51 protein-coding genes, 1 tRNA gene, 1 other RNA gene and 1 pseudogene (2 of these 54 running past the window's edge) are annotated in these 56,719 nt (G+C 67.8%); 26 read left to right on the top strand and 28 right to left on the bottom strand.

Translation table 11 applies throughout. From position 1 onward, the window contains the following. Positions 1-471: the 5' portion of a dihydrofolate reductase family protein gene (locus FHG54_RS10165; protein WP_139417167.1), read on the bottom strand. 72 nt of this gene lie to the left of the window's left edge; only the first 471 of its 543 coding nucleotides appear in the window; it begins with the start codon at positions 469-471; the stop codon falls past the left edge of the window. Between the two features lie 107 nt (positions 472-578). Here FHG54_RS10165 and FHG54_RS10170 point away from each other — a divergent pair, with 107 nt between their 5' ends. Further along, entirely contained in the window at positions 579-1,241 is a 663-nt protein-coding gene (locus FHG54_RS10170; RefSeq protein ID WP_139417168.1) for a TetR/AcrR family transcriptional regulator, read from the top strand. Between the two features lie 101 nt (positions 1,242-1,342). Here FHG54_RS10170 and FHG54_RS10175 read toward each other — a convergent pair whose 3' ends face one another. Continuing rightward, positions 1,343-1,675: a hypothetical protein gene (locus tag FHG54_RS10175; RefSeq protein WP_139417169.1), complete on the bottom strand. Its 333-nt coding sequence runs from the start codon at positions 1,673-1,675 to the stop codon at positions 1,343-1,345. Between the two features lie 96 nt (positions 1,676-1,771). Between FHG54_RS10175 and FHG54_RS10180 the strand changes: the two genes are divergently transcribed. Continuing rightward, positions 1,772-2,536: an SDR family NAD(P)-dependent oxidoreductase gene (locus tag FHG54_RS10180; RefSeq protein WP_139417170.1), complete on the top strand. Its 765-nt coding sequence runs from the start codon at positions 1,772-1,774 to the stop codon at positions 2,534-2,536. A 26-nt stretch (positions 2,537-2,562) separates the two neighbouring features. Here FHG54_RS10180 and dhaM read toward each other — a convergent pair whose 3' ends face one another. Genes dhaM through dhaK form a run of 3 tightly spaced genes read right to left on the bottom strand, consistent with a single transcriptional unit; the run spans position 2,563 to position 4,945 of the window. Further along, positions 2,563-3,270 (bottom strand): dihydroxyacetone kinase phosphoryl donor subunit DhaM, encoded by a 708-nt coding sequence (dhaM, locus tag FHG54_RS10185; protein WP_233437749.1) that lies wholly within the window; start codon positions 3,268-3,270, stop codon positions 2,563-2,565. 1 nt (position 3,271) lies between these two features. After that, positions 3,272-3,919: a dihydroxyacetone kinase subunit DhaL gene (gene dhaL, locus FHG54_RS10190; protein WP_139417172.1), complete on the bottom strand. Its 648-nt coding sequence runs from the start codon at positions 3,917-3,919 to the stop codon at positions 3,272-3,274. A 24-nt stretch (positions 3,920-3,943) separates the two neighbouring features. Then, positions 3,944-4,945, bottom strand: coding sequence for a dihydroxyacetone kinase subunit DhaK (gene dhaK / locus FHG54_RS10195; protein ID WP_139417173.1), 1,002 nt, complete (start codon positions 4,943-4,945; stop codon positions 3,944-3,946). 266 nt (positions 4,946-5,211) lie between these two features. Between dhaK and FHG54_RS10200 the strand changes: the two genes are divergently transcribed. Together FHG54_RS10200 and glpK are read left to right on the top strand one after the other, a co-directional pair. Continuing rightward, positions 5,212-5,940 (top strand): MIP/aquaporin family protein, encoded by a 729-nt coding sequence (locus FHG54_RS10200; protein WP_232331591.1) that lies wholly within the window; start codon positions 5,212-5,214, stop codon positions 5,938-5,940. 94 nt (positions 5,941-6,034) lie between these two features. Next, a pseudogene (gene glpK, locus FHG54_RS10205) lies at positions 6,035-7,548 on the top strand (glycerol kinase GlpK). Between the two features lie 79 nt (positions 7,549-7,627). Here glpK and trpD read toward each other — a convergent pair. Beyond that, the gene (trpD, locus tag FHG54_RS10210; RefSeq protein WP_139417175.1) at positions 7,628-8,680 is read right to left on the bottom strand and encodes an anthranilate phosphoribosyltransferase; all 1,053 of its coding nucleotides are present in this window, start codon (positions 8,678-8,680) and stop codon (positions 7,628-7,630) included. A 138-nt stretch (positions 8,681-8,818) separates the two neighbouring features. On the opposite strand from trpD, the gene ctaE reads away from it, so the two are divergent. The 5 genes from ctaE to FHG54_RS10235 are packed head-to-tail and all read left to right on the top strand — an operon-like array spanning position 8,819 to position 13,884. Then, positions 8,819-9,448 (top strand): aa3-type cytochrome oxidase subunit III, encoded by a 630-nt coding sequence (gene ctaE / locus FHG54_RS10215; protein WP_139417176.1) that lies wholly within the window; start codon positions 8,819-8,821, stop codon positions 9,446-9,448. Between the two features lie 47 nt (positions 9,449-9,495). Continuing rightward, positions 9,496-10,290, top strand: coding sequence for a cytochrome bc1 complex diheme cytochrome c subunit (gene qcrC, locus FHG54_RS10220; protein ID WP_139417177.1), 795 nt, complete (start codon positions 9,496-9,498; stop codon positions 10,288-10,290). Positions 10,291-10,328: 38 nt separating this feature from the next. Beyond that, positions 10,329-11,405 carry a cytochrome bc1 complex Rieske iron-sulfur subunit gene (qcrA, locus tag FHG54_RS10225; RefSeq protein ID WP_139417178.1) on the top strand — a complete coding sequence of 359 codons (1,077 nt, stop codon included), beginning with the start codon at positions 10,329-10,331 and terminating at the stop codon, positions 11,403-11,405. Further along, complete coding sequence (qcrB, locus tag FHG54_RS10230; protein WP_139417179.1) at positions 11,402-13,012, top strand: cytochrome bc1 complex cytochrome b subunit; 1,611 nt, start codon at positions 11,402-11,404, stop codon at positions 13,010-13,012. Before qcrA ends, qcrB begins: the two co-directional genes overlap by 4 nt. Before the next feature lie 32 nt (positions 13,013-13,044). Continuing rightward, complete coding sequence (locus tag FHG54_RS10235) at positions 13,045-13,884, top strand: methyltransferase domain-containing protein (protein WP_139417180.1); 840 nt, start codon at positions 13,045-13,047, stop codon at positions 13,882-13,884. A 67-nt stretch (positions 13,885-13,951) separates the two neighbouring features. Here FHG54_RS10235 and FHG54_RS10240 read toward each other — a convergent pair whose 3' ends face one another. The 5 genes from FHG54_RS10240 to FHG54_RS10260 form a co-directional block, all read right to left on the bottom strand. Continuing rightward, a complete protein-coding gene (locus FHG54_RS10240; RefSeq protein ID WP_139417181.1) occupies positions 13,952-14,383 on the bottom strand; it encodes a cytochrome c oxidase subunit 4 in 432 nt (143 codons plus the stop codon). Then, positions 14,383-16,080, bottom strand: a complete 1,698-nt coding sequence (ctaD, locus tag FHG54_RS10245) for an aa3-type cytochrome oxidase subunit I (RefSeq protein ID WP_139418404.1) — start codon at positions 16,078-16,080, stop codon at positions 14,383-14,385. The genes FHG54_RS10240 and ctaD overlap by 1 nt, the downstream gene beginning before the upstream one ends. A 45-nt stretch (positions 16,081-16,125) precedes the next feature. Further along, the gene (ctaC, locus tag FHG54_RS10250; protein ID WP_139417182.1) at positions 16,126-17,019 is read right to left on the bottom strand and encodes an aa3-type cytochrome oxidase subunit II; all 894 of its coding nucleotides are present in this window, start codon (positions 17,017-17,019) and stop codon (positions 16,126-16,128) included. Positions 17,020-17,217: 198 nt separating this feature from the next. Further along, complete coding sequence (gene erpA, locus FHG54_RS10255) at positions 17,218-17,568, bottom strand: iron-sulfur cluster insertion protein ErpA (protein ID WP_139417183.1); 351 nt, start codon at positions 17,566-17,568, stop codon at positions 17,218-17,220. 92 nt (positions 17,569-17,660) lie between these two features. Further along, the gene (locus FHG54_RS10260; RefSeq protein WP_139417184.1) at positions 17,661-19,097 is read right to left on the bottom strand and encodes a dipeptidase; all 1,437 of its coding nucleotides are present in this window, start codon (positions 19,095-19,097) and stop codon (positions 17,661-17,663) included. 37 nt (positions 19,098-19,134) lie between these two features. On the opposite strand from FHG54_RS10260, the gene FHG54_RS10265 reads away from it, so the two are divergent. Next, the gene (locus FHG54_RS10265) at positions 19,135-19,719 is read left to right on the top strand and encodes a DUF3043 domain-containing protein (RefSeq protein WP_232331467.1); all 585 of its coding nucleotides are present in this window, start codon (positions 19,135-19,137) and stop codon (positions 19,717-19,719) included. 59 nt (positions 19,720-19,778) lie between these two features. On the opposite strand, the gene FHG54_RS10270 is transcribed toward FHG54_RS10265, so the two are convergent. Continuing rightward, complete coding sequence (locus FHG54_RS10270) at positions 19,779-20,927, bottom strand: alkaline phosphatase family protein (protein ID WP_139417186.1); 1,149 nt, start codon at positions 20,925-20,927, stop codon at positions 19,779-19,781. A 74-nt stretch (positions 20,928-21,001) separates the two neighbouring features. Here FHG54_RS10270 and FHG54_RS10275 point away from each other — a divergent pair, with 74 nt between their 5' ends. Together FHG54_RS10275 and FHG54_RS10280 are read left to right on the top strand one after the other, a co-directional pair. After that, positions 21,002-23,476, top strand: coding sequence for a DNA gyrase/topoisomerase IV subunit A (locus FHG54_RS10275; RefSeq protein ID WP_139417187.1), 2,475 nt, complete (start codon positions 21,002-21,004; stop codon positions 23,474-23,476). 106 nt (positions 23,477-23,582) lie between these two features. Beyond that, the gene (locus FHG54_RS10280) at positions 23,583-24,914 is read left to right on the top strand and encodes an FAD-binding oxidoreductase (RefSeq protein WP_139417188.1); all 1,332 of its coding nucleotides are present in this window, start codon (positions 23,583-23,585) and stop codon (positions 24,912-24,914) included. 4 nt (positions 24,915-24,918) lie between these two features. Here the strand turns inward: FHG54_RS10280 and FHG54_RS10285 are convergent, their stop codons facing one another. Then, positions 24,919-26,997: a DNA gyrase/topoisomerase IV subunit B gene (locus FHG54_RS10285; protein WP_232333771.1), complete on the bottom strand. Its 2,079-nt coding sequence runs from the start codon at positions 26,995-26,997 to the stop codon at positions 24,919-24,921. A 146-nt stretch (positions 26,998-27,143) separates the two neighbouring features. Here FHG54_RS10285 and FHG54_RS10290 point away from each other — a divergent pair, with 146 nt between their 5' ends. After that, positions 27,144-27,380, top strand: coding sequence for a DUF7455 domain-containing protein (locus tag FHG54_RS10290; RefSeq protein ID WP_139417190.1), 237 nt, complete (start codon positions 27,144-27,146; stop codon positions 27,378-27,380). Between the two features lie 95 nt (positions 27,381-27,475). Here the strand turns inward: FHG54_RS10290 and FHG54_RS10295 are convergent, their stop codons facing one another. The 4 genes from FHG54_RS10295 to FHG54_RS10310 form a co-directional block, all read right to left on the bottom strand. Then, complete coding sequence (locus FHG54_RS10295) at positions 27,476-28,213, bottom strand: type 1 glutamine amidotransferase (protein ID WP_168197156.1); 738 nt, start codon at positions 28,211-28,213, stop codon at positions 27,476-27,478. Next, complete coding sequence (locus FHG54_RS10300) at positions 28,213-29,469, bottom strand: Mur ligase family protein (protein ID WP_139417192.1); 1,257 nt, start codon at positions 29,467-29,469, stop codon at positions 28,213-28,215. The genes FHG54_RS10295 and FHG54_RS10300 overlap by 1 nt, the downstream gene beginning before the upstream one ends. A 7-nt stretch (positions 29,470-29,476) precedes the next feature. Beyond that, positions 29,477-30,844 carry an RNA polymerase sigma factor gene (locus FHG54_RS10305; protein ID WP_420837412.1) on the bottom strand — a complete coding sequence of 456 codons (1,368 nt, stop codon included), beginning with the start codon at positions 30,842-30,844 and terminating at the stop codon, positions 29,477-29,479. A gap of 242 nt (positions 30,845-31,086) precedes the next feature. Continuing rightward, the gene (locus FHG54_RS10310) at positions 31,087-32,013 is read right to left on the bottom strand and encodes a proteasome assembly chaperone family protein (RefSeq protein WP_139417194.1); all 927 of its coding nucleotides are present in this window, start codon (positions 32,011-32,013) and stop codon (positions 31,087-31,089) included. An 87-nt stretch (positions 32,014-32,100) separates the two neighbouring features. On the opposite strand from FHG54_RS10310, the gene FHG54_RS10315 reads away from it, so the two are divergent. The 3 genes from FHG54_RS10315 to FHG54_RS10325 all read left to right on the top strand — a co-directional run bounded on the left by FHG54_RS10315 (position 32,101) and on the right by FHG54_RS10325 (position 36,697). After that, positions 32,101-33,573 carry a leucyl aminopeptidase gene (locus FHG54_RS10315; RefSeq protein ID WP_139417195.1) on the top strand — a complete coding sequence of 491 codons (1,473 nt, stop codon included), beginning with the start codon at positions 32,101-32,103 and terminating at the stop codon, positions 33,571-33,573. Positions 33,574-33,671: 98 nt separating this feature from the next. Next, a complete protein-coding gene (gene lpdA, locus FHG54_RS10320) occupies positions 33,672-35,045 on the top strand; it encodes a dihydrolipoyl dehydrogenase (RefSeq protein WP_139417196.1) in 1,374 nt (457 codons plus the stop codon). Positions 35,046-35,113: 68 nt separating this feature from the next. Beyond that, positions 35,114-36,697: a 2-oxo acid dehydrogenase subunit E2 gene (locus FHG54_RS10325; RefSeq protein ID WP_139417197.1), complete on the top strand. Its 1,584-nt coding sequence runs from the start codon at positions 35,114-35,116 to the stop codon at positions 36,695-36,697. Here the strand turns inward: FHG54_RS10325 and FHG54_RS10330 are convergent. Further along, positions 36,694-38,205, bottom strand: coding sequence for a serine/threonine-protein kinase (locus FHG54_RS10330; RefSeq protein WP_139417198.1), 1,512 nt, complete (start codon positions 38,203-38,205; stop codon positions 36,694-36,696). The two genes, FHG54_RS10325 and FHG54_RS10330, sit on opposite strands and share 4 nt — an antisense overlap. A gap of 171 nt (positions 38,206-38,376) precedes the next feature. Here FHG54_RS10330 and lipB point away from each other — a divergent pair, with 171 nt between their 5' ends. From lipB to FHG54_RS10345, 3 genes are all read left to right on the top strand, one after another. Then, positions 38,377-39,012, top strand: a complete 636-nt coding sequence (lipB, locus tag FHG54_RS10335) for a lipoyl(octanoyl) transferase LipB (RefSeq protein ID WP_139418405.1) — start codon at positions 38,377-38,379, stop codon at positions 39,010-39,012. Then, on the top strand, positions 39,009-39,998 hold the full coding sequence (gene lipA, locus FHG54_RS10340) for a lipoyl synthase (RefSeq protein WP_198165873.1): 990 nt from the start codon (positions 39,009-39,011) through the stop codon (positions 39,996-39,998). Before lipB ends, lipA begins: the two co-directional genes overlap by 4 nt. 84 nt (positions 39,999-40,082) lie before the next feature. Then, positions 40,083-40,796, top strand: coding sequence for a DUF4191 domain-containing protein (locus tag FHG54_RS10345; RefSeq protein WP_139417200.1), 714 nt, complete (start codon positions 40,083-40,085; stop codon positions 40,794-40,796). 39 nt (positions 40,797-40,835) lie between these two features. On the opposite strand, the gene FHG54_RS10350 is transcribed toward FHG54_RS10345, so the two are convergent. Next, positions 40,836-41,270 carry an RDD family protein gene (locus FHG54_RS10350; RefSeq protein ID WP_139417201.1) on the bottom strand — a complete coding sequence of 145 codons (435 nt, stop codon included), beginning with the start codon at positions 41,268-41,270 and terminating at the stop codon, positions 40,836-40,838. A gap of 137 nt (positions 41,271-41,407) precedes the next feature. Between FHG54_RS10350 and glnA the strand changes: the two genes are divergently transcribed. Beyond that, complete coding sequence (gene glnA / locus FHG54_RS10355) at positions 41,408-42,832, top strand: type I glutamate--ammonia ligase (RefSeq protein ID WP_139417202.1); 1,425 nt, start codon at positions 41,408-41,410, stop codon at positions 42,830-42,832. 118 nt (positions 42,833-42,950) lie between these two features. On the opposite strand, the gene FHG54_RS10360 is transcribed toward glnA, so the two are convergent. Both FHG54_RS10360 and FHG54_RS10365 read right to left on the bottom strand, forming a co-directional pair. After that, the gene (locus tag FHG54_RS10360) at positions 42,951-45,968 is read right to left on the bottom strand and encodes a bifunctional [glutamine synthetase] adenylyltransferase/[glutamine synthetase]-adenylyl-L-tyrosine phosphorylase (RefSeq protein WP_139417203.1); all 3,018 of its coding nucleotides are present in this window, start codon (positions 45,966-45,968) and stop codon (positions 42,951-42,953) included. 8 nt (positions 45,969-45,976) lie between these two features. Next, the gene (locus FHG54_RS10365; RefSeq protein ID WP_139417204.1) at positions 45,977-47,314 is read right to left on the bottom strand and encodes a glutamine synthetase family protein; all 1,338 of its coding nucleotides are present in this window, start codon (positions 47,312-47,314) and stop codon (positions 45,977-45,979) included. A gap of 87 nt (positions 47,315-47,401) precedes the next feature. Here FHG54_RS10365 and panB point away from each other — a divergent pair, with 87 nt between their 5' ends. Next, the gene (panB, locus tag FHG54_RS10370) at positions 47,402-48,286 is read left to right on the top strand and encodes a 3-methyl-2-oxobutanoate hydroxymethyltransferase (protein ID WP_139417205.1); all 885 of its coding nucleotides are present in this window, start codon (positions 47,402-47,404) and stop codon (positions 48,284-48,286) included. Positions 48,287-48,304: 18 nt separating this feature from the next. Here panB and FHG54_RS10375 read toward each other — a convergent pair whose 3' ends face one another. Continuing rightward, positions 48,305-48,490 (bottom strand): SPOR domain-containing protein, encoded by a 186-nt coding sequence (locus FHG54_RS10375; RefSeq protein ID WP_139417206.1) that lies wholly within the window; start codon positions 48,488-48,490, stop codon positions 48,305-48,307. A gap of 11 nt (positions 48,491-48,501) precedes the next feature. Between FHG54_RS10375 and map the strand changes: the two genes are divergently transcribed. From map to FHG54_RS10390, 3 genes are all read left to right on the top strand, one after another. After that, positions 48,502-49,365, top strand: coding sequence for a type I methionyl aminopeptidase (map, locus tag FHG54_RS10380; protein WP_139417207.1), 864 nt, complete (start codon positions 48,502-48,504; stop codon positions 49,363-49,365). 36 nt (positions 49,366-49,401) lie between these two features. After that, on the top strand, positions 49,402-50,154 hold the full coding sequence (ppgK, locus tag FHG54_RS10385) for a polyphosphate--glucose phosphotransferase (RefSeq protein ID WP_139417208.1): 753 nt from the start codon (positions 49,402-49,404) through the stop codon (positions 50,152-50,154). A 201-nt stretch (positions 50,155-50,355) separates the two neighbouring features. Beyond that, complete coding sequence (locus tag FHG54_RS10390; protein WP_168197157.1) at positions 50,356-51,255, top strand: patatin-like phospholipase family protein; 900 nt, start codon at positions 50,356-50,358, stop codon at positions 51,253-51,255. A gap of 23 nt (positions 51,256-51,278) precedes the next feature. On the opposite strand, the gene rnpB is transcribed toward FHG54_RS10390, so the two are convergent. From rnpB to FHG54_RS10415, 5 genes are all read right to left on the bottom strand, one after another. Continuing rightward, positions 51,279-51,656, bottom strand: an RNA gene (gene rnpB, locus FHG54_RS10395) — RNase P RNA component class A. 82 nt (positions 51,657-51,738) lie between these two features. Continuing rightward, positions 51,739-52,476: a zinc ribbon domain-containing protein gene (locus tag FHG54_RS10400; RefSeq protein WP_139417209.1), complete on the bottom strand. Its 738-nt coding sequence runs from the start codon at positions 52,474-52,476 to the stop codon at positions 51,739-51,741. Positions 52,477-52,534: 58 nt separating this feature from the next. Further along, on the bottom strand, positions 52,535-53,353 hold the full coding sequence (locus tag FHG54_RS10405) for a Nif3-like dinuclear metal center hexameric protein (protein WP_139417210.1): 819 nt from the start codon (positions 53,351-53,353) through the stop codon (positions 52,535-52,537). A gap of 38 nt (positions 53,354-53,391) precedes the next feature. Next, positions 53,392-54,621: an NAD(P)/FAD-dependent oxidoreductase gene (locus FHG54_RS10410; RefSeq protein WP_139417211.1), complete on the bottom strand. Its 1,230-nt coding sequence runs from the start codon at positions 54,619-54,621 to the stop codon at positions 53,392-53,394. A 51-nt stretch (positions 54,622-54,672) separates the two neighbouring features. After that, positions 54,673-54,748: transfer RNA gene (locus FHG54_RS10415), tRNA-Val, on the bottom strand. A 54-nt stretch (positions 54,749-54,802) separates the two neighbouring features. Between FHG54_RS10415 and FHG54_RS10420 the strand changes: the two genes are divergently transcribed. Beyond that, positions 54,803-55,504, top strand: a complete 702-nt coding sequence (locus FHG54_RS10420) for a hypothetical protein (protein ID WP_232331469.1) — start codon at positions 54,803-54,805, stop codon at positions 55,502-55,504. 39 nt (positions 55,505-55,543) lie between these two features. On the opposite strand, the gene FHG54_RS10425 is transcribed toward FHG54_RS10420, so the two are convergent. Further along, positions 55,544-55,999 (bottom strand): peroxiredoxin, encoded by a 456-nt coding sequence (locus FHG54_RS10425; RefSeq protein ID WP_139417212.1) that lies wholly within the window; start codon positions 55,997-55,999, stop codon positions 55,544-55,546. A 171-nt stretch (positions 56,000-56,170) separates the two neighbouring features. Between FHG54_RS10425 and aceE the strand changes: the two genes are divergently transcribed. Then, on the top strand, positions 56,171-56,719 hold the start of the coding sequence (aceE, locus tag FHG54_RS10430; RefSeq protein WP_139417213.1) for a pyruvate dehydrogenase (acetyl-transferring), homodimeric type. The gene runs 2,178 nt beyond the window's last position; the window shows 549 of its 2,727 coding nt (coding positions 1-549); its start codon is at positions 56,171-56,173; its stop codon lies off the right edge, out of view.

Raw genomic sequence — 56,719 nt, forward strand, 5'->3', positions numbered from 1 at the left:
ACGTTGCCCGAGTCCTTCGAACAATGAGATCCCATCTCCGAGCAGAATCGGGACGATGTCCAGGTGAATCTCGTCGACGATTCCGAGCTGCAGGCACTGCCTCGAGATGCTGCCGCCCAGCAGACTGACCCACTTCTCCCCCGCTGCCTGCCTGGCGGTTTCGACCGCCATCCGGATGTCGTCGACCACGAAGGTGTAGGTGACGCCGTCTCGTTCTATCGGCTCATGATCAGTGTGCGTCATCAGGTACACCGGAACGTCGAGCATCCCGCCATAGGGAATCTCGCCATCTTCGATCGTTTGCGTCGAGTTCGCCCCGCCCACCACCGCGCCGATCTCGGCCAAGACCCTCTTCACGACGTCTTCGTCCTCCTGAACGGTTGCGACGTCGAACATCCAGTCGACCCCGCCCTCCCGATCGGCCATGAATCCGTCGAGCGTCACTGTCGCGTGAATGAATACCGTTGCCATCGGGTCGTCTCCCTTGATTGAGGTGAGTCGACCGGCTCACCTCAAGTAAACATACCGATCGACCGGTCATGAGTCAAGTGACTCACCTCAATGTCATACTGGGAATCATGCCACGCGAACTCTCTGCGTACCATCGGCAGGTCGCTGCCGCGAACCGTTCGGCGATCCTCGAGGCGGCGACAACGCTGTTCCTCGAATCCGGCTACGATCGGACCTCCCTGGCGCGTGTCGCCGAAAATGCGGGGGTCTCGAAGGCGACGCTGTTCAAGCAGTTTCCGACGAAGGCCGAACTGTTCGAATCAACGGTGCTTTCGGCAGGTGACGCGCCGAACAGCGAGTTCGCGGTCCCGCCGCCCGGAGACTTCCACGCTGGGCTGGTCGCCTTGGGCATCGCGTACGCGGAACTCCTGACTCGCCCTCGCATGGCTGACCTGATCCGGGCGGTGATCGCCGAATCCCCGAAGTTCCCCGAACTGCGCGAGCGGACCTTCGATTTCGGCACACTGCCGGTGCTCGCGGCGCTCGGTCGCTATTTCCGCGCGGAGAACGCTGCCGGAACCGCCGAGGTCGATGACCCGGACGTGGCGGCGGCACAGTTCCTCGGCATGATCGCGACCGTCGTCTTCTGGCCTCGACTCGTACACGGCAACTGGTCGCTCAGCGAAGACGAGACCCGCCGAGTGGTCGAAGACGCAGCCAGGACGATCGTCGCACGCTACGGCGCGATCGCGATCAGCGCGACGAAGCCGCCGCCCGGCGGTCGTGCATGACGAGCGCAAGGAGCGTGAAGGCGAGCGAGACCAGCACAGGCACAAGACCCGGCGCACGACGAACCCCCAGCGCCGCGAGCCGATCTTTCGTCGCCCCTCGCTCAGTCGTTCGCGTGGCGTTCGGTGTACTTCTCGAGGCGGCGGCCCGTTGCCGGCATCCCGAGTTCGTTGTACGGTCCGGTGACCTCGTGCTCTGGCAGCCGTTCGTCGGTGGGGCACACGAGCACCGTGTTCGCCGTCGAATGATCGATGAAGTGCTCGAACATCGGATGCCCGCAGATCGGGCACGCCTTGCCATCGGTCGGTTCGGGGGCCGCCTCGTCCACGGGGCCGGGCGGGCTGCCGAACACGGGCCCCAACGCCCGGTCGACCCGGTCGAAGAAATGGGTGAATGCGTTGCCGTCGTCTCGGCTCGCTTCGTCACGTGCCATCATGCGCCCGATGGTACGCCCGCGGAACGCTCCCCCGCCACTGTTCGTTCGCGGGTCGAGTCCTCAGCACGCCGGCGCCACCGTGCATAGGCTGAACGTATGACGGATGCCTCATCGACACGCCAGGTCACGATCATCACGGGCGCGAGCCGCGGAATCGGCGCGGCGATCGCCGAGCGTCTTGCTGCCGACGGACACGACCTCCTGCTGACGTACCGAGAGCGGCGCGACGAAGCCGATGCGGTCGCACGTCGGTGCGCAGCATCCGGAGCCCGGGTGTTGCTGCTGCAACTCGACCTCGCCGACCTCGAGGCGACGGCCGCGTTGGTCCCCGCTGCGATCGCCGAGTTCGGCCGCGTCACCGGCCTCGTGAACAACGCCGGCATCACGGGGCGAATCGGAGGCTTCCTCGACGCCGCCATCGAAGAGAGCGAGGAGTTGTTCCGGGTCAACGCGCTCGCCCCCATCGTGCTGACGCGCATGGCGATCGCGCACATGGCGACCGATCGCGGCGGCGAAGGAGGATGCGTCGTGAACATCTCCTCGGGTGCCGCCCGCAGCGGCGCCCCGAACACGTACATCCCCTACGCCATGAGCAAGGCGGCGCTCAACGCGCTCACGACGGGCACGTCGAAGGAGTTCGGCCCGGTCGGTGTGCGCGTCAACACGGTCTCCCCCGGCACCACGCACACCGAGATCCACGCAGCAGCGGGTCGACCCGACGCTCCCGCGGAACGCAGCCCGAACATCCCGATGCGTCGCGCCGGGCAGCCGCACGAGATCGCCGGTGCGGTCGCCTACCTCTTCTCAGCGGATGCCGCGTACACCTCGGGTGCCGACATCCGCGTCGCCGGGGGCAACTGACCGGCGCCGGTGATCCCGAGCAGCGCTCAGGCCTCCCCGAAGCCGGACTCGGCAAGCGCGGCCAGCGCATCGACGGCCGGCATGCCGCCGGGGTCCTCGCTCGCGATGTCCACTTGGGCGCCCTTGGTGAGGCCGAGCGACATGATGCCCAACAGGCTCTTGGCATCGGTGCCGTTCACGGTCACCTTCTGCGTGAACGTGCTCGCGAGCTTGACGAGTTCGGCTGCCGGTCGCGCGTGCAGGCCGTCGGAGTTCACGAGGCGGACGCTTCGCACATAGCCGGATGCTGCACGGCCGGCGGCATCTGACGTGCCTGCGCTCGCGCCCAGGCCCGCATCTGCGGGCGCCCGCGCCGATTCGGCGGCCGCAACCACCACGTCGAGCGGATCTCCCGCTTCTGCGGCGACCGCTGCTGCCACTCCGCCCTCGACAAGCGGTGCATCGACGATGCGTACGCGCTCGCGCACGTCATCGTCGAGGAACTCGAGGGCGGTCTCGGCCGTGAGGATCGCCGATCCGAGATCGCATAGTACGACGACGCCCGCGCCCGAGTCGGCTTCGGCGATGCCGGCGGTCACGAGGTCGAAGCTCGTGCCGATGCGGCCGTCGTCGGTGCCGCCGGCCGCAACGAGGCTGGCCGTCGTGGCCATCTGGCGTGCGAGTTCGACGAGCCCGGCGGCGATACCAGCCGAGTGGGAGACGAAGACGATTCCGATCTTTCCGGACGTTCCCACGTCAGGCCCCCGCTGCTGCTGCCGCCGCATCTGCGGCCGCTCTCAGCAGCAACGCACTCGATTCCGCCCCCGGATCGCGATGCCCCGCCGACCGCTCCCCGAGGTAGCTCGCCCGCCCCTTGCGCGCGACGAGCGGCTCGGTTGCCACCGCGCCGGCCTCCGCGGCGTCGGCGGCGGCCGCGAGCACACCGGCCGCGTCGGTTCCGGATTCGGCTGCAGCGTCGGCGGCATCGACGGCCGGCGTCCAGGCGTCGACCATCGTCTTGTCGCCGGCCTCGGCCTTGCCGCGGGCAACCACACCGTCGCGCGCTGCGGTGAGCATCGCGGCGATGGCCGGCCCGTCGAGCGAGACGGCGCTGCCCACCGCCGTGGCGGCCTTGAGGTAGGCGGTGCCGTACAGCGGTCCGGCCGCGCCGCCGACCGTCGAGATGAGCGTCGTTGCGACGAGCTTCAGCACATCACCGGGCGTCGAACCGGCGGCGAGGTCGTCGAGCTTCGGCAGCACCGCCTGAAAGCCCCGATCCATGTTCTCGCCGTGGTCGCCGTCGCCGATCTCCCGATCGAGCGTGATCAACTCGACGCGGTGCTCCGAGACGACCTGTGCGGTCCGCCTGACCCAGTCCACAGCCCAGGTGATGTCCAATCCCACCGAGATTCCCCCTTCGATCTTCCTCTACCTACCCCACCGCAGTGCAGCCGTCTGCACCGGGGCATCCCACAATTCGACCATCTCGTCATCGAGCTTCAGCAACGTGATCGACATGCCCTGCATCTCGAGCGCGGTGATGTAGTTGCCCACGAGCGAGCGGGTGATCTCGATACCGCGCTCTTCGAGCACCTCTGCGGCACGACGATACGCGATGTAGAGCTCGACCTGCGGCGTGCCGCCCATGCCGTTCACGAAGAGCAGCGTGCGCTCTCCGCGCTCGTACGGCAGATCCTCGAGGATCGGCGCGAGCAACCGATCGACGAGGCTGTCGGCCGACTCGAGTTTGACGCGCTCGCGCCCGGGTTCGCCGTGGATGCCGATGCCGATCTCGATCTCGTCTTCAGCGAGCGTGAAGCTCGGCTCGCCGGCGTGCGGAACGATGCAGGGCGTGAGGGCGAGACCCATCGAGCGGGCGTTCGCGTTCACGCGCTCGGCGACGGCGGCGACCTCGTCGAGCGAACCCCCTCGCTCGGCCGCCGCGCCTGCGATCTTCTCCACGAGCACGGTGCCTGCGACGCCGCGCCGGCCTGCTGTGTAGAGCGAGTCCTTGACCGCGACATCGTCGTTCGTGACGACGGCGCGCACTTCGATGTCGTCGGCGGCCGCGAGATCTGCCGCGGTCTCGAAGTTCAGCACGTCGCCCGTGTAGTTCTTCACGATGTGGAGCACGCCTGCTCCGCCGTCGACCGCCTTCGTGGCTGCGAGGATCGGATCTGGAGTCGGCGAGGTGAACACCGCTCCCGGAACTGCGGCATCGAGCATGCCGAAGCCGACATAGCCTGCGTGCAAAGGTTCGTGCCCGCTGCCGCCGCCGCTCACGATGCCGACCTTGCCGGCGATCGGTGCGTCGGCTCGCACGACATGGATCGGATCGAACTCGACGCGCACGAGATCGGCGTGGGCGAGGCCGAACCCGGCGACCGACTCGTCGACCACCCGCTTGGAATCGTTGATGATCTTCTTCACGACATGCCTTCCCCTCAGCTGCCGAACGCCGTACGGCCGTGCATCGACGCAGACGCAGCACTCCCCCGCCAACTTAGCCCGGAGGCGCCGTCGACCGTAAGGGGCCACCAACAAATCCACGCGCGCTCTATCCGCGTCGCGTCCCGTCTGAGTATCGTGGGCAGTGTTCCGCCCCTGGGCGAGGCCCAACGGGCTAGCGAAAAGGATGGATGGTCAAGGTGGACAATCTCGGAGTGTTGTTCCTGAGCGAGCTCGTCGGCACGGCGATGCTCGTGCTCCTCGGCTGTGGCGTGGTCGCGAACGTGGCTCTCGCCAAGACGAAGGGTTTCAATGGCGGATTCCTGATGGTGACGATCGGGTGGGGCCTTGCGGTCTTCGCCGGTGTGATCGTCTCGTATGCGTCGGGTGCGCACATCAATCCGGCGGTCACGCTCGGTCTGGTCGCCAACGGTGCGACCGAGTTCGGCAATACTGCCGCCGGGGTCACCGTGCCGGTCGATTTCGTGTCGGTGAGTGCCTACATCGGTGCGCAGTTGATCGGTGCGATCCTCGGTGCGGTGTTCGTGTGGCTCGCGTACAAGCAGCACTTCGATGAGGAGCCGCAGGCTGCCTCGAAGCTCGGTGTCTTCTCGACGGGTCCTGGGATCCGTGCCTACGGGTGGAACCTCGTGACCGAGATCATCGGCACCTTCGTGCTCGTGTTCGTCGTCATCGGGTTCGGGGGCGGCCGGCAGGGCGATGGCGGTCTCGCCGCGCTCGGCGCACTGCCCGTGGCCCTCCTCGTGATCGGTATCGGCGTCTCCCTCGGTGGCCCGACGGGGTATGCGATCAACCCGGCGCGTGACCTCGGGCCGCGTATCGCCCACGCCGTGCTGCCGATCAAGGGCAAGGGCGGCAGCGACTGGTCGTACTCGTGGGTGCCGGTGTTCGGTCCGATCATCGGCGGCCTGATCGCGGGATGGTTGGCCATCCCGTTGCTGCCCATCATCACCTGATCGCTTCGCGGGGTCGGCCCGTACCGGCCGGCCCCGCGTGTCATTCGCTGAACGTGTGCCGGTCTCGGCCGGCCGAGCAGATTGAGAGAACGCAATGCCCGATTTCATCCTCGCTATCGATCAGGGCACGACGTCGTCGCGTGCGATCGTCTTCGATAAGGCCGGGTCGATTGTCTCGACCGGGCAGTTGGAGCATGAGCAGATCTTTCCCAAGGCGGGTTGGGTCGAGCATGATCCGGTCGAGATCTGGCGCAATACGCGTGAGGTGATCGGTCAGGCTCTTGGGAAGGCTGATATCACTCGGCACGATATCGCTGCGGTGGGTATCACGAATCAGCGTGAGACGGCGGTCGTGTGGGAGAGGAACACGGGTCGGCCGGTGTACAACGCGATCGTGTGGCAGGACACCCGTACTCAGCCGATCGTGGATCGGCTCGCGGCCGATGGTGGGGTGGAACGCTTCAAGGCCACGGTGGGTCTGCCGTTGGCGACGTATTTCTCGGCACGAAGATCGTGTGGATCCTGGAGAACGTGCCGGGTGCGCGTGAGCAGGCCGAGGCCGGTGACCTGCTCTTCGGCACGACGGACACGTGGGTGTTGTGGAACCTGACCGGCGGGGTCGATGGCGGGGTGCACGCGACGGATGTGACCAACGCGAGCCGCACCATGTTCATGGATCTCGAGACCCTCGCCTGGGACGAGGACATCCTCGCCGCGTTCGGGGTGCCGCGTTCGATGCTGCCCGAGATCAAGTCCTCGTCCGAGGTCTATGGCACGGTGGAGTCCTCGAGCCTGCTGCGAGAGGTCCCGGTCGCGGGGATCCTCGGTGACCAGCAGGCCGCCACGTTCGGTCAGGCCGCGTTCGATACCGGTGAGTCGAAGAACACGTACGGCACGGGCAACTTCTTGATCTTCAACACCGGTGAGGAGATCGTCCACTCCAAGAACGGTCTGCTCACGACCCTCGGTTACCAGCTCGGCGATGCCGCCCCGCACTACGCGTTGGAAGGCTCGATCGCGGTCACGGGGTCCCTGATCCAGTGGTTGCGTGACAACCTCGGCCTGATCTCGGACGCACCAGCGGTCGAAGAACTCGCCAAGACGGTCGATGACAACGGCGGCGCGTACTTCGTGCCCGCGTTCTCGGGACTGTTCGCCCCGTACTGGCGGCCCGATGCCCGCGGCGCGCTCGTCGGCCTGACCCGGTACGTGAACAAGGGCCACATCGCCCGTGCCGCGCTCGAGGCCACCGCGTTCCAGACCCGCGAGGTCCTCGACGCGGTCAACGCCGACTCCGGGGTCGAGCTCACCGAACTCAAGGTCGATGGCGGCATGATCGCCAACAACACGCTCATGCAGTTCCAAGCCGACATCCTCGGCGTACCCGTCGTGCGGCCCGTCGTGGCCGAGACCACCGCGCTCGGCGCCGCGTACGCCGCCGGCCTCGCGGTCGGCTTCTGGTCCAGCCTCGACGAACTCCGCGCGAACTGGCAGGAAGACTCCCGCTGGGAACCCACCATGGACCAGGCCGAACGCGACCGCCAGATCCGACTCTGGAAGAAAGCCGTCACCAAAACCTTCGACTGGATCGACGACGACGTCAACTGACCTTCAGAGTCTCGACCGAGCCTGTCGGAGGATTCCCTCCGACAGGCTCAGCCGTGCAGCGGACCGACCAGGGAGGCCGTCAGGCCTTCGTCGCCGTGATCCACTGATCGAGTTTGCGGGCCGCAGCGCCGCTGTCGATGGCGGCCTCGGCGATGGTGATCTTCTCGGCGAACCTGTCGACGATCGCGCGCTGCAACTGACTCGCGTCATTCGCAAGTTCGAACGAGACGAGCCCGGCGGCGGCATTCAGCACGACGATGTCGCGAACGGGCCCCGGGGCGCCTGCGAGCACGTCATGCACGACACGCGCGTTGTGACTCGCGTCGCCACCCGAGAGCTGATCGATGCTCGCTCGGGCGATACCGAGATCGCGCGGATCGAGGTCGTGTTCCTTGACGGTGCCGAGCGATACCTCCCACATGTGGCTGTGACCCGTCGTGGTGAGTTCGTCGAGGCCGTCGTCGCCACGGAAGACGAGCGCGGTCGCCCCGCGGGTCTGGAAGACGCCGACGATGAGCGGCACGCGGTCGAGGTGCGCCACCCCGACGGCAGACGCCTCAGGCCTGGCCGGGTTCACGAGCGGCCCCAGGAAGTTGAAGACGGTCGGCACTCCCAGTTCGGCGCGCACGCGGCCGGCATGCCGGAATCCGGGATGGAACGCCGGGGCGTAGGCGAAGGTGATGCCGGCTTCGGCGAGCACGCCGGCCACCCGATCGGCCGGCAGCTCGAGGTCGAGGCCGAGTGCTGCGAGCACGTCCGACGAACCCGACGACGAGCTCGCGGCGCGATTGCCGTGCTTGATCACCGGCACTCCGGATGCCGCTGCGACGATCGATGCCATCGTCGAGACGTTCACCGTGCCGAAACGATCGCCGCCCGTACCGACGATGTCGAGCGCCATCGGGTCGACCGGGAGCGCCACCGCGTGGTCGAGGATGGCGTCGCGGAAGCCGACGATCTCGTCGACGGTCTCCCCCTTCACCCGCAGCGCGATGAGGAATCCGGCCAGCTGCGCCTCACTGATCGCACCCGTCATGACCTGTTCCATGCACCACGCGGCATCCGAAACACTGAGATCGGACCCTTCGAGAAGGGAATTCAAGATGTCTGGCCAATTCTGTCCTGCGGGCATGCGTCGATCCTATCTGCGGGATTCACGGCGAATTCGCGGTCTTCGTACAGCGCAACTTAGGGTTGCCTTACCCGATGAGAACGACACGACTCCCCCGGATGACGAAAACTCAGCCCTCGTTTCGGCCATAATGGGAGGGTGACGAGCACTTCAATCACCTATCAGGCGAGCGCGCCCCTGATCAAACGACCCAACACCGTCGCGGTGGGAACGATCGTCTGGCTCGGCAGCGAGGTCATGTTCTTCGCGGGGCTCTTCGCGATCTACTTCACGCTGCGGTCGACATCACCCGAACTCTGGACCTTCGAGGCCGGCCGGCTGAACGTGCCGTTCGCAGCGGTGAACACGCTGATTCTGGTGCTGTCGTCGGTCACCTGCCAGTTCGGAGTCTTCGCGGCGGAGCGTCTTCAGCCCTACGCCACGGGCTGGAAGCCGACCCAATGGGGCGTGGTGGAGTGGTTCTTCCTCACCTATGCCATGGGCTCGGTCTTCGTCGCCGGTCAGGTCTGGGAGTACGCGACGCTGGTGTCAGAGGGCATTGCGATCGATTCGAACGCCTACGGTTCGGCCTTCTATCTCACGACAGGCTTCCACGCCCTGCACGTGACCGGCGGTCTGATCGCCTTCCTCTTCGTGATCGGCCGAGTCTTCGCGGTCAAGAACTTCGGTCACCGCGAAGCGACCAGCGCCATCTCCATCTCGTACTACTGGCACTTCGTCGACGTCGTCTGGATCGGCCTGTTCTTCGTCATCTACGTCCTCAAGTAAGCCGCATCAGGAGCGTCAGCAGCATGACTGTGAACAGGAAGATACCCATGATCCGCCAGAAGCGACGCACCGGACGCCGGCACCCGCTCGCCACCGTCGCGCTGCTCGCGCTCGGCCTGCTCTTCACGGGTGGTGCATACGCGGCGCTCAGCAGCGGCACCATCGCACAGGCCGAGGTCGACCCGAACTCGCAGCAGACCATCGAAGAGGGCAAGAAGCTCTTCCAGGCGAACTGCGCCACGTGTCACGGGCTCTCCGCCCAGGGCACCGGTGAGGGCCCGAGCCTCATCGGCGTCGGCGCCGCCGCCGTCGACTTCCAGGTCGGTACCGGCCGCATGCCCATGCAGATGCAGGGCCCGCAGGCGCAGCAGAAGCCGGTGCAGTTCACCGACGAGCAGATCAAGCAGATGGCCTACTATGTCGCCTCGCTCGGCCCCGGCCCCGACATCCCCAGCGATCACCTCGTCAACGGCGGCGGCGATGCAGCGAACGGCGCAGAGCTCTTCCGCATCAACTGCGCGATGTGCCACAACGTGGCCGGCGCCGGCGGTGCGCTCACCCAAGGCAAGTTCGCTCCCCCGCTGACGGATGTCTCGGGCGTGCACATCTACGAGGCGATGGTCACCGGCCCGCAGAACATGCCGGTCTTCAACGACCTGAACATCTCGCCCGAAGACAAGCGCGATGTCATCACGTACCTCCAGTACCTCCAAGACAATCGCTCGCCCGGCGGGTTCGAGCTCGGCTCACTCGGGCCGGTCGCAGAGGGTCTGTTCATCTGGATCTTCGGTCTCGGCGCGATCGTCGCGATCACGGTATGGATAACGGCGAAGTCCAACTAGCGACGCCCCGGCACAGAAGTAGCTGAAGAAGGAGAACCATGGCACAGGACGACCACAGCGGCGCAGAGCTCGCCGCTGCCGACTCGTCGCACGCCGCGCACGATTTCGCCGGAGAGCCCGGCACAGCGGTCATCCAGCACGACGGATTCGAGAATCCCGGGCTCGAGCCGCATCGCCCTCGTGTCACCGACGAAGACCCCAAGCGCGAGAATCGGGCCCAGCGCACCGTCTACACGCTGTTCTACCTGTCGATCCTGGGCAGTGTGTGGGCGATCGCCGCCTACATGCTCTTCCCCATCGAGTCGAACGACGTCGGAGCCGTTCGCTTGAACAACATGTTCATCGGGCTCGGAGCGACCCTCGCGCTGCTCGGTCTCGGATTCGGCGCGGTGCACTGGGGCAAGTCCCTGATGACGTCCGCCGAGTCCATCGACACCCGCCACCCCATCGGCGCGAGCGAAGCCACCAGGCAGGGAGCCGTCGAGGTATTCCGCCAGGCCGACGAGGAGTCGGGGTTCTCTCGCCGCACCGTCATTCGCAACAGCCTGATCGGCGCACTCCTCGTCTTCCCGCTGCCGGCCGTCGTTCTCTTCCGCGGGTTCGCGCCCCAAGACCAGATGCCGGTGGAGCTGCTCAGTCACACGATGTGGAAGAAGGGCACGCGCCTCGCACTCGACCCGTCGGGCGTGCCCATCAAGGCCGCCGACGTCACGGTCGGCAGCGCGTTCCACGTCATTCCCGAGGGCCTGCAAGACCTCGAGCACGGCAAGCTCGAAGAGAAGGCAAAGGCAGCGGTGCTGCTCATGCGCCTCGAACCGAGCGAGTTGAACGAGGCACCCGACCGGGAGAACTGGTCGTACGAAGGCATCGTCGCGTACTCCAAGATCTGCACCCACGTCGGCTGCCCGGTCGCTCTGTACGAGCAGCACACGCACCACCTGCTGTGCCCGTGCCACCAGTCGCAGTTCGACGTCGCGAACCACTGCGAGGTCATCTTCGGCCCGGCCGCGCGTCCACTGCCGCAGCTTGCGATCGCCGTTGACGACGAGGGGTACCTCATCGCGCAGCACGACTTCACCGAACCCGTCGGCCCGAGCTTCTGGGAGCGCAATTGACCACCGCACCGACTCAATCCCCCGCGCCCGTCAAGCGCTCGATCACCGCGTCGGCCTCCGAGTACATCAATGACCGCACGGGAATCGCCGTCGCGATCAAGGGGCTCGGCCGCAAGGCCTTCCCCGACCACTGGTCGTTCCTCCTCGGCGAAGTCGCGCTCTTCAGCTTCATCGTCGTGCTCGTGTCGGGTACCTTCCTGACCTTCTTCTTCCAGGCCTCGATGGTCGAGGTGCACTACGACGGTTCATACGTGCCGCTCAAGGGCGTCGAGATGTCGGTCGCGATGGCGTCGACCCTCGACATCTCGTTCGACATCCGCGGCGGACTGTTCGTGCGCCAGATGCACCACTGGGCGGCGCTGCTGTTCGTTGCCGCCATCGGCCTGCACATGCTGCGCGTCTTCTTCACGGGTGCGTTCCGCAAGCCGCGCGAGATCAACTGGGTGTTCGGCTTCGTGCTGTTCATCCTCGCGATGGCCGAGGGCTTCACGGGCTACTCCCTTCCCGATGACCTGCTCTCGGGCAACGGCCTCCGCATCATCGACGGAATGGTCAAGGGCATTCCGCTGATCGGCACGTGGACCTCGTTCCTGATCTTCGGCGGAGAGTTCCCCGGCACCGACATCGTCGGCCGCCTGTACACCCTGCATATCCTGCTGCTGCCTGCGCTCGTCGTCGCGCTCATCGGGGTCCACGTCGTGTACGTGTTCATCCACAAGCACACCCAGTTCGCCGGCCCGGGCCGCGAGCCCACGAACTCCGTCGGCCCACCCATCCTGCCGATCTACGCGGCGAAGGCCGGCGGCTTCATGTTCATCGTCTGGGGCGTGATCGCCGTCATCGCGGCGCTCTTCACGATCAACCCGATCTGGAACTACGGCCCGTACGACCCGTCGCCCGTTTCGGCCGGCACCCAACCCGACTGGTACATCGGCTTCGCCGACGGCGCCCTGCGCTTGATTCCGCCGGGCTGGGAGTTCGTGTGGCTCGACCGCACCTGGTCGTTCAACATCCTCGTGCCGCTGATCGTGATCGGCATCTTCATCGTGACCGTGTTGATCTACCCGTTCATCGAGGCCTGGGTGAAGGGCGACAAGCGCGAGCACCACATCGCCGACCGACCCCGCAACGCGCCGACCCGCACGGCGATCGGTGCCGCGGGCGTGACGTTCTACGCGGGCCTCTGGGCGGCGGCGAGCTCCGACATCCTGGCGACGCACTTCTGGCTCACGATGGAGGGCGTGATCCATGCGCTGCAGGCGTTCGTGATCGTCGGCCCGTTCATCGCGTACTTCATCACGAAGCGCGTCTGCCTCGCGCTGCAGAAGAAGGACCGCGAGATCGTGCTGCACGGGTACGAGTCCGGGCGCATCGTGAAGTTGCCCGGTGGTGAGTTCATCGAGGTGCACCAGCCGCTCGACGAGTACGACCGCTGGAGGCTCGTCAGCTTCGAGTCGTACGAGCCGCTCATGATCCGCCCGAACGCCCGCGGCAAGATCACGGTCGGGCAACGAGTGCGTGCGTCGGTCTCGCGTTGGTTCTTCGACGACCGCATTGCGCCGGTCACGAAGGGTGAGCTCGAGTCCGGCCACGACACCCACCACTGACCATTCGGGCAGAGAGTCTCGGGCACCGCGCCATGTCGATCGATTCGACCTGGCTGCGGTGCCCGAACTGCTTTCACGACCTCGAACAGATCAGTGATCGCGTGCTCGGCTGCGCGCTCGGCCACCGATTCGACCTGGCCAAATCGGGCGGCGTCACCCTGCTGCCGCCACGAGCACCGCGCACGCTCGGTGATGATCGGCGAATGCTCGAGGCGCGATCCGACCTTCTGGAATCCGGCGCCTATGCACCGATCGTCGATACACTCGCGGAGGCAGGCGGCCGGCGTGTCCTGAGCCGCCAGAGTAGCCTCAGAATCGCCGATCTGGGCTGCGGAACCGGCTATTACGCGCGCGAGTTCTCGGCGGCGGTGGATGGCGGCTCGGTGCTGCTCGCTGACCGATCCGCGACCGCCGTGCGCATGGCTGTCAGGGCCGTGCCCCGTGCGACCGGCGTGGTGCTCGATCTGTGGCGTCCACTCCCCCTCCGGGATGCGAGTGCCGACATCGCCATCAACGTGTTCGCGCCGCGCAACCCGCCCGAGTTCGCGCGAGTCGTTCGTCCGGGAGGGCTCCTCCTCGTCGTCGTGCCGTCGGCGTCGCACTTCATCGAGCTTCGACGTATGGGGGCCGCCCTCGACGTGCCCGACGGCAAGGCCGAGCTGGTCACGGCGCAGTTCGCGGGCGTGGGCTTCGCGGCGTCGCAGACGACGCGCGTGGAGTACCGGCTCACCACCGATGCCCGCATGCGCGAGTTACTCGTGGACATGGGTCCCGCAGCGCGTCATCACGTCGACGGCGGCAGCAGGCCCGATGCATCCGGAGAGCTCTTCGTGACCGTTTCGGTCGACGTCGTCGCGCTACGGCGTGCGTGATCGCCTCGGACGACGAAACGGCCCCGATGCGCCGAGACGCACGGGGCCGTTCGATCAACTGCCGGGCTCAGCGGGCGAAGTATCCGCGATAGTACTCGTACACCCAGCCGACGAGCGCGACGATGCCGAGCGGGAGGGCGATGAAGGAGATCCAGAACCCGACGGCGAGACCGAGCAACAGGAGTCCTGCCGCTCCGGCGAGCATGATCGGCCACCAGCTCCAGGGGCTGAAGAATCCGAGCTCGGGGTCGCCATCGTCGATGTTCGCATCGAGCCGGTCTTCGGGCAGTTCAGCGCCTTGCGCCTTGTACACGCGGCTGAGGTAGAACGCGATGAACGCGCACAGCACCGCGGTCAGTGCGAGTGCGACGGTGCCGGCCCATTCGGGGTGGTACAGGCCGTTCGCCTGGTTGTCGGCCCAGGACCACCCGCAATAGACGCCCGCGACGATCGCCATGAACACCGTGAGGATCCAGAAGATGTTGGCATTGGCGCGCATTACTTGATCTCCTCCGAAGCGGCGTCATACGTCGGTGATTGCGGTGCGTCTTTTGCCGGACCGATGCCGACGGGGATGCCTGCCTCGGGGTGGTTGAGATCGAAGGCGGGACGCTCCGAACGGATGCGCGGGATCGACGTGAAGTTGTGTCGCGGCGGCGGGCAGCTGGTCGCCCACTCGAGCGATCCGCCGTAGCCCCATGGATCGTTCACGGTCACCTTGGGTGCGCGACGAGCCGTGATGTAGACGTTCAGGAAGAACGGGATCATCGAGATCGCCAGGATCGCGGCACCGATGGTCGACAACTGGTTCATCCAGGTGACGTTGTCTTCGGGCAGGTACGAGTAGTACCGGCGGGGCATCGCCACGACTCCGAGCCAGTGCTGAATGAGGAAGGTGGTGTGGAAGCCGATGAAGAGCAACCAGAAGTGCCACTTGCCGAGCGTCTCGTTCAGCATCTTGCCGGTCCACTTCGGCCACCAGAAGTAGAACCCGGCGAACATCGCGAACACGACCGTGCCGAAGACGACGTAGTGGAAGTGCGCGACGACGAAGTACGTGTCGGAGACGTGGAAGTCGAGCGGCGGCGACGCCAGGATGACGCCGGTGAGACCGCCGAACACGAAGGTGATGAGGAAGCCGAGCGACCAGATGAGCGGGGTCTCGAAGGTGATCGAACCTCGCCACATCGTGCCGATCCAGTTGAATATCTTCACGCCCGTCGGCACCGCGATGAGCATCGTCATGAGGGCGAAGAACGGCAACAGCACCGAGCCGGTGACGTACATGTGGTGGGCCCACACCGTGACCGACAGGGCAGCGATCGCGATCGTCGCGTAGATGAGGGTCTTGTACCCGAAGATCGGTTTGCGGCTGAACACCGGGAAGATCTCGGAGACGATGCCGAAGAACGGCAGCGCAATGATGTAGACCTCTGGGTGGCCGAAGAACCAGAAGAGGTGCTGCCACAGAATGACCCCGCCGTTGGCCGGGTCGAACACATGTGCGCCGAACACCCGGTCGGCGGCCGCGGCCAGGATCGCCGCGGCGAGCACCGGGAAGGCCATGAGCACGAGGATCGAGGTGACGAGGGTGTTCCACGTGAAGATCGGCATCCGGAACATCGTCATGCCGGGCGCGCGCATGGTGATGATGGTCGTGATGAAGTTCACCGCGCCGAGGATGGTGCCGAATCCGGACATGCCGAGGCCGAGCATCCAGAGATTGCCGCCGACCCCTGGTGAGAATGTCGTCGATGCGAGTGGTTGATAGGCGAACCAGCCGAACGATGCCGCACCTTGCGGGGTGAAGAAGCCGGCGACGGCGATCAGTGAACCGAAGTTGAAGAGCCAGTACGCGAAGGCGTTCAGGCGCGGGAATGCCACATCGGGAGCACCGATCTGAAGCGGCATCAGCACGTTCGCGAAACCCGCGAAGAGCGGGGTCGCGAACATGAGCAGCATGATCGTGCCGTGCATCGTGAAGAGCTGGTTGTACTGCTCACGCGTCTGGACGATCTCGAGACCCGGCTCGAAGAGCTGTGCCCGGATGATCAGCGCCATGACGCCGCCGATGCAGAAGTAGAGGAACGCGGTGATCAGGTACATGTACCCGATCACCTTGTGGTCGGTGGACGTGATCCACTTCACGAGGATGTTGCCCTTGCGTTCGACCTTGTGAGAGCCGAACGGAGGCATGCTCGCTGAGGGGCGAGCCGGTGCGGTCGTGGTGCTCATCGCGGCTTAGTGCTCCTCTTTCAGTTCGGGCTCGCCCGTTCCGGGCAGGTTCTGGTTGCGGTCGTACTCGTTCGACAGCTGGCCTTCCTGGCCGGCGTCGCGCAGCGACTCGATGTAGTCGTCGTACTCGCCCTGCGAGACGACCTCGACGTTGAAGAGCATGAGCGAGTGGTACTCGCCGCACAGCTCTGCGCACTTGCCGGCATAGGTGCCCTCGCGCTCCGGCACGAACGACATGTAATTGGTCTTGCCCGGGTACATGTCTTTCTTGTAGAGGAAGTCCACGACCCAGAACGAGTGGATGACATCTCGCGACTCGAGTTCGATCTCGACGTTCGCTCCGACGGGCAGGTACAGGGTCGGCAGTTCCTCCTGCACGAGCGAGCCGTCTGGCCCCTCCGCGGAGAGCTGGCCCTGGATGCCGGGCGAATACACGTCTTCATTGACGTAGTTGAAGTCCCACGCCCACTGCTTGGCGATGACCTCGACCTTGACGTCGATGTCCTCTTCGGCGAAGCGCTGCTCGATCGCGGCCTGGTCGCGTGCGGTGAAGGCGAAGAAGCCCAGCACGAGAATCAGCGGGATGATCGTGTAGAACACCTCGATCGGCATGTTGTAGCGGAGCTGCACCGGCAGACCCGTCTGGCCCTTGCGGCGACGGTAGGCGATGACGGCCCAGATCGTGAGGCCCCACGTGATGATGCCGACGATCAGCAGCACGACCCACGAGGTGACCCACAGCCCGGAGACGCGCTCGGTGTGGTTCGTGACCGGCGCCTCCCCTTCGACGAATCCTGGGAGGAATCCGTTCAACTGAGCCTGCGTGCACCCTGCGAGGACGAGACTGAGCGACGCTGCGATCGGGATAGCAGCCCATCGGAGACGGCGATTGTGGCGCACCGGTGACCTTTCGGGAGACTCGAAGGCGCTTCACAGTGAAACGCGCTGATCGTTGCCTAGCCTACTCCGACTCGGCGCCCGGGGTGTGCACTCCGGCGAGGTGTCGGGCAGCTCCGGCCGCCGATTCCGGGCACCATCGGCGGAAACGACGAGGGGAGGCCGCCTCGGCGGCCTCCCCTCGGAGTGGATCAGCGTGACTCAGTGGAACGAGTCACCGCACGCGCAACTGCCCTGTGCGCTCGGGTTGTCGATCGTGAAGCCCTGCTTCTGAATGGTGTCCTCGAAGTCGATGGAGGCTCCGTCGAGGTACGGCACGCTCATCTTGTCGACGACCACCTCGACACCCTCGTAGTCGACGACGGCGTCGCCGTCGAGCAGACGCTCGTCGAAGTAGAGCTGGTAGATGAGGCCCGAGCAACCGCCCGGCTGCACCGCGACGCGGAGGCGCAGGTCATCGCGGCCCTCCTGCTCGAGAAGGCTGCGCACCTTGTCGGCGGCGGGGTCGCTCAGCTTCACGCCGTGCGCGGTCTCGGTGATCGTGTCGCTCATGTCTCTCCTCGGTGCATCAGGAACGCGGCGTCAGGTAGACGTATCCTTCATCCATCGTAACCGCTCCAACGCGCACCTCGTCCGGTGCACGCTCAGGAATCTGCTGACCGCGCGTCGAGTCGGGCGAGGAAGAGCGCTTCGCTCAGCAATGCCCGCCGGAAGACGCCGAGGTGCAGTGACTCGTTGGGGCTGTGCGCCCGTGAATCGGGGTCTTCGACGCCCGTCACGAGGATCTGCGCGTCGGGGAACTCCGCGACGAGTTCGGCGATGAACGGGATCGACCCTCCGACGCCGATCTCCACGGGCTCTCTGCCCCACCCTTCGGCCATCGCCGCGTTCGACTCGGCGACCGCCCAGCCCGAGGTGTCGACGAGGAACGGGTTGCCGAGTTCGACGGCATCGAACTCGAGCTTCGCGCCGAATGGCGCGTGCCGTTCGAGATGGGTGCGGATCGCCTCGAGCGCGTCGACGTCGCGCTGCCCGGGGGCGACCCTGGCGCTGACCCGCACCGCGACGCTCGGCACGAGGGTGTTCGAGGCGTTGGCGACCGACGGTGCGTCGATGCCGGTGACCGTGATCGCCGGCTGCGCCCAGATGCGTGAGAGGATCTCGCCCCGGCCGATCGGTGAGACGCCGTCGAGCAGTCCGGTCTCGGCGCGGAGCTGGGCCTCGTCATAGGGCGGCGTCTCGAGGTCGGCCGACGTCAGCCCGGCCACCGCGACGGACCCGTCGACGTCGTGCAACGTCGCGAGCAGCCGGATCGCCGCGAGCATCGCGTCGGGCACCGCGCCGCCGAACATGCCGGAGTGCGAGGCGTGTGCCAGCGTCGACACCCGCAGTCGGAAGGCAACCGCACCGCGAAGCGCGACGGTCAGCGCGGGCGTCTCGGTGTCCCAGTTGCCGGAGTCCGCGACGACGATCGCATCGGCCTCGAGCAGCTCGCGGTTCTCGTGCAGGAAGTTGGCGAACGAGAGCGAGCCCGCTTCCTCCTCACCTTCGATGAAGAGGGCGATGCCGAGATCGAAGTCGGTGCCGAGCACCTCGGTGAGCGCACGGATCGCGCCGACGTGGGCCATCACGCCGGCCTTGTCGTCGGCTGCACCGCGCCCGTAGAGGCGATCTCCGCGCAGCGTCGGCTCGAACGGCGCCGAATCCCAGTCCTCATCCGCGCCCGGCGGCTGCACGTCGTGGTGCGCGTACAGGAGCACCGTGGGCCGCCCGTTGCGTGCGGCCCGACGGGCGACGACGGCGGGCTTGCCGAACGGGGCATCCGCGCCGTCGCCGATCGCGGCGCGACGGATCTCGACGAGCTCGAAGACGCCGAGCCCGCGAACGAGTTCGGCGACCGCTTCTGCGCTCGCCTCGACGGGCGCATCGTCGAACGCAGCCCACGAGACCGACGGGATCTTCACGAGCCGCGTGAGATCGGCGATCGTGGCGGGGAAGGCGGCCTCGACGGCGCCGCGCAGTGCGTCGCTCGTGGAGGTGTGGTCGGAAGTTCCGCCGGCGGCGGGATGAGACTCGGTCATGCCGGTAATCTTAAGGGGAACCGATTCGAGGAAACCCGTGGCCAAGAACCCGAACAACATCGAAGAACCGAGTGCCGAGTCGCTCGAAGAGACCCAGGCCCGCCTGAAGGCCGGCAAGGGAGTGCCAACGCCGAGCCGGGCGGAACAGGAGGCGGCGCGCAAACGGCCCCTCGTGCCCGACGACCGCAAGGCAGCGGCGAAGCAGGCCCGTGCCAAGGCCGCCGAGTCGCGCGAGCGCGCCCGCATCGGCATGGCCGTCGGCGATGAGCGCTACCTGCCGGCCCGCGACCGCGGCCCGCAGAAGAAGTACGTGCGCGACTACGTCGATGCGCGGTTCAGCATCGGCGAGATCCTCATTCCCGTGATGTTCGCGGTGATCCTGCTGACCTTCGTGCCGAGCGCGGAGGTGCAGTCGATCGGCATCCTCTCGCTCTGGGCGTTCTTCCTGGTCGCGGTCATCGACGTCGTCGTGCTCGGCTTCATCCTCAACAAGAAGCTCGCCGCGAAGTTCGGTGCCGACAAGGTCGAGCGCGTTCGCTGGTACGCGGCGATGCGCGCGCTTCAACTCCGCCCGCTTCGCCTGCCGAAGCCGCAGGTCAAGCGCGGACGCTACCCTGCATGATCCGGAATCCTCGAGGCCGCTTCGACGGGCGGCTCGGGGATTCCTGACCACCGGCCGCATCAGTCGCGGCCGAAGACTCCCCCGCGGATGAGCGGCACGCGCGTCTCCTCGTCGCTGAGGGAGCCGTGTTGACCGATCATGGCCTCGGCCTGGCGACCCGGCTCCCTGCGGTCGTAGTAGGCGATGCCGGCACGCGCCGCGATGATGACGTCGCCGATACGGTCACGCACGTCGCCTGCGACCTCGCCGTAGAGTCCGGACCGGATCGCCTCGTCACGGCTGAGCACCCACGAGCGGTGCCCCTCGACTTCGCGCCAGCGTTCGGCGAGTGCGATGCGAGCGGATGCCTCGAGCCCGGGTTCGGCGTAGAGCGCGATGCATCGCGGCTCTCCCCCGACATGACGCACCCGCTCGAGCAGTTCGGGCCGGTCGTCGAGGAACACGTGGCGATGAGCCGGCACGTCGATGACGCCGTGGTCGGCCGTCACGAGGAGGCCGACGCCACGAGGCATCCGCCGCTCGAATGCCGCCAGTTCGCCGTCGAGCGACTCCAGCCGGCCGAGCCAGGTGTCGGACTCCCATCCGTGCGCGTGCGCCGCCTGGTCGAGCTCGGGCGCATAGAGGTAGATGACGGCGCGTTCACCGGTGGCGAGGATGCGGTCGGCCTCGGCGAAGCGGTCGGCGACCGACGCTGCCGGCCGGTACTCCGCACCGCGGAGCACCGCGTGCGTGAACCCCGAATCGGAGTACCGGGCGGCGCCGATGGCGTAGCTCGGGATGCCGGCATCTCGCATCGTCTCGAAGAGCGTCGGCACGCGCTGCCACGTCTCGGGGCGCATGCCGGCGTCCCATCCGTTCAGCTGGTTCACGAGACGGTCGTTCGCGGCATCGAGCACGCGGTAGCCCACGAGTCCGTGCTCGCCGGGAGATCGCCCCGTGGTGAACGTCGCGATCGCGGCCGCCGTCGTCGATGGGAACACCGTGCGGATCACATCGCGCTTCGCCATGCGCGAGGCGAGGAACCTGGCGTGCCCGGCCCGCGCCCGGATGTTCGCGGCGCCGAGCCCGTCGATGAGCACGACGACGACGGCAGTCGCCGACGGCAGACCCAGTTCGTTCGGGATGCCCCGGACGGCCGACATCGAACTGCCGAGCACCCCGGCAAGGCGCGGCGCGGCGCTGTCGGGCACCGGTAACATGGCAGGCATCGCGCCCAGTCTGGCACAGGCCGGGCGCGTCCCAGTTCCCTGCGTGCACGGCACGCCCACCCCAGAGACGACGGATGACCCGAGCAAAGAACCAGCCCGCCGAAGACCCGATCGTCGAGCGCATCGAAGACGTCGACGTCGCCAACGAGATGCAGGGCTCGTTCCTCGAGTACGCGTACTCCGTCATCTATTCGCGAGCGCTGCCCGATGCCCGTGACGGTCTGAAGCCGGTGCAACGACGCATCCTCTACCAGATGACCGAGATGGGGCTGCGGCCCGATCGCGGCCACGTGAAGTCGGCGCGCGTCGTCGGCGAGGTCATGGGAAAGCTGCACCCGCACGGCGACACCGCGATCTACGACACCCTCGTGCGCATGGCGCAGGCCTTCACGCTGCGCGTGCCGCTCATCGACGGGCACGGCAACTTCGGCTCGCTCGACGACGGCCCCGCGGCATCGCGCTACACCGAGGCTCGGCTCGCCTCCCCGGCGCTCGCGATGACCGATGGACTCGACGAGAACGTCGTCGACTTCGTGCCGAACTACGACAACCAGCTCACCCAGCCCGAGGTGCTGCCTGCGGCCTATCCGAACCTGCTGGTCAACGGCGCGAGCGGCATCGCGGTCGGCATGGCGACCAACATGGCACCGCACAACCTCATCGAGGTCATCGGCGCTGCACGGCACCTGATCGCGCACCCGAATGCCACACTCGACGAGCTCATGGAGTTCGTGCCGGGCCCCGACCTGCCCACGGGCGGCACGATCGTGGGCCTGTCGGGCATCAGGGATGCGTATGCCACCGGCCGGGGCAGCTTCAAGACGCGCGCCAAGGTGAGCGTCGAGTCGATCACGGCACGCAAGACGGGCCTCGTCGTCACGGAGTTGCCATACCTCGTGGGCCCCGAGAAGGTCATCGAGAAGATCAAAGACGGTGTCAACGCCAAGAAGATCAACGGCATCTCCGACGTCACCGACCTCACCGACCGCACGAACGGGCTGCGACTCGTCATCGGCATCAAGACGGGTTTCAGTCCCGACGCCGTGCTCGAACAGCTCTTTCGGCTCACGCCGCTCGAAGACTCCTTCAACATCAACAACGTCGCCCTCGTCGACGGCGGGCCCCAGACGCTCGGACTGCGAGAGCTGCTCCAGGTCTACGTGGGCCACCGCATCTCGGTGGTCACGCGGCGCTCCGAGTACCGGCTGGCCCGCCGCCGCGAGCGTCTGCATCTCGTCGACGGCCTCCTCATCGCGATCCTCGACATCGACGAGGTCATCCAGCTGATCCGCTCGAGCGACGACACCGCTGCCGCTCGTGCGCGCCTGATCGAGGTCTTCGACCTCAGCGCGGTGCAGGCCGACTACATCCTCGAACTGCAGCTGCGGCGCCTCACGAAGTTCTCGCGCATCGAACTCGAGGCCGAACGAGACAGACTGCGTGCCGAGATCGCCGAGCTCGAGGCGTTGCTCGCGAGCCGGAACCGCATCGAGACCCTGGTCTCCGATGAACTCGCCGAGATCTCGGAGCGCTTCGGCACCCCGCGCCGCACGCTGCTGACCGATGCGCGACCGAGCATCGCCGGGGCCGCAGCCAGGCGTGCCGCCGCCGTGCTCGAGGTCGCAGACGTTCCGTGCCGGGTCTTCCTCTCGGCCACGGGGCGTATCGCCCGGGTCGACCTCCCCGTCGGCGACGACGCCGCCCCCGTCATCACCGTTCCGGCCCGTCGCAGCAAGCACGATGCCATCCGCTCGACGCTCGACACGACGAGCCGGGCAGAGATCGGCGCAGTCACGAGCCTCGGCCGACTCATCCGTTTCACTCCAGTCGACCTGCCGATGCTGCCGCCGACCTCGGTGCAGCTCGGCGCGGGGGTCAAGATCGACGACTACCTCACGCTGCCGAACCGCGACGAGAAGGTGCTCGCGATCGTCTCGCTCGATGCCGATCGTTCGATCGCACTCGGCACGAAGCAGGGTGTCGTCAAGCGGGTCGCCACCGGCGCCTACCCGAACCGGCCGGAGTTCGAGGTGATCGGCCTGAAGGCGGGCGACGAGGTCGTCGGCGCGGTGCAGGGCGACGAGGGCGACGAGCTCGTCTTCGTGGCATCCGACGCCCAACTGCTCAGGTTCTCAGCTGCTGCGGTGCGGCCGCAGGGCTGCGCGGCCGGCGGCATGGCAGGCATCAACCTCGGCGGCGGCGCGCACGTCATCCACTTCACGAGTGTCGCACCGGCCGATTCCGCCGAGACGGTCGTGGTCACGATCGCCGCGACGACCGACACCCTGCTCGGCACCGACCCCGGCAGTGCGAAGGTCAGCGAGTTCGCCGAGTTTCCCGCGAAGGGCCGCGCGACCGGTGGGGTGCGCTCACAGCGCCTCCTGAAGGGCGAGGATGCGCTGCACCTCGCGTGGGTCGGCCGCTCCCCCGGGCTGGCGGTCGGGCCGGATGGATCAGCGCGCGAACTGCCCGACAGCGGTGCGAAGCGCGACGGTTCCGGGCAGCCGCTCGGTTCGGTGGTCGGCGCGATCGGCCGCCGGATCGGCTGAACCGCGTCGTCTCGCGCCTTGACGCGCGCGCGTTCGAAGGGCATATTCGGGCGTGCCGAAGTCGGTGACGCACGTGTCCGACTCGGTCGGCCGGACGGAGCGCTCGATGTCGACGAAGCTGCAGGCACAGGTCAGCGGGCGGGTGCTCGAGCCCGACCACGACGAATACGATGCGGCGCGATCGGTCTGGAATGCGATGGTCGACCGGCGCCCGCGGTTCATCGTGCAGTGCACCGGGACGGCCGACGTCGTCGCAGCGATCCGTTTCGCAACCGAGCACGACCTCGAGATCGGGGTCCGCTGCGGAGGGCATGGCATCGTCGGCCATGCGGTGCCTCATGACGGCCTCATGATCGACCTCCGGTCGATGGGCAAGGTCGACATCGACCCGGAACGCCGCCGGGCGCGCGTGCAGGGCGGGGCCCTGCTCGGCAGCCTCGACGTGGCGGCACAGCAGCACGGGCTGGCGACGACCGCGGGAAACGTGTCGCACACCGGGGTCGGCGGGTTGACGCTCGGTGGCGGCATGGGGTGGCTCGCCCGGCAGCACGGGCTCGCCTGTGACAACGTGGTCGCGTTCGAGGTGGTCACTGCCGCTGGTGAGGTGTTGATCGCGAGCGCCGAGTCGAACAGCGACCTCTACTGGGGTCTGCGCGGTGGCGGTGGCAATTTCGGGGTCGTCACGGAGTTCGAGTTCGTGTTGCATCCTGAACCCGGGTTCGCGATCTCGGCCGAACTGCACTATCCGGCGGGTGGCGCCCGTGAGGCGATGCGACGGTGGCGGGATCTCAGCCCCGACGCCCCACGTCAGTCGACGCTGACGGCGATCATCGGACCCGACACCGTGTCGCTCGGGCTCGTCTGGGTCGGGGACCCCGCGCTCGGAGCCGCCTACATCGACGAGGTCGACCAATCGATCTCTGCAGCCGCCGAACCGGTCATGCGAGACGTCGCCGAACTCTCCTACCTCGATCTGCAGACGCGCAATGACGATCTCGAGGGGCACGCCTGGCGTCGCTACTGGAAGGGCCACTTCTTCACCGAGCTCGGTGATGAGGCCATCGACGCCGTGCTCGCCCGTGACGGTGACGATGCTCCGAACGTCGAGATCCAAGCCTACGGCGGTGCCATCGCGGACATCGGTGAGCAAGAGACGGCCTTCTCTCACCGGGACACCGCATTCGAACTCGTCGCCGCGTCGAAGTGGACCGATCAGTCAGAGGATGATCTCCGCATCGCCACGGCACGGGCGTACGCCGCCCCGCTGGCGCGGTTTGCGAGCGGCGCCTACGTCAATTCGCTCTCCGATGAGGGAGAGCAAGGACTCAGACGCGCGTATTCAGACGCCCAGCTCGCCCGGCTGATCGCGGTGAAAGACGTCTACGACCCCGCGAACGTCTTCCATCTGAACCAGAACATCCGGCCGGGTTCGGGCTGAGCAGTCAGGCGTCGATGCGGTCGCGCTCCAGCGTGTCGGAGCTCTCGATGATGAACTCCTTGCGGGGCGCCACCTCGCTGCCCATGAGCAGTTCGAACACGCGCCCGGCGTTCTCGGCGTCGCCGATGCCGACACGACGAAGCGTGCGCTGCCTGCGATCCATCGTCGTCGTCGCGAGCTGGTCGGCGTCCATCTCTCCGAGGCCCTTGTACCGCTGGATCGGATCCTGGTACCGCTTCTTCTGCCGATCGAGCGCCGTGAGCACGCCCGTGAGCTCGGCCTCGGAGTACGTGTAGATCGTTTCGTTCGGCTTCGAACCCGGGTTCATCACCACGACGCGATGCAACGGCGGCACCGCCGCGAACACCCGGCCGCTCTCGATCATCGGCCGCATGTACCGGAAGAAGAGCGTGAGCAGCAGCGTGCGGATGTGCGCACCGTCGACGTCGGCGTCGGCCATGAGGATGACCTTGCCGTACCGGGCCGTCGCGAGGTCGAAGCTCCGGCCCGAGCCGGCGCCGATCACCTGGATGATCGAAGCGCACTCGGCGTTCGCGAGCATGTCGGCGACGCTCGCCTTCTGCACGTTGAGAATCTTGCCGCGGATCGGTAGGAGGGCTTGGTGCTCGCTGTCACGGGCGAGCTTGGCAGTGCCGAGAGCCGAGTCGCCCTCGACGATGAAGAGTTCGCTGTGCGCGACGTCGCTGGAGCGGCAGTCGACGAGCTTCGCCGGCAGCGAAGAGCTCTCGAGCGCGTTCTTGCGCCGTTGCGTCTCTTTGTGCGCCCGCGCCGAGATGCGCGACTTCATCTCGGCGACGACCTTCTCGAGCAGCTGCGACGACTGCGTCTTGTCGTCGCGCTTCGTGGAGGAGAACCGGGCGCCGAGCTCCTTCGTCAGCACACTCGAGACGATGGCGCGTGCAGCGGGAGTGCCGAGCACCTCTTTCGTCTGGCCCTCGAATTGCGGTTCGGGCAGACGCACCGTCACGACGGCGGTGAGCCCGGCGAGCACGTCGTCTTTCTCGACCTTGTCGCTGCCCGCCTTCAGGCGCCGTGCATTCTGCTCGACCTGCTGGCGCAGGAACTTCAGGAGCCCCTGATCGAAACCGGCCTGGTGCGTACCGCCCTTCGGCGTCGCGATGATGTTCACGAACGAACGGATGACGGTTTCGTACCCGGTGCCCCAACGCACGGCGATGTCGACGATGCATTCGCGCTTCAACTCGGTCGGTACCATGGCTCCGCCCTCGGTGAGCACGGGAACGGTCTCCGTGAATTGACCCGTGCCGGTCAGTCGCCACACGTCGGTGAGCGGTGCATCCGTCGCGAGATGCTCGACGAACTCGGAGATGCCGCCGTCGAACTGGAACGACGTCGTGTGCGGCGCCTCGCCGCGCTCGTCGGTCACGTCGATCGCGAGCCCGGGCACGAGGAACGCCGTCTGCCGGGCACGACCGAGGAGATCGTCGGTCTGGAACTCGGCGCCCTTCGTGAAGATCTGGCGGTCGGCCCAGTAGCGGATGCGCGTGCCGGTGACGCCCTTGGCCACCTTGCCGATCACCCGCAGCTCGCTCTGCCGCTCGAACGGCGTGAACGGGGCATCGGGCGACGGTGCACCGGAATCGGCGAAGATGCCCGGCTCGCCGCGATGGAACGACATGGCCCAGGTCTTGCCGCCACGATCGACTTCGACGTCGAGCCGCTCTGAGAGCGCGTTGACGACCGAGGCGCCGACGCCGTGCAGGCCACCGGAGGCCGCGTAGGACCCCGAGCCGAACTTGCCGCCCGCGTGCAGTTTCGTGAACACGACCTCGACACCGGAGAGTCCGGTCTTCGGCTCGATGTCGACCGGGATGCCGCGTGCGCGGTCGCGCACCTCGACGCTGCCGTCGGGATGCAGCGTGATGCCGATCTCGTTGCCGTGGCCGGCGAGTGACTCGTCGACCGAGTTGTCGATGATCTCCCAGAGGCAGTGCATGAGGCCGCGGGAGTCGGTCGAACCGATGTACATGCCGGGCCGCTTGCGCACGGCCTCGAGGCCCTCGAGAACGGAGAGATGGCGGGCGGAATAGTCGGAGCTCACGTCGAGCAAGCCTACTGAGCCGCACCGACACTTCTGGTCAGGCGCTACGCGGTGAGCGAAATGCCCGGCGCAACGGAAGGAACCTGCCCGCCCGCGTGTTTTGATTGATGAACGCAACATCGAACATGAGCGACGAAGGAGGAGCCATGACCCAGTACACCGAGACCACCGGTGCGGTCGATGAACTCGAGACCCCTTACGAGCTCACTGCGCTCGACCGTTGTGACGCGTGCGGCGCGCAGGCCTACATCCGCGTCGTCGTCGCGAACGGAGAACTGCTGTTCTGCGCCCATCACGGCCGCAAGCACCAGGAGAAGCTCTCGCAGATCGCACACAGCTGGCACGACGAGTCGAGCCGGTTGCTCGCCGACGACCGCAACTGACCGACCGGTCGGCCCCTGACTCTCGAACGCCCCGGCTCGTGCCGGGGCGTTCGTCCTGTTTCCGCAGGCGACTGCAGGCGATGGCGGGGCGCGATTCAGCGTCCGGAAACGGCGACACCGGCCGCCGCGAGCTGCGTGGCACGTGCCGCCGCCGCGTACTCGTCGACGGTGCGCGCCCGATCACCCGGCGCGTAGGCGAGCCCGGCACGCGAGGCGATGGTCTCGAGCAGTCGGTCTGCGAACTCGGGGTTCTTCGCGAGCACCGGACCGTGCAGGTGAGTACCGTAGACGTCGCCCATCACGGCGCCCTCCTGGCCGGAATCGCGTCCGTTGCCGCTTCCGGCACGGGTGCGACCGAGCGGGGATGCTTCTGCCCCGATGTAGTCGCGGGCGTGGTTCTCGAATCCGACGAGCATGCCGAAGCGAGGGCTCTTCACGACGAGGTCACCGGTCACCCGGCTCGCGCGAGGTACCGCACGGCCCGGAAGGATGCCGAGACCTTCGACGCTCCGCCCGTTCGCGAGTTCGACGCCCCAGCTCAGCAGCTCCCAGCCGGTGCCGATCGAGAGGATCGGCACGCCCTCGGTGCCCCACCGGCGGAACTCGTCGTGCATCGAGAGAAGCCGCGTTCGACTCTCGTCGAGCGAGGCGTCGCTGCCCGAACCGAGGACGACCGCATCGACACGGTGCGGGAGTTGTGCGGCCGACTCGACCTCGACGACCGTCGCGTCGAGCCCGGCCCACCGGGCCCTCGATGCGAGCACCCGGGCGTTCTCAGCGTCGCCGTTCGTGTTCTGGAGCATCGGGAGCATCGAGACGATCGTGAGGGTCATCATTCTGCTCCAGCGAGTCCGAGGTGGGCGCGAGTGCGCCGCATGGCGTCGGCGGTGAAGACGATCGTCTTGACACCGGCCGCGGGTGCCGGCATCGCGAGGAAGTCGTCGAGCGCTCGTCCGAGGTCGGGCTCGACACGGTCGATCTCGACGCCGTCGTAGGCGAGCATGAGTGCAGCCTCGGCGGACTTCGAGCCCGACACGATCGAGACCCGCTCGAGCGAAGCGGCATCCGCCGGCCAGAAATAGGAGGGGTCGCGCACGTCGGAACCGATGGCGAAGAGGATCTGCTCGGTGCCCGGCGCGATGCTGTCGACGTTGAGCTGGTAGCTCGACGGATTCTGCACGAGCACGAACTCGACGGCCTGCCCGCGCACCGACGTGCGCTCGCCGCGACCGAACACGGCGGGGATCGCGCTCAGCGCATCGGCCGCGGTCGACCTCGAGAAGCGTTGACCGAGCACCGCCTTCGCGGTGGAGTAGGCGGCCGCCGCATCGACGGCGAAGTGCACGCCTCGTGCCGGCAGCCCGATCGAGACGGATGCCCCGGCATCGTCGAGCACGGCCGAGGCGCCGTCGACCGCAGTGACGAGCAGGTCGGTGCCGCTCGCGAGCCGCGTGTCGCTCGTCTCCGTGTAGCCGAGACCGCGCGGCGACGCGGCCAGCACTGCTTGAGTCACGCCGAACCGGTGCACCGCGATGCCGGGCCGCACTCGTTCGGCAAGTCGCTCGAGGTATGCGTCGTCGGCGTTCACGACGATCGCCTCGCCGGCGCGCGCGGCGATGCGAGCGAGCATGGAGGCGACCATCTCGGAGTCGTGGAATCGGTCGATCTGGTCGACCATGACGTTGGTGAGGCACACGACCCGCGCGTCGACGCCCTGCATGACGAGGGCGCCGTGGCCCTCATCCATCTCGAGCACCGCGACGTCGCCGGGCACGCGCCCGCGCCAATCGGCCTCCTCGAGCAACGCCGAGGTGAGGCCCTGGCTGATGTTGGCCGTCGAGGGATTGGTGAAGACGCCGACGCCGTGGGCACGAAGGATCGCGACGAGCATCTTCGTCGTCGTCGACTTGCCGCTCGAGCCGGAGACCACGACGAGTCCCTGCGGGAAGCCCGAGAGCGTGCGCTTCAGGTAATTCGGGGCGACGCGGTTGACGACGAGGCCGGGTACCGCCGATCCGCCGCCGGGCTTGCGCAGCCGGGCGGCGAATCGGGTGAGCCTGCCGACGAGAATCGCCGGCGCGTAGCGCACCGGCGGCCTACTCGAGGTAGTCGCGGAGCGACTGCGAGCGCGACGGGTGACGCAGTTTCGCCATCGTCTTGGACTCGATCTGGCGGATGCGCTCGCGCGTCACGCCGAAGGTGTCGCCGATCTGGTCGAGGGTCTTCGGCATGCCGTCGCCGAGGCCGAATCGCATGCGGATGACGCCGGCTTCGCGCTCGCTCAGCGAGTCGAGGAGCGACTCGAGCTGCTTCTGCAGCATCGTGAAGCCCACGGCATCGGCCGGTACGACGGCCTCGGTGTCTTCGATCAGGTCGCCGAACTCGCTGTCGCCGTCTTCACCGAGCGGGGTGTGCAGCGAGATGGGCTCGCGGCCGTACTTCTGCACCTCGATGACCTTCTCGGGGGTCATGTCGAGCTCGCGGCTCAGCTCTTCGGGGGTGGGCTCGCGGCCGAGGTCTTGCAGCATCTGACGCTGCACACGGGCGAGCTTGTTGATGACCTCGACCATGTGCACCGGGATGCGGATGGTGCGGGCCTGGTCGGCCATGGCGCGCGTGATCGCCTGTCGGATCCACCAGGTGGCGTACGTCGAGAACTTGAAGCCCTTCGTGTAGTCGAACTTCTCGACCGCACGGATGAGACCCAGGTTGCCCTCCTGGATGAGGTCGAGGAACTGCATGCCGCGACCCGTGTAGCGCTTGGCGAGCGAGACGACGAGACGGAGGTTCGCGCCGAGCAGGTGGCTCTTCGCACGCTGTCCGTCTTTCGCGACCCACTGCAGCTCGCGACCGAGTTGTGAGCGCTTCTCGGCGTCGGTCATGTGCGAGAGCTTCTCTTCGGCGAAGAGGCCAGCCTCGATGCGCATCGCGAGTTCGACCTCTTCGGCCGCGTTCAGCAGCGCGACCTTTCCGATCTGCTTCAGGTAGTCCTTGACGGGATCGGCCGTCGCCCCCGTGATGGCACTGGAGTAGACCGGCACGTCGTCGTCTTCGTCGGCTGCGCGCAGCACGAGCGCACCCGTGGGGTGCGGCTCGACCGCCACGGCCTTCGTGTCGTCGTCTTCGGTGTCATGCGCAGCGTCAGCGCCCTCGACGACGTCGGCCGCCTCATCCGCTTCTTCGTCGGCCTTGGCCTTGGCCTTGCCGCGGGGCTTCGCCGCGGACTTCGCCGTGGTGGTGCGAGGCGCCTTCGCAGCAGGCGTCGCCGCGGCCTTCGTCGTCTTCGCGGCGGTCGTCGACTTGGCGGCCGGGGTCGTCTTCGCAGTCGTCGACTTCGCGGCCGTGGTCTTGGCGGCGGTCGACTTCGCGGCGGTCGCGCGCTTCTGAGCGGGCTTCTCCGCCTCGCTCGCAGCCTTGGTCGCGGCTTTCGTCGTTGCCATTCGTTGAACCTCTCCTACCGTCATGCGCGCGTGGCTCTGCAGGATCGCCTCGCGCACCCGGTCCGGTCGTTTTCGGACACTATGAGGACCCATGTCAAGTCCGCTGCATCAGCGCGGCCATCACCGGATCGGTGCGTACCACGCCAGCGGACCAGAACGGGTCCTGTCCCCATTATACAGACCTTCGGGCCGGATCTGGCCTGATCGCACCCGTGTCAGCCTGTGGTTCTTACAACAGCGAAGCCTCCTGGGGCATTCCCCGTCGGTCAGCGTCCACGCGGGGTGTCGTCGTCGCTCGCGCGGCGGAACGCGAGGAACTTCTCGAGTTCCGCGGCGATCTCGTCGGCGGAGGGCAACTCGCCGTCTTCGTCGGTGAGCGGCGAGCGCAGGGTGGTGCCCTCCATGTAGGCGTCGTGACGCTGCTCGAGAGCACCGACGAGCTTGGCCAGTTCGCTGTTCTCGCCGACCTGCTCGTCGATGCGCGCGACGAACTCACGGCCCTGCTCACGCAGGGCGTCGGTCGGGAAGATGCGGCCGGTCGAAGCGCTGATCGCCTCGAGGGCGGTGATCGCGGCCGAGGGATACTCGGCGTCGGAGAGGTAATGCGGAACGAGCAGCACGAACCCGGTCGTCGGATGTTCCAGCTCTTGGAGCCGGAACTCGACGAGATGCAGCATGTTGGCCGGAACCTGCGTCGTCGGACGCCAGACCGACATCGCCTCGATCAGTTCGGCGCGGTTGCCGCTGACGGTGACGCCGATGGGCCGCGTGTGCGGCACCGGCATCGGGATGGAGTTGATCCACGTGGTCGACGACACCTCGAGGCGCTCGATGAGATCGATGACCGCGGCGCTGAAGCGCTGCCACTGATAGTCGGGCTCGAAGCCGGTGAGGAGCAGGAACGGCTGCCCGAGCTCGTCGACCGCCAGATCGAGGCTCAGTCGCGGCGGTGTGAAGTCGGTGAGGTGGTCGCCGTCGAAGAGGACGATCGGACGGCGTGCGCGGTAGTCGAGCAGTTCGTCTGCGTCGAACGAGGCCACGACGGTGCTGTCGAGCGTCGACAGCAGGTACTCACTCGTCTGCGCGACGGCGCCGCCGGCGTCGGCGTAGCCCGTGAGGCCCGCCACCAACGGCAGCCCGGCGGGAACCGTCACGTCGGGATTCAGCTCGTACAGGGAGCGGGGGTCGCGCATGCTTCCAGCCTACTGAGGCCCACCGCGGGTCATTCGGATCGAGGATCATCACCGTGATGCCCAGAGCGAACACGTACGATCCCATTCATGGCTGTTCCCACGCTCTCCCTGACCGACTCCCCCGCTTCCGTTTCCGACGCCGACATCGTGCTGCTCGCAGTCCGGAAGGATGCGAACGGACCGGAACTCCTCGCCGAGTCCGGTTTCGAGTGGGTCGCCGAGGCGATCGATGCGCTCGACGTCAGCGGCGCGACCGAAGAACTGGTCCGCATCCCCGGCGTCGCAGGCGGACCCCGCGTCGTCGCGGTCGTCGGCATCGGCGAGCGAGCGGATGCCGCGAGCCTCCGTCTCGCCGCGGGCAGCGCGTTGCGCCAGCTGAACGGCGCCGTGAGCGTGGCGATCGCCGTGCCGACCGACGATGCCGAGGCCGCCGCCGCGTTGCTCGAGGGCGCAGCACTCGGCGCGTACGGCTACGACGGATATCGCTCGGAGACGAAGCCGCGTCCGACGAGCATCCGGTTGCACTCCGTGTTCGACGAGACGGCGGTCGGTATCGACCGGGTGCGCTCGGTCGCCGCTGCAGTGGCACGCACCAAGGACCTCGTCAACACGCCGCCCGCCGACCTCTTCCCGGCGAGCATGGCCGACCTCGCCGTCGAAGCCGCTGCGGCCGTCGGCATCGACTCGAAGGTCTGGGACGAGCAGGCCCTCGCTGCCGACGGATTCGGCGGTATCCTCGCCGTCGGCCGGGGATCCAGCCGCGGGCCGCGACTCGTTCGCCTCGAGTATGCGCCGGCCGGGGCATCCGCTCATCTCGCGTTGGTCGGCAAGGGCATCACCTACGACTCCGGCGGCATTTCGCTGAAGCCGATGACGGCCCTCGTCGGCATGAAGACCGACATGGCCGGCGCTGCAGCGGTGCTCTCGGCGATGGTGGCCCTCGCCGAGCTCGACGTGCCGATTCGCGTCTCCGGGTGGCTCTGCCTCGCCGAGAACCTGCCCTCCTCGACGGCCGTGCGACCCAACGACGTGCTGCGCATTCGGGGCGGCAAGACCGTCGAGGTGATCAACACCGATGCGGAGGGCCGACTCGTGCTCGCCGACGGCCTCGCCGCTGCGAGCGAGGAGCAGCCCGACGCGATCGTCGACGTCGCGACCCTCACGGGTGCGCAGTTGGTCGCCCTCGGTCATCGCATCGCGGGCCTGATGGGCGAGGATGCGCTCGTCGGGCAGGTGCGCGACGCCGCCGATTCGGTCGACGAGTCGACCTGGCCGATGCCGCTGCCCCGAGACCTCATGCAGTACTTGAAATCGGATGTCGCCGATCTCGCGAACACCAAGCTCGGCATGACGGTGCCCGGGATGCTCCTCGCGGGAGTGTTCCTGCAGGAGTTCATCGGGAAGCGCGACGGCACGGAGACGCGCATTCCGTGGGCGCACCTCGACATCGCGGGGCCATCGCACAACACCGCGGGCGGATTCGGATTCACCGGTTCGGGAGCCACCGGCGTCGCTGTTCGCACCCTCGTGCGGCTGGGCGAGCAGCTCGCCGCCAAGTAGTAAGGTCGTATGGGCGAGATCCTCGCCAATACGACCTGTCCCGGCAACGAACCGGAGGCAGTCCGTGTCGCAGATCCGGTGCGCAAGGGAGAGAGCGTTTGTCCGAGCAGAACTTTGACATTGTCGTCCTGGGCGGTGGCAGCGCCGGCTACGCCGCTGCGATCCGCGCCGTCGAACTCGGCATGACCGCCGTGGTGATCGAGAAGGACAAGCTCGGCGGCACATGTCTCCACCGCGGTTGCATCCCCACGAAGGCGCTGCTGCACTCCGCAGAGGTCGCAGAAGTCGCCCGGGAGTCGGAGAAGTACGGTGTCAAGACCTCGTTCGAGGGCGTCGACATCGCCGGGGTCTCCGCGTACCGCGAGGGCATCGTCGCAAGCAAGTGGAAGGGCCTGCAGGGGCTCTTGAAGGCGCGTGGCATCACGGTGGTCGCCGGCGAAGGCCGACTCGCCGATGCGAACACGGTCACGGTCGGTGAAGACCGCTACGTGGGCAAGAACGTCGTGCTCGCCACGGGTTCGTACTCGCGTTCGCTGCCCGGCCTCGAGATCGGCGGCCGCGTCATCACGAGCGAGCAGGCGCTCGAACTCGACTTCATCCCCAAGAAGGTCGCAGTGCTCGGCGGCGGCGTCATCGGCGTCGAGTTCGCGAGCGTGTGGAACTCCTTCGGCGCGGAGGTCACCATCATCGAGGCGCTCCCCCACCTCGTGCCCAACGAGGAGGAGACGATCTCGAAGCAGCTCGAGCGAGCCTTCCGCAAGCGCGGCATCGAGTATTCGCTCGGGGTGCGGTTCCAGAGCGTCACCCAGAGCGACGAGGGCGTCGTCGTGACGCTCGAGAACGGCACGACCTACGAGGCCGAGCTGCTGCTCGTCGCCGTGGGCCGCGGGCCGGTCACGCAGAACCTCGGTTACGAAGAGGTCGGAATCACGATCGACCGCGGCTTCGTCATCACGAACGACCGCCTCGAGACGAGCGTGCCAGGCGTCTACGCCGCCGGCGACATCGTTCCCGGTCTGCAGCTCGCGCACCGCAGCTACCAGCAGGGCATCTTCATCGCCGAGGAGATCGCGGGTCTCGCCCCGATCGTCGTCGAAGACGTGAACATCCCGAAGATCACCTATTGCGAGCCCGAGGTCGCTTCGATCGGCTACACCGAGGCGAACGCCGCCGAGAAGTTCGGCGCCGACCAGGTCTCGGCCTTCGAGTACAACCTCGCGGGCAACGGCAAGAGCTCGATCCTCGGTACATCCGGCATGATCAAGGTCGTCCGCGTGAACGACGGACCGATCGTCGGCGTGCACATGATCGGCGGACGCGTCGGGGAGCTGATCGCCGAGGCGCAGCTCGCGGTGAACTGGGAGGCGTACCCCGAAGACATCGCCCCGTTCATCCACGCTCACCCGACCCAGGGTGAGGCCTTCGGCGAGGCCGTGCTGAAACTGGCCGGCAAGCCGTTGCACGTCATGTGATCCCGCCGCCCCCAACCACGACTGCAATAAGCTAGAAAGCGTTCCCACGCTGTGAAGGAGACAAGCGCATGAGCGAATCCGTCAGCCTCCCGGCACTCGGTGAGAGTGTCACTGAAGGCACGGTCACCCGCTGGCTGAAGAACGTCGGCGACCGTGTCGAGGTCGACGAGCCGCTGCTCGAGGTCTCGACCGACAAGGTCGACACCGAGATCCCGTCACCCGTTGCCGGTGTCATCGAGACGATCCTCGTCCAGGAGGACGAGACCGTCGAGGTCGGCACTGCGCTCGTGACCATCGGCGACGGTTCGGGCGGCGCAGATGCACCGGCCGCCCCCGAGGCAGCAGAGGCCGCGGCCGCTCCTGCGGCTGAAGCGGAGCCCGCGGCACCGGCCGCTGAGCCCGCAGCACCCGCTGCTGAGCCGGCAGCACCCCCTGCACCCGCTGCTGAGCCGGCAGCACCCGCTGCACCGGCCGCTGAGCCCGCAGCACCCGCTGCTGAGCCGGCAGCACCCGCTGAACCCGCTGCTGAGCCTGCGGCACCGGCTGCCGAGCCGGCAGCACCCGCTGCACCGGCCGCTGAGCCCGCAGCACCCGCTGCTGAGCCCGCGGCACCGGCCGCCGAGCCTGCAGCACCCGCTGCCGAACCTGCGGCACCGGCCGCCGAGCCTGCAGCGCCCACGGCGCCTGCTGCTGCGCCCGTCGCCCAGGCGCCGGCAGCCCCGGCAGCCCCGGCAGCCCCCACCGGTGGCTCGCACGCCGGCCCCGCCGGGTACGTCACCCCGATCGTGCGCAAGCTCGCAAACGAGCAGGGCGTCGACCTTGCGAGCGTCACCGGCACCGGTGTCGGCGGTCGCATCCGCAAGCAGGACGTCATCTCGGCGAACGCGGTACCCGCGGCATCCGCTGCCCCGGCGCGCCAAGAGCTCGAGATCTCGCCGCTGCGCGGCACGACAGTGCCGATGACGCGTCTGCGCAAGGTCGTCGCCGAGCGCGCCGTCGTCTCGATGACGTCGACCGCGCAGCTCACGACCGTCGTCGAGGTCGATGTGACCCGGGTTGCGCGTCTGCGCGACGCGGTCAAGGGCGACTTCCTCGCCAAGACCGGCAACAAGCTCTCGTTCCTGCCGTTCTTCGCGATGGCTGCAGCCGAAGCGCTCCGTGCCTACCCGATCGTCAACTCGACGGTCGACGGCGACAGCATCGTCTACCCGGCCCACGAGAACATGAGCATCGCGGTCGACACCGAGCGCGGCCTCCTCACCCCGGTGATCCGCGACGCGGCCGAGCTCGACATCGCGGGCCTCGCCGCTCAGATCGCCGATCTCGCCGAGCGCACGCGCAACAACCAGTTGAAGCCCGACGAGCTCTCGGGCGGCACCTTCACGCTGACGAACACCGGTTCGCGCGGTGCGCTCTTCGATACCCCGGTCGTGTTCCTGCCGCAGTCGGCGATCCTCGGCACCGGCATCGTCGTGAAGCGACCGGTGGTCGTCTCGACCGACGGCGCCGACGCGATCGCCGTTCGTTCGATGGTCTACCTGGCCCTCTCGTACGACCACCGCATCATCGACGGCGCCGACGCGGCCCGCTTCCTGACCGCCGTCAAGCAGCGGCTCGAAGAGGGCGCGTTCGAGGCCGACCTCGGCATCTAGTCGAAGATCTCCCGCAGCCGCCATCCGGCCTCGCCTCTCATCACGAGGAGCGAGGCCGGTTCGCGTTCCCCTACCGCATACGGAACCGTCACGAGCACCGCTGATCCCATCTCGGTGAGGATGGCGGCGCGTGACGGGTCGAGCTTCGCCGGCACCTCGCCTCCGTCACGCGCCGCCGACATCGCAGCGAGATCTGCAGACTCGAGAGCCGACCCGGGCTGCAGCACGTCGGACAGGCACGCCAGGTCGAGAGCGTCGAAGCACTCGCCACGCCGCGCCACGAGCTGTTGGACCGCCGGCATCACCTCGTCGACGGTCGGCTCGGTCGAATCCGCGTCGGCGTCGGTCTCGGCCGCGCCGCGTTCAGCCGGAGGGGCGGGTTCCGCTGTCGGCGCCGGTGCCGGCTCGGGCGCGATGACGGGGGTTCGAGTCGGTCCGCCCCCTCCTGCGGTGGCCGGTGGAACCAGCGTCAAGAGGAGTGTCAGCGCTCCCCCGCCCACGAGCGCCGCGACGATGAGCGTGGGGCGGCGCGCTCGAAGTGCGCCCCGCAGACGCGAACCGGCGTGCTGCGGGTTCCGGCCGGTCTCCCGCCCGGCCCGGCGTGTCGGTTCATCCGGGTCGGTCGTGTCGGGCTCCGCTCCGGCGAGGAAGGTCGGCCACTGCGCCAGGTCGAGCAACCGGCGGCGGCCGGTCCTCACCGCACCATTCGCCGAGCCTGCGACGGATCTGATCTGACCGGGTTCGGCCGCGACCGACTCGAGCGGTGGGGTCATCCGTGCGGGGAGCCCGGGACGCCGAGTCACGACCACGACACCGTCGACCGGAGTCGGCTCCGCAGCCGCGAACAGCGAGCGTTCGAGTTCCGCTTCACACGGCACGAAGGGCCGCGCCGACAGCCGGGCGCGCAGGAACTCCGCGACGGGGGCGAGCTGTTCGGGGCGATCGGTGGCAGCGATGACCTCGTCGAACAGCCCGGCGAGCACCGAATGGCCTTCGCGGAGGAGTGGCGTGCGTTCGTGCGCCTTCTGCGGAAGCCGCACGAGGCCGCCGAGCCCGATGATGCGGGGCCGGCCACGGGCGTCGAGCACGACGTCGCCGGTCGTCAGCGTCGTATGCACGAACCCGTGGCGTGCGAGCTCACCGAGTGTCACCACGATGGGCGCGAGCACCGTCACCGCCTCGCCCGGTGACAACCGGCGATCGGCGATGAGACGCGAGAGCGACGGCCCGGCCAGGCGTTCGACCGCCAGCGCGCAGCGCCCGTCGTCGAGGGTCGCGATGTCGAAGAGTTCGGGCAACGACCCCGAGACATCCGTCGACATCGCCTCGACTTCGATGGCGATCGTCTCACCAGCCGCTGTGGCGGCGTAGACCCGCACCACGACGAGCGACGACGGCTCGTCGGGCCGACTGCCGACGGGGGTGTCGACCGTGGCGAGGAACACGTCGGCACGGTCGCCGGAGGCGATGCGTCGCAGCAGCCGATAGCCGGCCAGGGTCGACTCCACCGGCGGCTGCAGTTCAGGTGTCGCAGGATCGGCATCTGGGACTCGTCTGCCATGTCGTACCATGCGACCAGCCTCTCGGCACCATCGGTGTCGGTGGCGGCCGCAGGTCCATGGTGTGGACGGCCGACCGCATTCTTCGCTGTCGAGGACGAGTCGCCTAAGCTGATTCCCATGCTCGACATCGTCGTCACGGGGCTAAGCGCCAACTCCGTGCCGTATCTCGAGGGTCTCGACCTTCAGCGCGCCGTCCATCGCGCGGTCGTCGCGGGCGAACGCCCCGACACCGTTCTCCTCTTGGAGCACCACTCCGTCTACACCGCCGGCAAGCGCACAGCGCCCGACGAACGACCGACCGACGGCACGCCCGTCATCGACGTCGATCGCGGCGGCAAGATCACCTGGCACGGCCCGGGCCAACTGGTCGGCTACCCGATCCTGCGGCTGCCGGAGCCCGTCGACGTCGTCGGCTACGTGCGCCGACTCGAAGGCATTCTCATCGACGTGCTGGCGGGCATCGGGCTCGAGTCACGACGCGTCGACGGCAGGTCGGGCGTCTGGGTCGGCCGGCCCGGCCGGGAGAACAAGATCGCCGCCATCGGCATCCGGGTCGAAGGCGGCGTCACGATGCACGGCTTCGCCCTGAACGCCAGCAACTCCCTCGAGCCGTATGATCGCATCGTCGCCTGCGGCATCCGCGATGCCGGTGTGACCACGATCAGCCGCGAGCTGGGTCGCACCGTCACTCCGGCCGATCTCGTCGACGCCATCGCCGAGCGTTTCCGCGCCGAGGCGGCGATCGCCGCGTGAACGCAACACCCGAGGGGCGCAGGATGCTGCGCCTCGAAGTCCGCAACGCCCAGACGCCGATCGAACGCAAGCCCGAGTGGATCAAGACGCGCGCGAAGATGGGCCCCGAGTATCGGGCGCTGCAGTCGCTCGTGAAGAGCGAAGACCTGCACACCGTGTGCCAGGAGGCCGGGTGCCCCAACATCTACGAGTGCTGGGAGGATCGCGAAGCCACCTTCCTCATCGGAGGATCGCAGTGCACTCGTCGCTGCGACTTCTGCCAGATCGACACCGGCAAGCCGGCCGACTTCGACGCCGACGAGCCCCGTCGTGTCGGAGAGTCCGTCGTGCGGATGCAGCTGCGCTACTCGACCGTCACGGGCGTCGCCCGCGACGACCTCCCCGATGAGGGGGCGTGGCTGTACGCGGAGACGATCCGCGAGATCCACCGTCAGTCGACGGGCACCGGCGTCGAGATCCTCGTGCCCGACTTCTCGGGCAACCCCGCTCACCTCGCCGAGGTGTTCTCGGCCGAGCCCGAGGTGTTCGCGCACAATGTCGAGACGGTGCCGCGCATCTTCAAGCGCATCCGGCCGGCGTTCCGCTACGAGCGATCGCTCGACGTGATCACGCAGGGTCGCGACGCCGGACTCATCACGAAGTCGAACCTCATCCTCGGCATGGGCGAGGACCGCGGAGAAGTCTCGCAGGCGCTGCAGGATCTGCACGATGCCGGCACCGACATCATCACCGTGACCCAGTACCTGCGACCGAGCCCGCGGCATCTGCCGGTCGCCCGGTGGGTTCGACCGGAGGAGTTCGTCGAGATCAAGGCAGAGGCCGAGGCGATCGGATTCCTCGGGGTGCTGGCCGGCCCGCTCGTGCGATCCTCGTACCGGGCCGGCCGTCTCTGGGCCCAGTCGATGCACGCGAAGGGCCGGCCACTGCCCGCCGAGCTCTCGCACCTCGCCGACGCTTCGCTCGGCTTCGCCCAAGCGGTCGGCTGACTCCCACGGCCCTCCAGCCGTCGTCTCGGACCGCGTCCCGCATCGCGGTCCGGGACGACCCCCAGCGCCGGTATCCTTGAGACCATGGCACGCAAGAAGGACGCATCGAAGGCTCAGAAGGAGCCCGGCCGCATCAAGCAGATGTGGCAGGTCTTCCAGATGACCCGCCGCTACGACTCCACCGCGCAGTGGTTGATGCTCCTCGGATTCCTCGCACCCGTGCTCGTGGGTCTGGGCCTGGCACTCTGGTTCAGCGAGGGCAACGGCTTCACGATCGCGCTCTGGGTCGTGGCGGGAGTGCTCGCCGGTCTCCTCATCGCCCTGATCATCCTCGGCCGCAGGGCCGAGCGTGCCGCCTACTCGCAGATCGAGGGCCAGCCGGGCGCCGTCGGCGCCGTGCTTCGCAGCGGCCTTCGCGGCGGATGGGTCGGCAACGAGATGCCCGTCGCCGTGAACGGCAAGACGCAAGACGCCGTCTACCGTGCGGTCGGCCGTGGCGGAGTCGCACTCATCAGCGAGGGCCCGGGCTCGCGCACCAAGCGCATGCTCGACGACGAACAGCGAAAGGTCGCCCGCATTCTGCCCAACGTCCCCGTCACGCAGATCTCGGTCGGCGACGACGACGGTTCGATCCCGCTGCACAAGCTCCCCGTGACGTTGCGCAAGACGAAGCGCTCGCTCACCAAGCCCGAGGTGCTGGCCGTCTCCAACCGGCTCAACTCCCTCCAGACCTCGCTGCCGATCCCCAAGGGGATCGACCCGATGAAGGCCCGGCCCCAGCGCGGCAAGATGCGCTGACCGACCGTTCGCGTCTGCCGGCCGATACGCGGCCGCCGATCAATAGCGGATGAGCACCGTTCCGGCGATCTTGTCGTGGAATCCGCGCTGGTCGGAATCCCAGATGAGTGCCGGCACGACGAGCACGAGCAGCGCCGTGCGAACGATCGGACGCCAGGCGCCGACCCATCCGCCGTCGATCGGAACGACCCGCATGCCGAGCAATCGGTGCCCGATGCTGCCGCCGATGGTCGGGATGAACATGATCTGCAGCACGGCGAAGACGAGCGGCGTGACCCACGTGTACGCGACGGACTCGTATGGCGTGAAGAGCAGCGAGATGAGCATGGCGCTCGCCCAATCCACGAGGAGCGCGGCGACACGACGGCCGGCTCGGCCCACGGAGCCGCGACCCTCTCTCGGCAGGCCGAGCCGCTCCCCGGGCCACCGGCTCGGCTCGCGGACTCCGGAGGTCTGGGGTTTCGCATCAGGCACCAGACGAGTCTACCGAGCCGGACTACGCGTAACATGGCCGAAACATTACGGTCACGGCAGGGAAACGGCACCCGGTTAACCTCACTCCCGACCGTGAAAGTCCGTCCGGTTCTACATCCTCTTGGAGACTCCGCAACATGTTCAGCGATTCGTCCGAAGTTCTCACGTTCATCAAAGAGACGGATGTCAAGTTCCTCGACATCCGTTTCACCGACCTTCCGGGCGTGCAGCAGCACTTCAACATCCCGGCCTCCACTGTCGACGAGGAGTTCTTCACCGTCGGCCAGCTCTTCGACGGTTCCTCGATCCGCGGCTTCGCGAACATCCACGAGTCCGACATGCAGCTCATCCCCGACGTGACGACGGCGTACATCGACGCGTTCCGCGCCGAGCGGACGCTCATCATGGTCTTCGACATCTACAACCCGCGCAACGGCGAGATCTACTCGAAGGATCCGCGTCAGGTCGCGAAGAAGGCTGAGAAGTACCTCGCGTCGACCGGCATCGCCGACACGGCGTTCTTCGCGCCCGAGGCCGAGTTCTACATCTTCGACGACGTGCGGTACGAGGTCAACCAGCACTCGAGCTTCTACTCGGTCGACTCCGAAGAGGGCGCATGGAACTCGGGTCGCGCCGAAGAGGGCGGCAACCTCGGCAACAAGACCCCGTACAAGGGCGGCTACTTCCCCGTCTCCCCGGTCGACAAGCAGGCCGACCTGCGCGACGACATCTGCCTCAAGCTCATCGACGCCGGACTCGTCCTCGAGCGCTCGCACCACGAGGTCGGCACCGGTGGCCAGGCCGAGATCAACTACCGTTTCGACACGATGGTCGCCGCTGCCGACGACATCCTGAAGTTCAAGTACATCGTCAAGAACACTGCTGAGCGGTGGGGAAAGACGGCGACGTTCATGCCGAAGCCCGTCTTCGGCGACAACGGTTCCGGCATGCACACCCACCAGTCGCTCTGGAGCGAGGGCACGCCGCTCTTCTACGATGAGGCCGGCTACGGCGGCCTCTCCGATGTCGCACGTTGGTACATCGGCGGCCTGCTGAAGCATGCTCCCGCAGTGCTCGCCTTCACGAACCCAACGGTGAACTCGTACCACCGTCTGGTGCCCGGCTTCGAAGCACCCGTCAACCTGGTCTACTCGGCGGGCAACCGTTCGGCGTCGATCCGCATCCCGATCACGGGCACGAACCCGAAGGCCAAGCGCGTCGAGTTCCGCGCACCGGATGCCTCGGGCAACCCCTACCTCGCTTTCGCCGCACAGCTCATGGCCGGCCTCGACGGCATCAAGAACCGCATCGAGCCGCACGAGCCCATCGACAAGGACCTCTACGAGCTTCCCCCCGAGGAGGCCAAGGCGATCCCGCAGGTTCCCGGATCGCTCGACGAGGCCCTCAACGCGCTCGAGGCAGACCACGACTTCCTCCTCGAAGGCGGCGTGTTCACCAAGGAACTCATCGAAACGTGGATCGACTACAAGCGTGAGAAGGAGCTGAAGCCGCTCGCTCAGCGCCCCCACCCCTTCGAGTTCGAGCTGTACTACGGCGTCTGACCCCGAACACCCCTTGGGCCCGTACCGCTGCGGCGGTGCGGGCCCGTTCGCCGTTCGCGGCAGAGCTGTGAATCGGCGCGGGGCCGAGCGCTGACGCCGTTCGACTCGACGGAACGGTTCAGCCCACGGTCGGTTCGCGACGAGGTTCGACCCCGTAGAAACCGCGGTCGAAGACGACGCGGGCGCGTCGTGTGACGTGCAGGTAGTCCTGTTCGAGCTGGGTGGCGGATCCTGGCGGATACCCCATGATGCGGGCGACGCCCTCGAGCTGCGAGCGCTCGACGGGCAGCACGTCGGTCGTGCGATCGAGCCAGAGCGTGAGTGCCGAGCGGGCGCGCGAGGCGAAGACCCAGGCGGCGCGGAGCATCTCGGCATCGGATGCCTCGACGAGGCCGTGCTCGACCGCAGCAGCGAGCGCGTCGAGCGTCGACGTCGTGCGCAGCGCGGGGACCGCTGCTGCGTGCTGCAGCTGCACGAGCTGCACGAACCATTCCACGTCCGAGAGCGAGCCCCGCCCGAGCTTCAGGTGCCGGTTCGGGTCGGCGCCCTGCGGCAGTCGCTCGTTCTCGACGCGAGCCTTGATGCGCTTGACCTCGCGCACGTCGCGCTCACTGATCGCGTCGGGGTAGCGCACGGTATCGGCGAGCTCGGTGAACTCGTCGATGAGTGCACGGTCGCCGGCCACGCCTCGAGCGCGAAGCAGCGCCTGCGCCTCCCACGTCAGCGACCATCTCGCGTAGTACGCGCGGTAGGCGTCGAGCGAGCGAGCGACGACGCCGTTACGACCCTCTGGTCGCAGGTCGGCATCGAGGTCGAACGGCAGGCGGGCGTCTTCGCTGAGTCGCACGAGCTCGGCGACGATGCGCAGCGCCCGCGAATGGGCGGCCTCGGCCGCGGCATCCGTCGCCCGATAGACGTAGATGATGTCGGCGTCGGAACCGATGCCGAGCTCGCGACCGCCGAAGCGGCCCATGCCGATCACCGCGAACTCGATGCCGTCGGGCTCGATGCCGCGGATTGCGGCGACGAGCGATGCGATGTGGTTCTCGGTGACGTCGCTCAGCGCGTGCCCGAGCTCCTCGACGGTGCAGACGTCGAGGATTCCGGAGAGCGCGAGCCGCAGCAGCTCGCGGCGACGGGTGGCGCGGAAGATCTTCGCGGCCGAGTCCGGATCGTTGTGGCGAGCGAGCACCGCCCTGCTCTCGTCGTGAAGTGACGCCACCGACCGCGGCCGCAGTTCGTCGAGGTCTTCGAGCCAGGCGACTGATTCGGGGCTGCGTTCGAGCAGTTCCGCGGTGAAACGCGAGCCCGAGAGCACCTTGGTCAATCGGAGCGCCGCGTCAGAGGAATCACGGAGCAACCGCAGGTACCAGTGCGTCGTGCCGAGCGTGTCGCTCAGGCGCCGGAAGGAGAGCAGCCCGAAGTCGGGGTCGGTGCCGTCGGCGAACCACGAGATGAGCACCGGCATGAGGTTGCGCTGGATCTGCGCGCGCCGTGTGACGCCGGTCGTGAGCGCCGCGATGTGCGCGAGCGCGCCTCGCGGGTCACGGTAGCCGATGGCCGCGAGACGCGCTTCGGCTTGCGCACTCGTGAGCCCGAGACCGGATGCCGGCAGCGCTGCGACGGCCGACAGTAGCGGCCGGTAGAAGAGTCGCTCGTGCAGGCCGCGCACGCGCTGGCGTGTGCCCTGCCAGACCGCCGTGAGCTCCCCCGCGGTGCGGCCGAGCCCCGATGCACGAGCGAGCACCCGGAGCCGTTGCTCGTCGCTCGGCATGAGGTGAGTGCGTCGCAGGCGTTCGAGTTGCACCCGGTGTTCGAGGACGCGCAGCACCCGGTAGTCGCGCGAGAACTCGGCCGCCTCCTCACGACCGACGTAGCCGAGTTCGGCCAGCGCCGCGAGGGCGGGCAAGGTGCCGCGCTGATGGATGCCGTCGTCGGAAGCGCCGTGCACGAGCTGCAGCAGCTGCACCGTGAATTCGATGTCACGGATGCCGCCGGGCCCGAGCTTGATCTGCACGTCGACCTCATCGGCCGGGATGTGCGCGGTGACCCGCTCGCGCATCTCCTGCACGGACTCGACGAAGCCCTCGCGGCTCGAGCTCGTCCAGACCATCGGCGCGACGCCGTCGACGTACCGGCCGCCGAGTTCGAGGTCTCCGGCGAGCGGGCGCGCCTTCAGCAGTGCCTGGAACTCCCAGCTCTTCGCCCAGCGGTCGTAGTACTGCATGTGCGATTCGAGGGTGCGAACGAGCGCGCCGTCCTTGCCCTCCGGCCGGAGGTTCGGATCGACCTCCCAGAGGGGCGGTTCGATACCGGGCTCACCGACGATGCGCATGGTCAGCACCGCGAGCCGGGTCGCGATCTCGAGCGCCCGCGGCGTGGAGACCACGTCTTCGTCTGCGGACTCCGCGACGTAGATGACATCGACGTCGCTCACGTAGTTGAGTTCGCGGGCGCCGGCCTTGCCCATGCCGATGATCGCGAGTCGAGTCGCCTCGACCTCGGCCGCGGGATACCGGCCGGGCGACGACGGCTCGCCCGGTGCTCGCCCGACCACACGACGCGCCGCAGCGAGGGCCGCGTCGAGCGCCGCTCCGGCGAGGTCGGCGAGACCGGCGGCGACGACGTCGACCACGTCGACCGCATCGTCGCGGGTGAGGTCGTAGACGGCGACATCCGAGAGGAGTCGGCGGTACCTGATGCGGATCGCCGCCGCGGCGGCCTCCACGAGATCGGCCGGCGGAGCCGAGACTTCGTCGAGCGCGGTCAGGAGCGACGCACGAGCCTCGGCGACGCTCGGTGGGGCGGCCGGCACCTGCCCGAACGCGACGAGCTCCGATGGATGCCGCAACAGGAAGTCGCCGAATCCGCGGGACGCCCCGACGAGTCGAGCCAGACGCGCCGCGGCGTTCTCGTGGGCGAGGGCGCCCGCGAGCTCGATCGGTGCCTGCTCGTGGAGCCGGGCGACGACCGCGAGCGCCTCGTCAGGATCGGCGGCCTGCGCGAACACCTCGAGGAGCGAGTCCACTTCGGCCCCGGTGCTGCTCGACAGCGCCTTCAGCGACGCGGCCGCGCCGCCCAGGTCGGTGAAGCCAGCACGTGCGACGGTTCCGAGTGTGAGGCTCTGTCGGGACATCCGCTGCGTCAGAGGATTTCGAGGTTGCGCCGCAACTCGAACGGCGTGACCTGCGAACGGTAGTCGCGCCACTCGGAGCGCTTGTTCGCCAGCACGTAGTTGAACACCTGTTCGCCGAGCGTCTCGGCGACGAGTTCGGACTCCTCCATGAACTGGATGGCGTGGTCGAGGCTCGCGGGCAGCGCGTCGTACCCGAGGGCCCGTCGTTCGCGATCGGTCAGCGCCCACACATCGTCTTCGGCCTCGGGCGGCAGTTCGTACCCCTCTTCGATGCCCTTCAAGCCCGCTGCGAGCAACAGCGAGAACGCGAGATAGGGGTTCGCCGCGGAGTCGATGGCACGGTACTCGACGCGCGCACTCTGGCCCTTGTTGGGCTTGTAGAGCGGTACACGCACGAGTGCGGAACGGTTGTTGTGGCCCCACGACACGAAGCTGGGTGCTTCATCGCCGCCCCAGAGTCGCTTGTAGGAGTTCACGAACTGGTTCGTGACCGCCGAGATCTCCGCCGAGTGACGCAGGAGACCCGCGATGAACTGACGCCCGATCTTCGACAACTGGTACTGCGCGCCGGGTTCGAAGAAGGCGTTCGCGTCGCCCTCGAAGAGCGAGAGGTGGGTGTGCATGCCCGAACCCGGGTGCAGCGAGAAGGGCTTCGGCATGAAGGTCGCGTAGACGCCCTGTTCGATCGCGACCTCTTTGATCACGGTACGGAACGTCATGATGTTGTCGGCGGTCGTCAGCGCGTCGGCGTACCGGAGGTCGATCTCGTTCTGCCCGGGGCCGGCCTCGTGGTGGCTGAACTCCACCGAGATGCCGAGATCTTCGAGCATGCGCACCGACCGGCGACGGAAGTCATGGGCCGTACCGCCGGGCACATTGTCGAAGTACCCGGCGGAGTCGACCGGGATCGGCCCTTCTTCACCGAACTTCGACGACTTCAGCAGGTAGAACTCGATCTCGGGGTGCGTGTAGAACGTGAAGCCGCGATCGGCCGCACGAGCCAGCGTGCGCTTGAGCACGTTGCGCGGGTCGGAGACGGCGGGCTCTCCGTCGGGCGTCGTGATGTCACAGAACATCCGCCCGGTGGGGTCGATGTCTCCGCGCCACGGCAGTGTCTGGAACGTCGTCGGATCGGGATAGGCGAGCAGGTCGGACTCGTAGGTGCGGCTCAGGCCCTCGATCGCGGAACCGTCGAAGCCGATGCCCTCGGTGAACGCCCCCTCGACCTCGGCAGGCGCGATCGCGACCGACTTCAGGGTGCCGACGACGTCGGTGAACCAGAGCCGGACGAACTTGACTCCCCGCTCCTCGATCGTGCGAATCACGAAGTCGCGCTGCTTATCCATCCACACCCTCTCTCGCACCTCTCAGCGTACTGGCTCGAGCGCTCCGGCGAGGGCGATGCGGATGCCTCGTGTGCCAGACTTGCCCCTATGTCAGGCGAGCCTCAGAACGCAGCATCCGACACGACGGCCGGCACCGAGCAGAACCCCTACGGGGGTGGCACCGCAGTCGGGGGGCCGAAGCGCGTGCGCACCCGGCACTTCCAGAACGCGAAGCGCGACGGCATCAAGATCACGGGGCTCACGAGCTACGACCAGCTCACGGCCCGCATCTTCGACGAGGCGGGCATCGACTTCCTCCTCGTCGGCGACTCGGCCGGCAACAACGTCTTCGGCTACGAGACCACCCTGGCCGTGACCGTCGACGAGCTCATCCCGCTCACGCGAGCGGTCGCCGGCGCGGTCAAGCGTGCGTTCGTGGTCGCCGACATGCCGTTCGGGTCATACGAGAACGGCCCCGAAGACGCCCTGCACACCGCGGTGCGGTTCATGAAGGAGACCGGGGCGCATGCCGTGAAGCTCGAGGGCGGCGAGCGCAGTCACAAGCAGATCCGTCGCATCGTCGGTGCCGGCATTCCCGTGATGGCACACATCGGGTACACGCCGCAGAGCGAGCACGGCCTCGGTGGCCACGTCATCCAGGGCCGCGGTGAGGGAGTCACGCAGTTGCTCGCCGATGCCAAGGCCGTTGAAGACGCCGGCGCGTTCGCGGTCGTCCTCGAGATGGTTCCGGCCGATGCCGCGCGGCAGGTCACCGAGCTCCTCGACATCCCGACCATCAGCGTCGGTGCGGGTCCGCACACCGACGGCCAACTCCTCGTCTGGACCGACTGGGCCGGCCTCACGGTCGGACGTGTGCCGAAGTTCGTGAAGCAGTACGCGGATCTCGCCGGCATCCTGCGCTCTGCCGCCGCAGAGTGGCGCAGCGATGTCGAAGCCGGGGTGTACCCGAACTCCGAGCACTCCTACGAGTAGCCGGCGGGCACTGGCTGCTCAGTCTTCGGCGGCCTCTTCCTCGGCCCACTTCGCGCTGTTCTCGCGCAGAACGTCGAGCGCCCGCTCGGCCTCGGCGCGGGTCTCGAACGGCCCGACGCGGTCGACCGACGGCGACACGAACCCCTGTTCCACTCCGCCGGTCTTCAGGTTGTACCAGAACATGTGCTCGACATCCTCGGACATAGGCTGATCCTATGCCCAAAGACGCCTCTGGCCACCTGATCCCCGGCCGTCTGTCGCCGATGCGCGCGGTTCCGGCCGCGATTCCGAGACCCGAGTACGTGGGCAAGCGTGCGCCCGCCCCTTCCTCCGGCGGTGATCTCTACTCGCCCGACGAGGTCGAACGCATCCGAGCGGCCGGGCGTGTCGCGGCAGGAGCCATCGAAGCGGCCGCCGCCGCGATCCGGCCGGGCGTCACGACCGATGAGCTCGACCGCATCGTGCACGGGTTCGTCGTGTCGCACGGCGCCTACCCGTCGACGCTCGGCTACCGCGGATTCCCGAAGTCGTCGTGTACCTCGGTCAACGAGGTCATCTGCCACGGCATCCCCGACAGCACGGTGCTCGCCGACGGCGACCTCGTCAACATCGACGTCACGGCATATCTGGGCGGCTACCACGGCGACCTGAATCACACGTTCCTGGTCGGCGAGGCGAGCGAGGAGGCGACGCAGCTCGTCGAGCGCACCCGGGAGGCGCTGCGCCGTGGCATCCGCGCCGTCGCACCGGGTCGTCAGGTCAACGTGATCGGGCGAGCCATCGAGGCGTATGCGAAGCGGTTCGGCTACGGCGTCGTGCGCGACTACACGGGCCACGGAGTCGGCCGCGCGTTCCATTCGGGGCTGATCATCCCCCACTACGACGCGCCCGAGTTCGACACCGTCATGGAGCCGGGAATGGTCTTCACGATCGAGCCGATGCTCACCCTCGGCGGCATCGAGTGGGATGTCTGGGCCGACGACTGGACGATCGTGACGCGCGATCGCTCGCTGACCGCGCAGTTCGAGCACACCCTCGTCGTCACCGAGCGCGGCGCCGACCTCCTGACCCTTCCCTGAGCAGCGGCCGTGCGGGCCCGCGATAGTCTTTCGCGCATGGCGACACAGCATGCGATCGGGATCGACATCGGCGGCACGGGCATCAAGGGAGCGGTCGTCGACCTCGGTTCGGGCCGGCTCGTCTCCGATCGGCGGAAGGTGGCGACACCCGAGGGCGGCCGCCCCGCCGACATCCTCACCGCGACGGGCGAGCTGCTCGACGGGCTCTCCGACGAGTTCGGCGACACGCTCCCCCTCGGCGTGTGCTTTCCGGCGGTCGTCAAGCACGGGCGCACGCTGTCTGCCGCGAACATCTCGAAGGAATGGATCGGTCTGCCCGCCGAGCAGCTCTTCGAAGAGACCTTCGGTCGAGAGATCCACTTCATCAACGACGCGGATGCCGCCGGCTACGCCGAAGCGCGCTACGGCGCCGCGGTCGACGCCGCGGGCCTCGTCATCCTGACCACGCTCGGCACCGGCATCGGATCCGCGTTCCTCTACGACGGGGTGCTCGTGCCGAACACGGAGCTCGGCCACATCGAGCTCGACGGCCGCGGAGCCGAGACCGCGGCCGCGTACTCGGCGATGGAACGGGATGCGCTCGACTGGCCCGAGTGGGCGGCGAGGCTCCAACGCTTCTACTCGCACGTCGAGTTCATCTTCTCGCCCGACCTCTTCGTGGTGGGCGGTGGCGTCTCGAAGCACCACGAACGGTTCCTGCCGCTGCTCGACCTGAAGACGCCGATCGTGCCGGCGGTGCACCGTAACAACGCCGGCATCCTCGGAGCGGCGTCGCTCGCGGTGCACTAGATCGCGCCGCCGCGCCCTCGATCGTATTTCGAACGGTTCGCCGCCGAGCGTGCTAACGTGCCGGTGATCGTGATCGACCAGTTGGAGGTGAGACCCATGAACGCAGTATCCGCAATGGGTGCTCCCCCGCAGTCCGCGATCGCGCGACTCACGTAGTCGCAGCCGGGAGCGCCGCACACGCAATCGCGAAAGGCGACTCCCATGAACACGACGAACAACTCGAACACGCGAGCCCTGGTGCTCGCCGGCGCCGGGGCCGCGGGCAACGCCTGGCAGCTCGGTCTCATCGCAGGGCTGTGCGATGGCGGTGTCGATCTCACCGAGGCCGATCTCATCATCGGCACTTCGGCAGGATCGACCGTGGCCGCTCAGATCACGAGCGGCACCCGGCCGGCCGACCTCTACGCCGCCATCCTCGCCGAGCCGCCTCGGCCGCAGGCCGTTGCCGGCGAGACGGGGCGGAGACGCGGCCCGATCTTCTCGGGACCGGACTACATGCAATGGTCCGACCGGATCATCGATGCCGCTGCGGATGCGTCCGACATGCGCCGTCGGATGAGCGCAGCGGCGCTCGACCTGGACACCTCCGACGGCGTCGATGCCGCCCGCTGGCACGACATCGTCGCCTCCCGGCTCCCCAGCCATGACTGGCCGGCGCAGCCCATGCTGATTCCAACCGTCGATGCCGGTACCGGGGAGCCGGTCGTGTTCGACCGCCGCAGCGGAGTCGGCCTGGTCGACGCCGTTGCAGCCAGCACCTCGGCGATGATCCCGTACCGCATCGGAGCGAAGCGGTACCTCAACGGCGGCTATCGACGCAGCTCGAACACCGACCTGGCGGCCGGACACGAGCGCGTGGTGGTGCTGGAACCGTTCGGCGGCCGCTCGCGCACCCCGCTCGAATGGGGCATGGATCTCGCGACGCAGGTCGAGGAACTGCGTGCGGGGGGCAGCATGGTCGACGCCGTGTTCCCGGATGCCGGCGCGGGAGACGTGTTCAATGCCAATGCGCTGGACCCGTCGACGCGTCGGCCCGCGGCGCGGGGAGGCTACGACCAGGGCCGAGCCCTCGCTGAGCGATTCGACGGGTTCTGGTGCTGACGCTGCGGGAGAGGCAGAAGGGGCGAATGGGCCGGCTGATACGCCGGGTTCTGTTCACCGGGCGCTTTCACGACACCGGCTGGACGGCCATCTCTCTCGGGACTACGTTGCCGCAGCCCTCCAGCGGCCTACCCGGGAACGGGACGGGCAGCCCCATCGTTCCCTGTCTGGCCTTGCTCCGGACGAGGTTTACCGAGCCGACCGCGTCACCGCGGCCGCTGGTGGGCTCTTACCCCACCGTTTCACCCTTACCCGGCGCTCACGCTCCGGGCGGTCTGCTTTCTGTGGCACTGTCTCGCGGGTTGCCCCGGGTGGGAGTTACCCACCGTCCTGCCCTGTGGAGCCCGGACGTTCCTCGGCGCACGGCCGAAACCGTGCGACGCGACCGTCTTGCCGACCCACTCGCATCCCGAGTCTACCGGCGCAGGCGTCGCCCGACGCCGCAGCACCCGGTGCCGCTGCCTGCGTCGGCGTCACGGGCGGTCAGAGGCCGGACTCGCCGGTGCGAACCAGGATGCGATCGCACTCGGGGCACTGCACGACCTCATCGGGCGCCGCCCGGCGCACCGACTCGAGGTCGGATCCGGTGAGCGTGATGCCGCAACCGCCGCACGTGCGCGCCTGCAGGAGCGCTGCGCCGACTCCGCTGCCGCGCCCGCGTCGCTGCTCGTAGAAGGCGAGGAGCGCTTCGGCGATGCCGCCGGCGACGACGGCGCGGTCGCGCTCGGTCTGTTCCCGTTCGACGCCGATGCCGCCGGCCGCCGCATCACGCTCGGCCTCGAGGGCCGCGGTGTCGGTCGCGAGCGCGTCCCGTTGCAGATCGATGCTCGAGAGCGCGACCTCGGCCTCTTCGACGCGCTCCATGACGACCAGTTCCTGCTCTTCCAGGTCGTTCAGCCGGCGGCGCAGCGACCCGAGCTCGGCCTCGAGCGCCGAGACATCCTTGACCGAGGAGGTGTGCTGCAGCCGCTCGCCGTCGCGCACGATGCGTGCCTCGACGACAGCGACATCGGACTCGAGTCGCTTGAGCTCGACTCGAGCGTCTTCGAGCGTGCCGAACGCTTCGGCGCGCGTGCCGCGAACGGCCCGGTCGCGGGCCTCGAGCTCGGCCAGAGGGCCGGCCTGCGGCAACGACCCGAGTCGGTGCGCGAGCTGCGCGAGGCGGGTGTCGAGCGACTGGAGTCGCAGCAGCTGTTCCTGTTCGGCGGGGCTGGCCTTCACGTGGTGCTCCTCGTGGGTTCGGGTCGTCGATGAGGACGGTCGGTCGGGGTGTCGGCGGTCACTGCACGATCTGGAAGTCCCAGGGATCGGTGCGAAGTTCGGAGACGGCGACGACGAGCCCAGGGTGCGCTGCGCGCAGCTGTGCGGCCGCCACGTCGAGCCAGAGCCACTCGCTCGCCCAGTGCGAGACATCGATCAGTGCGGGCCCGCCGGCGAGCTTCGCCTGTTCTCGAGCCTCGGACGCCGGGTGATGCCGAAGGTCGGCCGTGATGTACACGTCGGCGCCGCGAACCTCTGGGTCGCCGAGCATCGAGTCACCCGCGCCGCCGCAGAGCGCGACCGTCTCGACCGGGTCATCGAAGCCGCCGGCCACGCGCACGCCCGTCGCCGTCGGCGGAAGGAGCTCGGCAAGCGCGCGGGCGAGGCGTCCGACGGTCGTTGGTTCGGGCAGCCGGCCGACGCGGCCCAGACCGATCGACGGGTCGAACGACGGCTGGACGGGCCGTGTCTCGACGAGCCCGAGGCGGTCGGCGAGCACCGCCGAGGTGCCGTCAGCGACGACATCCGCATTGGTATGTGCCGTGACCAGCGCGCACCCGGCACGGATCAACCGTGCGAGCAGAGCACCCTTGTACCGATCTTCGGCGACCGAGGTGACCCCGTGCAGCAGCAGCGGGTGATGGGCGATGACGAGGTCGAAGCGCTCGGCGATCGCCTCGTCGATGGTGTCGCCGACGGCGTCGACCGTGAAGAGTACACGTTGCACCTCGGCATCGGGGTCGCCGGTCACGAGACCCGAGGCGTCCCACGATTCCGCGCCCGCGAGCGGCCAGAGACGTTCGGTCGTCGTCAGCAGCTCGGCGAGGGTGGCGGTCACCCGCTCAGCCTACCTTCGGAGAGTAGAAGGCCGCGGCTTCAGAGCGTCTCCAACGGAACCCGTTCATCGGCGAGGTGCGCCGGGTCGACCCGATTTCCCCGCCGGATGATGCCCTGCACGGCGTCGTTGACGTCCCACACGTTCACGTTCATGCCGGCGACCACCCGCCCGTCGGCGACCCAGAACGAGATGAACTCGCGAGCGGACCGGTCGCCCCGGTAGACGATCTCGGCGCCGCGGCTCATCGGGCCGAAGCCGGAGTACTCCATGCCCAGGTCGTACTGGTCGGTGTAGAAATAGGGGATGTCGTCATAGGAGACGTCCTGACCCAGCATCGAACGGGCCGCGGCCGCGCCGCCGTGCAGCGCGTTGGCCCAGTGCTCGCTTCGCAATCGCTGATCGGCGAGCGGGTGATACGCCTCGGCGATGTCGCCGGCCGCGTACACGTTCGGCACGTCGGTGCGAAGCGCCGCATCGGTGAGCACACCCGAGTCGATCGCTGCGCCGGCCATGCGGGCGAGGTCGAGATTCGGAATCGCACCCACGCCGACGAGCACGAGGTCGGCGGCGAAGATCTCCCCGCTGTCGAGTCGCACGCCGGTGGCCCGGCCGTTCTCGCCGGTGATCTCGGCGACGACGACCGAGGTCCGCAGCTCGACGCCGTGCTCGACGTGCAGTTCGGCGAACATGCCGCCGAGCTCGTCGCCGAGTGCGTTCGCGAGGGGCACCGGGTCTCGCTCGAGGATCGTCACGTCGTTGCCGAGGGTGCGTGCCGTCGCGGCGACCTCCATGCCGATCCATCCCGAGCCGATCAGCACGAGTCGTCGGCCGCCTGCCTCGAGCGCCTCGTGCAGTGCCTCGGAGTCATCGAGTGTACGAAGGGTGCGCACCCCCTGCAGCTCGGCACCGGGAATCGTGAGACGGCGCGCGGTCGACCCCGTCGCGAGCAGCAGCGCGTCGTAGGCGACCGACGCGCCCGTGTCGAGCTGCACCCGTTGCCCGCCCGGCTCGACGGCGGTGACGGTCGTGCCGAGTTGCAGGTCGATGTCGTGGTCGGCATACCACCCCGAGTGCTCCACGAACACCGCGTCGAGGCCCGCGCTCCCAGCGAGGAAGTCCTTCGACAGCGGCGGGCGAATGTACGGATGATGGGTCTCGGCGCCGATGAGGTGGATTCGCCCGTCGAAGCCCTCTCCGCGCAGTGTCTTGGCCGCCGTCGCACCGGCGAGTCCGCCCCCGACGATCACGATGCTCTCGTTCCGGACCATGGTCCTCACCGCCCTCCGGTGCGGGTGATCTGCACCTGTCTGCGACCCTGCTGGTGGGCCCTGCCGGGCTCGAACCGACGACATCCACGGTGTAAACGTGGCGCTCTACCAACTGAGCTAAAGGCCCGCGACCGCGCGCGGCGCACGCCAATGCTATCGCGGGCTGCCTAGACTCACGGCCATGGAGCCGATGCAGCAGCATCCGAGCAGGAGTACGCCGACGGAGCACCGATGGCCGTCCGTCGTCGCACTCGTCGTCGCGCTCGCGCTGTACGCCGCGCTTCCGAACGACTTCCTCGGATCGCAACGTTTCGTCGTCGTCGTCTTCGGCGTTGCGCTCCTCGTGCCGCTCGTGGTCACGAACCCGCACCGACTGACGCGTCGCTCGTCGTTCACGAAGTGGATCTCGATCGCCCTGGTCTGCGGGCTCGTCGTCGCAAACCAGCTCACCATCGTGCTGCTCATCATCGCACTCGCCGTCGACGGGGTGGACGACGCGCACGGGCTGCTCCTCGCCGCCGTCCAGGTCTGGGTCGCCAACGTCATCGCCTTCGCACTGCTGTACTGGGAACTCGACCGCGGCGGCCCCGTCACGCGTACGATGACGGCACGCGTCGACCTGCCGGCCGCCGACCTTCGATTCCCGCAAGACGTCGACGACGACGCGGTCACCGAGGTCGCCGCCCGCTCATCGGTCGTTCGCGACTGGATGCCGCGATTCGTCGACTACTTCTACACCGCGCTGTCGACCTCCATGGCCTTCAGCGCGACCGACGCGATGCCGTTGTCGCCGCGTTTCAAGCTCTTGATGGCGCTGCAGGCGTTCGGCGGATTCGTCATCCTCGCGCTCGTGATCGCCCGATCGGTCAGCATCCTCGGCTGAGATCCGATGACGAAGTGAGCGGATGCCGCGTCGGCATGATCAGAGGGCCGCGAGCGCCGCCCGGTACTGATCGAGTGACCGCGCATCACCGCGAGGGGTCGAGAAGCTCGCGGCGACGATGCCGTCGGCATCGATCACGAACGTCGCCCGCTCGGCGAGGCCGGTGCCCGCGTCGAACGCGCCGAACGCGTCCGCCACGGCACCGTGCGGCCAGAAGTCCGACAGCAGCGGAAACTCGTAGCCCTCGCGCTCGGCCCAGGCACGGAGGGTGTGCTTCGAGTCGACGGAGATCGCGAGCAGCGCGACCTCCGGCCCTTCGAACATGGCGATGTTGTCGCGGAGCTCGCAGAGTTCGCCGTGACAGATGCCCGAGAACGCGAGTGGGAAGAAGACGATGGCCACCGGCCGGCCGCGAAACTCCGAGAGCCGCACGGGCTGACCGAACTGGTTCACGAGGGAGACGTCGGGGGCGACATCACCTGGAGCGAGGATCACGGGCGGGTTCCTTCCACGGCGCGTTCGGACGGACCCGGCTCAGCCTATCCCCCGCCCGGCGGGCATAGAATCAGTAGGATGGCGTGGTGCCACCCGGCCGCGAACCGGCCCATTCGGCGTGCGCACATCCCACACCCCGCAGGCACGATCTGCTGAAGAGAGAGGTCGAGTGTGACTGTCAACGACCAGGATCCCTACTCGGTCGAGGCGATGGACGCCGATCCGGAAGAGACTTCCGAATGGGCCGAATCCCTCGACGCGCTTGTCACCGAGAAGGGTCACCAGCGTGCGCGAGAGATCATGCTGAGCCTGCTGAAGCGCTCGAAGGAGTTGCACCTCGGCGTGCCGATGGTGCCGACGACCGACTACCTCAACACGATCGCCCCCGAGAACGAGCCCGCGTTCCCCGGCGACGAGGACATCGAGCGCCGCTACCGCGCCTGGCTGCGGTGGAACGCCGCCGTCCTCGTGCACCGCGCGCAGCGGCCCGACATCGCCGTCGGCGGTCACATCTCAACCTACGCGGGCGCCGCGTCGCTCTACGAGGTCGGACTCAACCACTTCTTCCGCGGCCAGGACCACCCGGGCGGCGGCGACCAGGTGTTCTTCCAGGGTCACGCCTCCCCCGGCATGTACGCCCGCGCGTTCCTCGAGGGCCGACTCAGCGACGCCGACCTCGACGGGTTCCGCCAGGAGAAGTCACGTGCCCCGCACGGACTC

Source organism: Agromyces laixinhei (assembly GCF_006337065.1).
Taxonomy (GTDB): domain Bacteria; phylum Actinomycetota; class Actinomycetes; order Actinomycetales; family Microbacteriaceae; genus Agromyces; species Agromyces laixinhei.

Bases quoted from the DNA above. Each gene is read 5' to 3' on its own strand.
- FHG54_RS10170 (WP_139417168.1), top strand. From the start codon at position 579: ATGCCACGCGAACTCTCTGCGTACCATCGGCAGGTCGCTGCCGCGAAC.
- FHG54_RS10175 (WP_139417169.1), bottom strand. From the start codon at position 1,675: ATGATGGCACGTGACGAAGCGAGCCGAGACGACGGCAACGCATTCACC.
- FHG54_RS10180 (WP_139417170.1), top strand. From the start codon at position 1,772: ATGACGGATGCCTCATCGACACGCCAGGTCACGATCATCACGGGCGCG.
- FHG54_RS10200 (WP_232331591.1), top strand. From the start codon at position 5,212: ATGCTCGTGCTCCTCGGCTGTGGCGTGGTCGCGAACGTGGCTCTCGCC.
- trpD (WP_139417175.1), bottom strand. From the start codon at position 8,680: ATGCCCGCAGGACAGAATTGGCCAGACATCTTGAATTCCCTTCTCGAA.
- qcrC (WP_139417177.1), top strand. From the start codon at position 9,496: ATGATCCGCCAGAAGCGACGCACCGGACGCCGGCACCCGCTCGCCACC.
- qcrA (WP_139417178.1), top strand. From the start codon at position 10,329: ATGGCACAGGACGACCACAGCGGCGCAGAGCTCGCCGCTGCCGACTCG.
- FHG54_RS10235 (WP_139417180.1), top strand. From the start codon at position 13,045: ATGTCGATCGATTCGACCTGGCTGCGGTGCCCGAACTGCTTTCACGAC.
- FHG54_RS10240 (WP_139417181.1), bottom strand. From the start codon at position 14,383: ATGCGCGCCAATGCCAACATCTTCTGGATCCTCACGGTGTTCATGGCG.
- ctaD (WP_139418404.1), bottom strand. From the start codon at position 16,080: ATGCCTCCGTTCGGCTCTCACAAGGTCGAACGCAAGGGCAACATCCTC.
- erpA (WP_139417183.1), bottom strand. From the start codon at position 17,568: ATGAGCGACACGATCACCGAGACCGCGCACGGCGTGAAGCTGAGCGAC.
- FHG54_RS10260 (WP_139417184.1), bottom strand. From the start codon at position 19,097: ATGACCGAGTCTCATCCCGCCGCCGGCGGAACTTCCGACCACACCTCC.
- FHG54_RS10270 (WP_139417186.1), bottom strand. From the start codon at position 20,927: ATGCCTGCCATGTTACCGGTGCCCGACAGCGCCGCGCCGCGCCTTGCC.
- FHG54_RS10275 (WP_139417187.1), top strand. From the start codon at position 21,002: ATGACCCGAGCAAAGAACCAGCCCGCCGAAGACCCGATCGTCGAGCGC.
- FHG54_RS10280 (WP_139417188.1), top strand. From the start codon at position 23,583: ATGTCGACGAAGCTGCAGGCACAGGTCAGCGGGCGGGTGCTCGAGCCC.
- FHG54_RS10290 (WP_139417190.1), top strand. From the start codon at position 27,144: ATGACCCAGTACACCGAGACCACCGGTGCGGTCGATGAACTCGAGACC.
- FHG54_RS10295 (WP_168197156.1), bottom strand. From the start codon at position 28,213: ATGACCCTCACGATCGTCTCGATGCTCCCGATGCTCCAGAACACGAAC.
- FHG54_RS10305 (WP_420837412.1), bottom strand. From the start codon at position 30,844: ATGACGGTAGGAGAGGTTCAACGAATGGCAACGACGAAAGCCGCGACC.
- FHG54_RS10310 (WP_139417194.1), bottom strand. From the start codon at position 32,013: ATGCGCGACCCCCGCTCCCTGTACGAGCTGAATCCCGACGTGACGGTT.
- FHG54_RS10315 (WP_139417195.1), top strand. From the start codon at position 32,101: ATGGCTGTTCCCACGCTCTCCCTGACCGACTCCCCCGCTTCCGTTTCC.
- FHG54_RS10325 (WP_139417197.1), top strand. From the start codon at position 35,114: ATGAGCGAATCCGTCAGCCTCCCGGCACTCGGTGAGAGTGTCACTGAA.
- lipB (WP_139418405.1), top strand. From the start codon at position 38,377: ATGCTCGACATCGTCGTCACGGGGCTAAGCGCCAACTCCGTGCCGTAT.
- FHG54_RS10345 (WP_139417200.1), top strand. From the start codon at position 40,083: ATGGCACGCAAGAAGGACGCATCGAAGGCTCAGAAGGAGCCCGGCCGC.
- glnA (WP_139417202.1), top strand. From the start codon at position 41,408: ATGTTCAGCGATTCGTCCGAAGTTCTCACGTTCATCAAAGAGACGGAT.
- FHG54_RS10360 (WP_139417203.1), bottom strand. From the start codon at position 45,968: ATGTCCCGACAGAGCCTCACACTCGGAACCGTCGCACGTGCTGGCTTC.
- FHG54_RS10365 (WP_139417204.1), bottom strand. From the start codon at position 47,314: ATGGATAAGCAGCGCGACTTCGTGATTCGCACGATCGAGGAGCGGGGA.
- panB (WP_139417205.1), top strand. From the start codon at position 47,402: ATGTCAGGCGAGCCTCAGAACGCAGCATCCGACACGACGGCCGGCACC.
- FHG54_RS10375 (WP_139417206.1), bottom strand. From the start codon at position 48,490: ATGTCCGAGGATGTCGAGCACATGTTCTGGTACAACCTGAAGACCGGC.
- map (WP_139417207.1), top strand. From the start codon at position 48,502: ATGCCCAAAGACGCCTCTGGCCACCTGATCCCCGGCCGTCTGTCGCCG.
- ppgK (WP_139417208.1), top strand. From the start codon at position 49,402: ATGGCGACACAGCATGCGATCGGGATCGACATCGGCGGCACGGGCATC.
- FHG54_RS10390 (WP_168197157.1), top strand. From the start codon at position 50,356: ATGAACACGACGAACAACTCGAACACGCGAGCCCTGGTGCTCGCCGGC.
- FHG54_RS10410 (WP_139417211.1), bottom strand. From the start codon at position 54,621: ATGGTCCGGAACGAGAGCATCGTGATCGTCGGGGGCGGACTCGCCGGT.
- FHG54_RS10420 (WP_232331469.1), top strand. From the start codon at position 54,803: ATGGAGCCGATGCAGCAGCATCCGAGCAGGAGTACGCCGACGGAGCAC.